Below are 56828 nucleotides of genomic sequence, written 5' to 3' on the forward strand. Positions count from 1 at the left end.
CCCAAGCCAGCAATTGCTCCAGGCTGAGGCGATCGCGGGCCCCTACCTTGCGGGCGTCATGCGGTGTCTGCCCCACAAAGACCGCCGCCGTGTAGGTATCCGGGTGGCAGTCCAGGCCGATGATCCGCCCCTGCTTGGGCGGCTTCGGTGCCGTATAAAGTTCGACCTCCGGAGGTGGCGTCGGCTCCGGCGGCTTTGGTTTCTTCGTTGTCGAGGGTGTGTTCTTTTTCAGTGGTCGCTCTCCAGTTTCTTGGTTAAGAGTCAGGGCAACCGGCGCTGGCAGCCAATCTGGATTGGTCCACGGACGGAAGTTGGCATTCAGGCATTCGGGGTCTTGTCGCCCCACGAGGGTGCCTTCCGCCTCGGTTCAATCACGGATAGGAGCAGTTAGCTCAGCGCAATCATCGAACCTTGGGACCTTCGGCCACCAGTGCGTGTTGCAAGCACTCACGGGTTCCGCCAGGGACGTTGCACCAAACCTTTCGGTCTGCACAGCGCCGGTTGCTGAATGACTTCATGCCATCACGGATTGAAGGCAGTGACGGTTCGATTTCTTTAATCCGTGCAATCCGCGAAATCCGTGGTCCCCCCTCTGCGGCCCTCTGCGTTCTCGGCGTCCTCTGCGCTTAAATGGATGGGCATTTGGTTGCGGCTCGGCCGCGCTATGCCTCTGCGTTTTAAAATCCCCTTCTGCTACGCGAGATCGGTGAGCGCTTTATCCGCATCGCCGAAGTGATCCGTCTTGCACCCCATGCGATCCATGAGCGCCATGTGCAGACGGCATAGCTTGCGATTCTCCTCTTTCGAGTAATCCAGCATGCGCCCGCCCTTGATCGTTCCGCCGCCGCCACCGGCGAGCAGCACCGGGAGCTGACGCGAATCGTGTGCATTGCCGTCGAAGAGGCTCGAGGTGAACATCGCCATGCTGTTGTCGAGCAGCGAGCGCTCGCCTTCGTTCGTCGCTGCCATCTTCTGCAGCGCCTCGGCCCACAGTTCCATGTGGTGCTGGTTCACCAACTGATATTGTTCCAGCCGCTTCGGATCATTCGCGTGGTGCGACAGCTCGTGCACGCCGCCCTTCACGCCTTCGATGCCGAAGTTCATGTTCGTCAGGTCATTGTTCAGCATGAACGTCGCCACCCGCGTGCGATCCATCTGGAAAGCCAGCACCATGATGTCGAACATGGTCCGCAGATGCTCATTCGCCTTCGCCGGAATGCCCGCCGCCGGACGCGGGAACGTCGGCGCCTTCACCGTCGGCTGCCAACCGGCGCCCGCCGTGTTCGCCTTGCTGAATTCATCCGCCCGCTCGATGCGCTGCTCGAGCTCGCGCACCGAGGTGAGATACTCGTCGAGCTTGTGCACGTCGTGCTTGCTCAAGCGCGTGCGGAGCGCCTTCGCGTCGTCGTTCACGAGATCGAGCACGCTCTTGTCGCGCTTCCGCTGCGAGCCGTCGTCGAAAAGCTGGTCAAAGGCCTGCTGCGGATAAATCTCCTTCGGCGCCGGCGAAGTCGGACTGCTCCACGAGATGTAGGCTGAATAAATCGAGGTATACCCCGCGTCCGTGCTGTAGCTCGGCCCTTCCGTCCCGAGCACGATGCTCGGCATGGGCGTGTGCTTGCCGGTCTCGGCGGCCACAAGCTGGTCCATCGTCGTGCCCACCTGCACATCCGTCGTCGTCTGCTTCACGGTGAGACCCGAGAGCAGGTTCATCTTCGGATAATGTCCGCCCGGGCCCGCGACGGTCGTGGGATTCCACAAGCCCTTGAAAACGAGCAGCTTGTCCTTCAGTGATTCGAGCGGGCTGAGCGACTTCAGGAGCTGCATCCCCTGCGGCGTATTCTCCGCGCCCCAGTGGAAGGGGTTCACGCCATTGCCCATGAAGCACACGGCCAGACGGCGCGGCGCCCCGCTGGCGCCACTGACCCCGGCGGCGGCAGCGCCCCAGGAGTTCAGCGATTCGAGCCACGGCAGGCTCATGGCAATGCCGAGCCCTCGCAAAAAGCGGCGGCGGGAGATCGTGTCGTTCGGATGGCGGGTGATCATGAGATACGCTTATTCTACAAGTAAATCGCCGCCGCGCCTGCGAAATTAGCGGGTTTTTCCATGGAGGGACGCGCTCCTACGGTCCCTGAAATTCAGTGGGACGTTGCCTGCCGCATCGCCGAGCGAAACCTTGCGGGTCGCGATGTTCCGCCCACGGTGGGATTCAGTGGGATCTGGTGAGATCCCTCTGTCCCCGCAACGTTCTGCCGCCACGCAGGAAAGCGCTGATTGAGTTGATAGACTGCGGCCTTTTGGGCAGAGCAGTTCGACCGTCAAGCTTTCCCGATGAGCACTACGGTACTCCGTGAATTCGCGAAGTAGAAATCCGCCGGGTTGAGCAGGATCTCCTTTCCTTCGTCCGCGATATCCAGGCCCGCAGCGAGGCTCGTATCAATCGCCCGATGCCATCGGGCGCCGTTGTCGAGCGCCGGCAACTGGACGTGCTTCGGCTCGAAGTGCGCATTGTAGATAAAGAAAAGCCGCTGTCCGGTGAGCTCGCCGGGGTTGGTGCTGGCGTCGAGCTGCATGCAGATGGTGCGTGATTGCGAATCGTTCCAGTGCGGACTGTCGCTGCCGTCGGTGCCGAACCAGGAAAAATCCGGAATCTGGTCGTCGTCCAGATCCTCGCAGAGCGAGAACTGGCGGCGTTCCAGGACTGGATAGCGGCCGACGAAGGCAATCACCTTGCGGAAGAACTCGACGAGATCGTTGTTCTTTTCCGCGAGATCCCAGTCGAACCAACTGAGCGCGTTGTCCTGACAGTAAGCGTTGTTATTGCCGCGCTGCGTGCGGGCAAACTCGTCGCCGCCGAGGAGCATCGGCGTGCCCGACGCGAAGAACAACGCACAGGCGTGGTTTTTCATGAGTTGTCGCCGCAGGCTGAGGACACCGGCGTCTGTCGTGTCGCCCTCGACGCCGCAATTCCATGAGTGGTTGTCGTCGCATCCGTCGTTGTTGTTCTCGCCGTTTGCCTCGTTGTGTTTGCCGTTGTAGGCCACGAGATCGTGCAGCGTGAAGCCGTCGTGGCAGGTGATGAAATTGATGCTGTTGTAGGCCGAGCGACCGTCGTCGCCGTAAAGATCGGCAGAGCCGGTGAGCCGCCAGCCGAGGTCCGCGAGCTGGCCGCTGTCGCCTTTGTTGAATCGCCGCACAGTGTCGCGGAAACGACCGTTCCATTCGGACCAGTCCACCGGAAAATTGCCGACCTGATACGTGCCGATGTCCCACGGCTCGGCGATCAGAATCGCGCGATTGAGCGCCGGCGCCTGGGCGACGGAGTGAAAGAACGGTCCCGAGGCTCGATAGGCGCCGCCTTCCTCGCGGCCGAGCACGGAGGCGAGGTCGAAGCGGAAACCGTCCACGTGCATCACGTCCACCCAGTAGCGCAGAGAGTCCATGACGAGGCGGATCACGGCCTGGCTATCGAAGTTGAGGCTGTTGCCGCAACCGGTGAAATTCGTGTAGTAGCGTCGCGACTGGTCGGGGGGGCCCGTGAGGCTGTAGTAACTGGGATTGTCGATGCCGCGAAACGCGAGGCTCGGACCGAGCTCGCTGCCCTCGCCGGTGTGGTTGTAAACGACGTCGAGGATCACCATGATGCCCGCCTTGTGCAACGCGCGCACGAGCGTCTTGAACTCCTCCACCTGTGAGCCCAGCGTGCCGCTGCTCGCGTACGACGACTCGGGCGCAAAGAAACCGATCGAGTTGTAGCCCCAGTAGTTCGTGAGGCCACGCCCCACCAGGAAGTCGTCCACGTAGTACTCATGCACCGGCAGGAGCTCGACGGCGTTGATGCCGAGCCGTTTCAGGTGGGGAATCTTCTCGATGAAGCCGAGATACGTCCCAGGCGAAGCCACCTTCGAGGAGGGATGGGCGGTGAAGCCCTTGACGTGAACCTCATAAATGAAGAGTTCTTCGAGCTTGAGGTCGGGTGCCTCATCCCCCTGCCAATCGAACGCGTTGTCATCGATGACAACGGCCTTTGGCGCGAAGGCGGTGGTGTCACGCGGGTCCTTGACGAACTCGCCACCGCCCGGGTGTGGCTCGTAGGCGAGCAAAACATTGTCGTCGTTGCGGAACTTTCCCGTCACTGCCTTGGCATACGGATCGAGCATGAGCTTCACATCGTTGAACCGAAGTCCCCACTCCGGCCGGTACTCGCCCTGTACCTTGTAGCCGTAAAGCTGGCCGTGGCCGATGCCGCGCACTTCCGCGTGCCAGATGAACTTGTCGCGTTCACGGAGCTGAATCACATCGGTTGGCTCACCGTTTGGCGCGTCGAACAACAAGAGAAACACTGCCGACGCGTTGCGCGAGTAGAGCGCGAAGTTCACGCCGCCGGCGGTGACCGTGGCACCGAGTGGATACTCACGACCTTTGACGACTGTTTTAGTGGTCCGATGAGCAAGAGACATGGGAAGGCTCCGGTTGAGTTTTTGTCCGCTAAAGAATTGCTTTTGCGCCGGCCGCATGTGTCTGGGGGGCTCCGCACGCGGAGATGCATGCAGCCTTCGATTCCACCGTTTCCGCCCGGGGCCCTCTATCGGACCTTGGTCCTACGCGTCGTCCGGCGCCCAGCCCATGGGATGGTGGATGGCTCCTACTCCACCTTCCCCTGCCGGATCTCCGCGATCGCCCTCCGCAGTATCTCCAGCACGCGCTGCTTCTCCTCCATCGGTGCCGAACGCTTCTCAAACAGCGCCGCCTTCAACTCGCGCTTCATGTCGTGGAATTCCTCGCGCATCGCGCGCCACTCCTTGCGCTGCTGATCGCGCGGCGAACCGCCCCAACGCTCGTCGGCTTCCTCTTCCTGTGCCATCTGGTCGCGGAAATGCGCGATCCGCTCGCCCCACTGAGCCAGCCGTTCCAGCATCTCGTCCGTCTGCTGCCGGTTCTTCGCCAGGTGCTCGGCGCCCGCTTCCGTGATCCGATACAGCTTCTTCGCTCCTTCGGCCTCCGACACCGCCAGCGACGCTTCCTCCAGATACGTCAGCGCCGGGTAAATCACCCCCGGGCTCGGCGCATACACCCCGCTCGAGCGGCGTTCGATTTCCTTGATGATCTCGTAGCCATGGGCCGGCTTCGCCGAGATCAGGGCTAGGATGATGAACTGCAAATCCTCGGACGTGAACAGCCGGCCTGGCCGAAAACCGGGGCCGCCCGGTCCTCCGCCAAAGCGATCGAAGAACTCGCCGCCATGGCGACCGAAAAAGCCCTTGTGAGCGCAATGAGGGTGCTCGCCCCGGAGTAAGGAAAAGAAGTGGTGTTTGAACATGGAAACAGTGTTTCGATATATCGTAAGATATATCAAGAAGAATATTTTGCCCTCTGCGGCCGGCCAATGCAGGCCTCGAAAACAAACCAGCTGCAGCGGCGCCGTCCGGCGTCGCTCGATCAGGAACGGCCTCCAAGATCAAACCGCGAATGGTTGTGGTCACGAGTTCCCAACGCCCCGCTTTGCGAACGAGAGGAACGAGTCAAAAAATCATGTTGCTCGAGGCTACATCGTGAGATTCTCCCCCTATCCATGAGCTTGCGTAACGTGATCTGCGGCATCGGCGGCGTTTTGCTCGGTCTCGGGCTAATGTGCCTGCCGCTCGGCTTCGGTGCTAATCCAGAACGAGACACCAGCGCCTTTTTTCGCGCCGCGGACACCGGTGTCTGGCTGAAGCTCGGGCTCACGCTCGCCCTGTCCGGAGCCACCGTTCTTCTCGCGTCGCCCTTGTTCCGCACTCGACGGTGACCGGTTTGTCGGGAGGTAGTGTCCAATGACAAATGACGATTTCGAATGACGAAGGTGAGCCGTAGAGGTGCGGCATTTCGTCATTCGTCATTTCCCTTCCCCCACCACTCCCTCCGCGTCCTCGATCGCCCGCAGCACCCGACACGGATTCCCCACCGCCACCACATCCGCCGGCATATCCCGCGTCACCACACTTCCCGCCCCGATCACCGTGCGATCCCCGATCTTCACCCCCGGACAAATGATCGCCCCGCCTCCGACCCACACATCCGAGCCGATCTCCACCGGCCGCGCCATCTCCAGCCACGACCGCCGTTCGTGCGCGCGGATGGGATGCGTCGCCGTGTAAATCTGCACCGAGGGGCCAAAGAGTACATTGCTCCCGATCCGCACCGGCATCACATCCAGCACCACACAATTGAAATTGAAGAACACCTTCGTCCCCACGGAAATGTTCGTCCCGTAATCGCAGAAAAACGGCGGCTGAATCCACGCATCCGTCTCCTGCCCGAGGAGCTCCTTCAGCAGCCGCGCCCGCTCTTCTTTCTGCTCTTCGCGGGTGGCATTCAGCGCCTGGCAAAGATCGCGCGCCCGCTGCCGTTCCGCGCACAACTCCGCATCCAGCGGATCGTAAAGCTCCCCCGCGAGCATCTTCTGCTTCTCGGTTTTCATCGTTCACTCACTTCGCAGGTGATCAGCGATGTGGCTGCGGAAAGTACACCGTGCAGGCGCGCTTGAATGTGAGCCTGCCGGGCGTGGAGCACGCCGTGGCGCAGGAACTGGTCGAAGCTGCGCACCAGATCTGCCCGTATTGGAAAGCGAGCCGGGGCAATATTCCCGTCGCGATCAATCTCCTCTGACCATGGGCACGGATATTCACGCTGCGCCGGTGCCCATCGTCACCGGCGCGTCGAGCGGGATCGGTCTGGGCATTACCCAAGCCCTGCCCGAGCACGGCTCTCGGGTGGTCGCCGATCTCGACCGGCTGAAGAAGCTGGCCAAGCTGAACGTGCTCCTGGCCACGACGGAGCAGTTTATCGAGTACGCTATCGTCGCGGAAGGTGCTTCGCGTTTGTTCGTGCAGATCTTCGGCGAATCCGCCGGGCATGTGCGGCTGGTCTACGGCGTGCAGAGTTTACCCATCGGTGCTCCGGTGGTCGCGGAGACAATTTTCGAGATCGTCTGATCCCATTTTCGGGACGAGACGTTGCCCACGCTTGCGACCACCACGGAGGGATGCGCTCCCGCGTGTTCCCTAATCTTCATCTCCATCCCAGCCTGAGTGGGGACTTCGTTCCATTCCGTCTCCCGAGCCTTATTTGCAAACGAGGGAAGGCGCGAAGTTTCTCGAATTTAACACGCGCACCCGTACTCCGCGAAACGTAATCACCCCGCGTAAAGCTCGCGTTCCCGAAGCTTTGCTTTAGGAAACGTGCCTTCATAGCGGATCGCTATTCCCTAACAGGGGATAACGATCGCGTTCCCCCAACCCCCTATGTTTCCCCAGAACAACCATACCCTCGTATCGAAGTCGGCCCTCCGGTCCTGGCGCTCTCTCCTATGGATAGCATGCGCCCTCGTGACTGCCAGCGTCCACGCTCAGCTCACGGTGAACAACGCCGTCCCCGTGACGGCGATTGATCCCGCGGGAGGGGCGACGATTAGTTATCAGAACCCGAATTGGTCGACGTCCTTTACTAACTATACTGGAGAAGTGTTCAGTGCGGTCACGGCAGCGACCATGGGGACCACGCCCGGGGCGAATGTCCTGAATTTCGAGACCGCCAACGGCTTCCCAGCGGCCACGCAGTCGCTCACGTCGTCGGGCACGGCTTTCTCCGCGAGCAACACGATCGCGCCCTTCGCTATCGCCAATGCGCTGGCCACGATCAATACCAGCACGGGGTATTCGATCGGCGTGCAATACGCGACGTTCAATTCGCATAACAACATCCTCGGTGTTCCCAACGCCACCCCGGGCGTCTTCCTGGTGCACGACCGCACGGCCAATGACACGATGACCTCCGGCACCCAGGGGCTGGTGGCCGGCGAAGCCTTTGGCACCGATCCCGGCGGTACCCTGCTCACCTTCGGCCGGAATCTGAGTCAATTCGGCGTGGTGCTGAATGCCAACTCGCTCGGCACCACGGATGTCATCGCGCTCTTCGATAGCAACGGCGTGCTCATGGCGAAGTACACCATCGGCATCGCCGTGGGGCACCCGCTCTACTTCGGCGTGAAATCGCCCACCTCGCTCATTCGCAGCGTGTGGGTCGGGCAATCGACCGCCACGAATGGACTCATCCTCGATGATGTCGCCTTCGTTCCCGCGCCGGCGCCGGGCCAGGCACCGATCGATTTTACGTTCAACGGCAGCGCCGGGCTGACCGGCTGGTCCCACACCAGTAGCGCTACCCTGACGACCAATCCCACTTACCTCGCCATCACAGCGAACAATAGTTGGGATTCCAAGATTTACCGTGGCATTTCGCTGCAGGCGGGTACTTACACCCTCACCGGCACTGGCTCGGGCTCGAACATCGTGCAGATCAGCACGTCGCTGAGCAATTCGCCTTACGTGCAGCTCAATCTCGGTCAGGCCTCGGGTTGGCGCACCGACTCCACGACCTTCACCGCCCCGGGAGGGACGCTCTATTTGATGGTCAAGGTCAACGGCGCCACGGGCACGGCGAATATCGAATTCCTCGATATCTCCGCCACCCCGACCACGCCTTACACCATCAATACCACCGCGCTGCAGACGCAGAAAAATACCCTGAGTCTGGTGCGCGGGATGGATAGCACCTGGAATAGCTCGGTCGTGCTCGGCAGCGCCTATTTCACCGAGCTGAAAAGCTGGGGTTGCAATGTCGTGCGGCTGCAATTGCATCCGGTGACCTACGCGGGCAGCCAGGCCTTCTGGACGGCGTGGCCGAATTACTTGAGCGGCACGATTCAAAACATCCAGCAGGCTCAGGCCGCGGGGCTCAAGGTGGTGATCGATCTCCACGAAATGCCGCTCATTGAAAGCGGCGGCGCGAATCCGTGGACCGATCCGGCGCTGGGTAATCAATTCGCGCTGGTCTGGCAGAGCATCGCGCAAGCGGTCGTCTCGAATAACCTCACCTCCGCTGTGTGGGGTTACGAACTGCTGAATGAACCGATCGATACCGCGCAGTTGCCGAATGTCCCGCGCCAGTGGCTGCCGATGGCCAAGAATCTCGTCAACACCATCCGCACGATCGATCCCAATACGTGGATCATTTACGACGTCGGTCCCGGCGGCGATTTCGGCGGATTTACCAATCTCACGCCGCTGCCCGATGCCAGCAGCCGGATCATTTACTCCGCGCATTTCTACAACCCCGAATCCTTCTGCCTGCAGGGCATCCCCAATACCGGTTATCCCCAGGGTGCTCATTACAGTTCCACGACGACCAACCTCGCCACCTATCTCGCGCCTGCCGACACCTTCCAGGCGGCGTGGCCGGTGCCGATCTACATCGGCGAATTTTCCGTGGCTCGCTGGAGTCCGATTCCTGATAGCAAGAATTGGCTGACCGACATCGTGGCGCTCCTCGAAGCGCGCGGCTGGTCGTGGTGTTACTTCGCCTGGGAGGAGTACAACGCCTGGGACTTGAACCGGGATAGCTCCTTCACGCCCACCAATCCGCCCGCGTATCTGCCTGACACCAACCGCACCGACCGCGGCACGGTCATCTACAACGCCCTGCAGAAGAACAATAGTCCGTAGCGGAGGGATAGAAGGGCGCCCGCGCGGTGTGATCCAATTGGGGGGCGACGTGCCGTCGGTGCCTAATTATTCCAGAAGAAATTGGGGCGCTGACGGAGTCTAAGCATTGCCCACATCTTGGCTGGTGCATCGAGTGGGATGGGGCGAAGCGGCAATCTGTCCCGGAGGGACAATGGAATTTAGCCGGTGTGCAAGCCTGCGAGCTTCAAGCGAACAGGCGCAGCCACCGGAACTATGTCCCTCCATCGGTCGCCCCGAAGGGGCGGAGGAAACACTCGCCTAGCGAAGGATTCCCGCGCCACCTCCGGGGCGCAAGCGTGTTGGGGACGTGTTCCGGGGGTGTCGCTCGCAAGCTCGCTTTACCCCCGGCTAATGTTCTTTGTCCCCCCGGGACAATCTTCCGCCTCACCGCATCGACTTCATCGCCGTCGTGGAAGATGTGGATAATACTTAGGACTGAGCAGCGTCCTCCAGAAATGCCCCGAAAACGTGCTGGACCATCCGGGTTTCCGCGGCCGCTCGCGATCAACCCCTCGCAGCAGCCTGCTTCACCGCGTCCACGATCGCGCGGTCGTCGTCGCCCTTGTCCCAGACGAGTTGGAGGAATTGCGGCAGCGTCATGTGATGCCGGCGTAGAAACGGGGCGGGTCACCCGCCGCCAGCCGTACATGAGATTCGGGTCCATCTCGCCGCGGAGCCTTGATGCGCGCCTTGACGATGAGACGCGGGAGCCCACGCGATGCCCATCCCACCCGCCGCGGACTTGGCCGGGAGCGTGCTCATCGGAATCACCCGCTCGGTCGGCTGACCGTGCATCACCTCGAGGAAATACGCGCGCCGGATCGCCGTGACAGCGAGCACCGTGTCGAAATCGAGATCATCCCACCCAAGCGAGTCGTCGACGAAATCGAACAACTCCTGCGGCGTGCAGCCGATGCCCGCGAGAAACGCCACATCCTCCGGCGCGAACATCGTGCGCGCCGATCGGCGCCCGGCTTTCCACGCCGCGACCCCGCGGTCCCACACCTTGCGAAATTCCAGTTTCCAGTCGTCGTCTTTCATCATGCGTCCGCGAGCGTAGCGGAGCCGGTCGCTCGCGCAATCCCTTCGCAGCGCGTCCGACCATTCGAAAACGCACCTGACAATCGCGCTCTCTGCCAGCGGCCCTGGCTGGCAGTTTCGAAATCCGCAAATCCCAACCCTAAAAGGGGGACGGGGAATGGCCACAAAAAGGCCCAAGAGGCACAAAACAAAATGTTCCTTGGGCAAGCGGGTGGCGCTCATCGACACCCTGCGGGCGAAACTGCCGTATTCTGCAAGAACCTGCTTTTGCGCCTTTTGTGCCTCTTTGTGGCCATTCGTTCCCTCAATTTAGATTAACGCGCAAGAGCGCCTAAAACTTCGCCGTTGACACATCACACGTGTCACATGCTACATGTGACACGTGCCAAGCGACCGCCACGAGATGCTCCCTTTCCCGCTGCAGATCCAGCCGGGCCTGCCCATTTCCGAGCAGGTCGTCTATGCGGTGAAAAAGGCGGTCATCTCCGGGCTGCTCAAACCGGGCAGCCGATTCCCTTCCGTGCGGGCGGTGAGCCAGGAACTGCGCATTCATCCGAATACCGCGCACAAGGCCATCGGGGTGCTGATTGACGAGGGATTGCTCGAGGTGCATCCCGGCATTGGGACCGTCGTGGGGCAACTGCCTTCCGCTCCCTCGGCGAAGGAATTGAAGCTCTTCGCCGGACAGGTCGAGCGCCTGGTCGTCGAAGCCAAAAACCGGCGCCTCCGCCTCGATGAACTGCAGGCCATGATCGAGCGGCAGTGGAATCGCCTGACAACTCGCTAACTATGAATCCAGTCATTGAGATCCAAAAAATGTCCTGCCGCTTCGGCAATGTGGAGGCGGTGCGCAATCTCACCTTGGAAGTCCCCGTCGGCAGCGTCTACGCCTTCCTCGGCACGAACGGCGCGGGCAAGACCACCACGATCAAAACGTTGCTCAATCTGCTCCAGCCCAGCGCCGGCACCGCGCGAATCTTCGGCGTCGACTCGACCCACCTTGGCCCCCCGGAGTTGGCCCGGATCGGCTATGTCTCGGAAAATCAGCAGCTGCCCGAGAAGCTCAACGTCCAGCAAATGATCGACTACTGCCGCGCGCTCTATGCGAACTGGGACGACGCCCTGTGCCGCCGGCTCGTCGAGCGTTTCGCGCTCCCGATGAACCGCCCCATCCGCGGCTTCTCCCGTGGCATGAAGACCAAGGCCGCGCTGCTCGTCTCGCTCGCCTATCGCCCCGAGCTCCTGCTCATGGATGAACCCTTCGCCGGCCTCGATCCGCTGGTCCGCGATGATCTCGTGCAAGGGATGTTAGAGTTATCCGAGCAGGAGAATTGGACCGTCTTCATTTCATCGCATGATATCGACGAGGTCGAGCGGCTGGCCGATCACGTCGGGATGATCGACAACGGCGTCCTCACGCTTTCCGAATCCTCCGATAGTCTGCGGACGCGATTCCGCCGGGTGGACGCGATCTTTGCCGAGGGGCCACCGCCCACCCCCGATTTGTTCAAGGACGCGCTCTCGTCGGAAATATCCGGTCTGTCGGCGCGCTGGATCGAAAATCACTATACCGACGACGAAGAACTTGGCGCGCGGATCCGATCGCGATTTCCCAATTGCCAGGCCTGGAGCTCCAGTCCCCTGGCCCTGCGTGACGCCTTCGTCGCCCTCACCCGCGCGCAACGCGCCACCCCGCCCGCTCTATGAAGATCGTCTTCGCTCAACTGAAAAAGGATATGCGCTGCCAACGCGGGGCTTTGATCCTTTGGGTCATTTGCCTGGTCTTGGGAGCTCTGCCCTACCTGGCCGCGACTGCGCTTGGTCATTCGATGGAAAAGAGCCTCGATATGCTCAATCTGTCGGAAGGGCAGAGACTGGCGGGCGCTGTTTCCATGGTCGCCATCTTCATTACCTGCGCCATGGCGGCAATGTTTGGCATGTTCCTGTTATTGCCCATCCTGGTGACCCAGGTCGTCCACGAAGATCCACTCATGGGAACCACGGCGTTCTGGCAAACCCGCCCTATTCCGCGGTCCAAGATGCTGCTGGCGAAAACACTGTTCATTGGTGTCCTGCTCCTCCCGCTGATGCTGGCCATGGCCAAAGGTGGCAAGATCGGCGACGACCAATTCTGGCCGGCGATGGCGGCCTGGATTGCCGCCGTCGCTGCCCTCGCATCGATCACCCCGGGCACTGGGGCATGGTTTGGTTACGGCCTGGCGTTCTTGTTTGGGAAGCAGATCTTCTCCGGAACGATCAACCAGATCTGGAACCACTATCATGGTCCCAGCGCGCTCTTCTCCGATGAGACGCTCCGTCCGCTGATCGCTGTTGGGAGCCTCCTGCATTTCAACGCGTCCGACTTCTACCATCTTTGCTATCTGCTCGGGTTTGCCGTCGTCTTTATCCACCAATACCTCACGCTCCGCACGAAGAGATCGCTAGCCCTGTTTATCGCCGTCCTCGCCGCCGTGGGTGTGTTGCAGATGTCAGCCGGCCCGTCGCCCGATAATTCCAACTCCGTCATCCGAATCAATTCCAGCAGCAGCCAAACGCCGTAAGCGGTGCTTTCCGATGGCACATAAACGGGGGTAAAAGGTTTGCCGTTACACCGGTTTTCGGCTATCTCGCCCGGCAGCGTGTCGAATGTTGTGGTGCAAGATGTAAGCGAACCTCTCCCTCTTTTTATGAATCGAACCATGCTGGCCTTGGCGATCGTCGTTCCATTTTTGAATCTCAATGCTGCGGATACGCCGCCGGGCTCGAAGGAAGCGCGAGTAGGTTCCGGGGCGATGCTGGTGGCGTTCCGACCGGAAGGCAGCGCGGAACTGAAGGCGCAGCTTTTGAATACCAAATGGACGTGGATTCACCCCGGAGCGGAAATTACCTTCCGGGAGAACGGTCAGGCATGGGTGAATACTGACAAGGAAGTCAAAAACTGGTTCGTGGCCGACGCCGCCGGGCGCGTCGTCGCGGGGACGTTCGCGGGGAGTCGCACGTTCATGTTTACATTTTCTGCCGACCTCAAAACCGCCCGGGCCATTCTCGATGGAGACCGCGTGTGGGAAGCCAGGCGGATGAAGTAAGCTGCGTCTGCCGCTTTTATTCGCGGTTCTCTTTGCTTTCTTCTCTGCGGTTAACCCTTTTGTCGCGGCTCCGCCGCGCGGCGCCTTCTGCGAGAAGTTCAGCCGCCCATGTTACGTGACACACCCGTGTCCACCGATATGCTCGGCCGATGAACACTTTCTATTCGATCTATTCGCGTATGTCCGAACGCACCAAGCTGATCATCGTGGCGATGCTGGCGTTTTGGCTGGGTGGGTTGCTGAAAGGCAACGGCTCGAGCAGCGGGCGGTATCAGCCGTGCGGTAACTCGCCGACTTACGTCCTCGATACGCAAAAGGGAACCGCCTGGGAGTTGAAGGGCACCAAGTATGAGGAACTCGGCTCGATGCCCTCGTGGTAATTGAGATGAAGATGACCTTGCCTCTGTCGCGTCGCACCTGGCTCAAGGGATCGCTGCTCTCGTTGGCGGCGGCCGGTGCGCAGCGCCGCGGCCTGTTCGCCGCGGAGCCGGCCAATTCCATCCGCAACCCGCCCGTGCCGCGCGTCGCGGATCGTTTCGTCCACATCTACAAACCCGCCGCGGACGTCTACACCTTGCCGACCGTCACCACCAAGCCGGCCGATGGCGGCTTCACCTACACACAAGGTGCGCGCTATCCCGACTGGCGGACCAACGATCACACGTTCATCCAGGGGCCCGACCGCCGCTGGCATTGCTTCGGCATCACCAAGCCGTGGATGAGCGGCGACAATGGCCATGCCGGCGAAGGCTTGTGCTTCCATGCGATCGCCCCAGAGGGCACGTTCGCGCAAGCGTTGCAGTTTCAGTCGTGGAGAGACCTCTCGAAGATCGACGTCGCCGGCTGTGGCTGGGCGCCGACCTCCATCCGGATCGGCGATGAATACTCGCTCATCGGCTCGCGCCTCGGCCGGGCCACGTCCACGGATTTGCTGAAGTGGACTGACCAGGGCCAGCTCGACATCCGGGGCGGCAATCGCGACCCGCAAGTCCAGTTCCTGAACGGCACCTATTATTTGGTGCGCTGCGACGGCAACGGCGTCGACCTCGTCACCTCGAAAGATTTCATCCACTGGTCCGAGCCGAAAGTCATCTACCGTCCGCGGCAGGCGACCTGGCAAACCGAATCGCCGTCGCTCATTGCCTATGGTGGATTGTTCTATCTCTTCTGGACGCTGTGGGACACCGCCGACCCCACGACCGGCGGCTACTGCCCGCGTTCCTTCGTTATCTGCTCGGAATCGCCCGACGATTTTCACGACCGCCCCGTGCTGGCCGAATTCACCGTCCACGCCCCGGAGATCATCCAAGCTGACGGCCAATGGTTCATGTCCACCGCCGAACATCCGAATCGCGGGATCTCCGTCGCCCCGTTGGTTTGGGAGTAATCCAGCTGCCTTGTTTTCTCGCCTCGATGTGCGAAGGATCCGCTCGAAAGAGAAGCTGGCTTCTTCCTGAAGTGATCAATACGGCGGCCCGTTGGTGCGGACCGAAAGATCCAGCACTTCATCCCAGCTCAAGGCGCGGGAGTAGATTTGGACGTCGTCGATCGTTCCGTTGAAGAAGCGCCCCGTGTAGTCGTCCTTGCCGATGAAGATCTGGCCGCTGTCGGGGTCGATATTTCCCGTGGCGGAGATGGATCCCTTGAAGACGCCGTCCACGTAAATCGACACCAGCCCGGCCGAGGCGGAATACTCACCGAGATAGTGGTGCCACTGCGTAATGTCGAATCCGGCCGGCGCGGTGAAAACGACCGTCTTGGCCACGCCCCCGATGGTCACAAAGAAGCGCACATCTTTTGTGCCCATGTTGGGATGCAGGACGAAGGAAGGCCGTTTCGAGACGAGAAAACCATAGTCGTTCCAGGTAGTGGTATTGCTCTTCGCCCAACAGCCGACGGTGATCTCCGAGGTAGGGCTGGCCATGGCCGGCGAGGTCACGTAGGCATTCGTCCCATTCAGTCCGAGGGCGCCATCGACTTTGCCGGTGGTCCACGTGGCGCTTCCATTTACGGTGCCGTTCAGTCCATTGGACGAGGCGTCCCAAGCCTGGGTGGCGCCCGAAGTTTCATCCAGCTTGAATCGCAGAATCAGGGAAGGATCGATGTTGAAAGCGACGGCCACTTCGTCATCAGTCAGTGCACGGTCGTAGATGCGCACGTCGTCGATGCTGCCGTTGAAGAACCGCCCCGGGTAATCGTCCTTGCCGATGAAGATCTGGCCGCTGTCGGCATCGATCGCGCCGGAAACCGCCGCGGACGACGCATGCACGCCGTCCACGTAGATCGCGAGTTTGCCGAGCGATGGCGAATAGACGCCCGCGTAATGGTGCCACTGCGTAATGTCGAATCCGGCCGGCGCGGTGAAATAGACCGTCTTGGCCACGCCGCCGATCGTGACAAAGAAGCGCACGTCTTTTGTGCCCATGTTGGGATGCAGGACAAAGGAAGGCCGCTTCGAGACGAGAAAACCATTGTCGTTCCAAGTGGTGGTGTTGCTCTTCGCCCAGCAGCCGACGGTGATCTCGGCGGGCGTCGCCATGGCCGGCGTCGTCAGATAGGCATCGGTGCCGTTCAAGTAGAGTGCATTGCCGGAGACACCCAGCCCCCAGGTGGCGCCGCCGTTGAGCGTCCCGTTCAAACCGTGGGTGGTGCCGTCGTATGCAGTCACGCCGCTGGTTTCGTTCAGCGGATATTCGAGCAGCGGCATGTTGCCGGGTTGCGGGTCCTGCTCTTCCATCAGTTCCACACCAAAGTCGTCGGCATAGACCGGCGCGTTTCCCGTCGGGATGGTGACATTGAGATAAATCTGCGCGGAGGTGCTGCTGGGCCCCGTGACAAAGGAGCGGTTATATTCCGTCCACCACGTCGCATCGCCATTGCGGCTCTCCCCGGGTGCCAGCGGCGTGGTCCGGTCGACGATGTCGGCGACGGTTTCCACGGCGTTGAATCCGTAATTCCTCACCCCGAGTTTGACTACGGTGGAGGCGTCGGTCCGGCGCACGCCGCCGTAAACTTTGTAGCGGCGATTGGGGAGCAGGCCACTCACCGTCTGGCTGACCTCGGAGGTCGTGCCGACGCCGAATTGCAAGTCATAGGAGCCGGTGCGCAGCCGGGGATCCGTCCAGGCCGTGCCGGAAAGGATGCTGATCGTTCCCGTGGTGCTCCAATTCGGCGCAAGAGCGCCGCTCTCGAAGCTCCCGTCCTTCACTTGATTGGCAAAGGACATCGACGGCATTGAGTAGACCGGATCCGGGGAAGGCGGGACCGTCTTGTAGCCGACGAGACCGGTCCAGTCCGTACCGCCATATTCCAGCGCGCCCATATCCGGCGCCGCGCCGAGATAACCGTCGGTCACGCCGGGGATCGGCGTTCCCTGGTTGATCGCGGGCGAGGTACTTTGGAGCCGGAAATCGTGGCTCGTCGGGGCGACGAATTGCGGATCGGTGTAGAGATTGTAGCGGATGTCGGACAGATCCCAGGTGCCGCCCACGGGTGGGCCATTGAAAAGATTGTTGAAGATGTGCGTGCCGGATTCCTCATTCATGGGGAATGAGGTCAGCAGCGCTCCCTCGGCGGCGTTCCAGCAGGTATTATTGAAAAACTGGATGAAGTTCTGGGTGCAATTGATCTGCATGGCGTAGCCGGGCAGATTCCAGATGATGTTATGGTGAACGACCCAATCGGAGCTCTGGTTATCGAGATAAAATCCCATGACCGACGCACCCAGGTGACCGGCCGGTCCCGGCGAATCGTGTAATAAGTTATAGCAGAAAATGCTGTTGCCCGCCTCGGCGCTGCCGCAGTGGAGAACGCCGCCATCGGTGCCCAGTCTCATCGCGTTCGAGAGGTCGTTGTAGTCGATGATCGCCGCCGAGCCTTCTGCGCCCATGATCTCCCGGCCGGCGCCGGCCATGGTATTATAAGTGATCAAATTTCGCGCGCCGGTGCCGGCCGCCATGGGCGTCCACCCGGGAATGTAACCCGAGTCGTGCAGATAGTTATTAATGATTCTCGCATCGCCGCGGGCGGTGATCAGCCCCTGCGAATCCCAGGCCAGCTCGCTATTGCGCAACACGCTGTTCGCCTGCACCTGCAAGCCATGGACCGATGAATTCTTTACGCTGTGACCCAGGAATTTCATCGAGAGGCCGTCATAGGTGCCAAACGTGGAACCGCTGTCGGTTTCGATCGTGCAGGCGAAGAAATCCAGGTTCTGCAGTGTCACATAGGCGCGACCGCGGAGATCGAATCCGTAATTCCGTTTCTTGGCCTCCACGTTCGTGGGCGCGCCGGTATTGGAGTAGAGATACAGCCGGCTATGCGCGGAGTCGTAGAACCACTCGCCGGGACTATCCATCTCGCCTTTGATTCCGGTGATGTAGTACTCGTTCCCGGCGGTAAACTTGTAAGCCGCGTTGGCTCCATTGGCGTCATTGGTCGTGAGCGTTGTGCCGGTCGAGCCCGTCACCGTGGGAAACTGCATGATCCATCCGTACCCTCCCATGACGTGCACCGTGGCGCCGATCCAGTAACCAGCCGCTCGCGCGGGCAACGAAGAATCGGTCAACGTGCCATTCTGGTTGTTGGCATCGTAGGTCGCGGAGTCGATATAGGCCCAGTCCGGGGAGGGCTTGATCGAGCTGTTTTGCCAGGGGAAGCTGGATCCGGCATTGGGCCAGCGCGCCTCGGGCTTCATCAGCAGGCTGGCCTGCGTGCCGGTTCCCTGGAAGACTTGATCGCCGTCCCCCAGCGAACCGGTCATGGCCGCATAATAAACGTTGGTGCTCTCCAGCGTCCACCCTCCCGAGATCGCATCCGTGCCGGACAGGGTCACGACCTCGTTGCTGTAAGGTTGAAAAGTGATCGGCGACCCGGCCGTGCCTGACCGCGGCACCGTCACCGTTTCACGATACACGCCGGCGCGGATCTGGCAGGTATCGCCTGCCACCATGATATTCGCGGCGTACTGAATGGTTTGCCACGGCGCCGTCAGGCTGCCATTGCCGGTGGTATTGCTGCCGGTCGTCGCCACATAGTAGGTGGCGGCGTCCGCCCCGCTACTGAGCCCGAGGAGAGCCACGCCGGCCAGGAGAAGCGATCGGTAGCTTCTCTCGAACGTTTTGATTTTGCCTGGGCGAAGGCACGGGTCGACGGGAAGCGCGGAAACGAGGGGTGTCATAGCGATTGGCGATGGGGGAGATGCGCCACGAGACTGAACCGGGCGCAAACGGGATATTGAGCCTACCCGGATCGATCCGACTTTCTATTATACGGAAGTATATGCTTCAGCGGGCGTTTTTTAAAAGTGGTGAAACGTCGAAGAGTTTACCGTCGGGGAGAGCGGCAGCCGCATCCTGCCGCTCGCTCTTCAACGATCGACGGCAGGATGCCGCTGCCGCACCATCTTCCCTATCCGTTTTCATGGTGAACGATATTTATAAAACAGCGCCAACTCAGAGTTAGAGGTATAATTGCGTATCCTTTCCTTCGCATAACTACGGTTGATGGTGAAAACGGATAACGGAGCAATGGCATTTTCGGAGGTAAAAATAAGTTGGAAAAGCGCCTGCTTGTGCTTCAAAAAAATCGGCACTAACCAAAATAACTAGAGCGACAAATGTAATCATGGTGTAGATAGGCGAAACCTTCACAGTTGATTCGCGATGAGCAGTTCTGAAAACCCGTCCGGCGACTCCGCCTTCCCAAAAAACGAAGAACACCGTTCCCTGCGGCAGGGGCGAATCCTGTTTGACCGCTATCGGCTCGAGCGGAAGCTCGGCGGTGGCGGCATGGCGGTGGTCTGGCTCGCGCACGATGCGCGACTGAATCGCCCGGTGGCCTTGAAGTTTCTGTCCGAGAAACTTTTTCGCGACGTCGTCGCTCGCGAGGACATGAAGAAGGAAACGCGGCACAGCCTGGAGCTCACGCATCCAAATATCGTCCGCATTTACGATTTCCTCGAGGACGACGAAGCCGCGGCCATCGCCATGGAATACGTCGAAGGCTCCACGCTGGCCCAATTGCGCGCCAATCAACCCCAGCGGTGTTTCGACGTGGACGCGCTGCGCGGGTGGGTCGCCGAACTTTGCGCCGCGCTGGATTATGCGCACCACGAGGCGGGCGTCGTGCACCGCGACTTGAAACCGGCGAATATCCTCATCACCGCGCGAGGTTCGGTGAAAATTGCCGACTTTGGACTTTCCCGGCAGCTGCACGACGCGGCCAGGCACGCGGCCACGTCGGGTGAGACCCGCGGCACTTTGAGCTACATGAGCCCGCAGCAATTGGCCGGCGAAGTCGCCTCGGAGTCCGATGACATCTACGCCCTCGGCGCCACCCTCTACGAACTGCTCACCGGCAAGCCGCCGTTCATCCTGGGAGACATCGCTGCGCAAATCCGCACAGCCACGCCCGAAAAAATGACCGGCCGGCGGGTGCAATTGAGCACGACCGGAGAAGCGATTCCAGACGCGTGGGAAGACACCGTCGCCGCCTGCCTGGCCAAGGATCCTTCAGGTCGGCCGTCGTCCGCGATCGAGATCGCGCGGTTTCTCGATATCGAAGTCGAGCGAACGAATCATCACCTCACGCCGTTCCCCAGTCACACCGCCGATGTGTCGTCGTCGGCCAGACTCGATTCGCGCCTCCTCCAGGAGGAAGTCGAGCGGCCCACCACTGCGGTCTGGCCAGAGGCGCGGTCACTCGCGTTGCACGCGACGAGTTCGCTTTCCACCTCCGCGGAGAATCAATCGGGGCGTGTGACTCGCGCGCAGAAACGGTTTTTGCTTTCGATGGGCACGATGGCGGCCGCGCTCGTCGTCGCCATGAGCATCGCGCTGCCGGACCAGCACGAGCCCGCGTCCGCGAAGCCCGTTCCTCAGGCCGGCGCGCTGGCCGTGACGCCTCCGAACATTTCGACTGCGGAAAACGCGGGCCCGCTGGTCATGCTCAAGCCGCTGCCGGCGTCCCTCGAGGTCGTAACCACCCCGCCCGGAATTCCCTTCCACATCCTTCCCGTGGATGCCGGCAATCCATCCTCGGAGGCGGTGGAAACCGGCGAGAGCCCGGCGAATGTTGGCGGGTTGCAACCCGGCGCCTATCAACTGGTGGTCGGCGGCGGCCGGTGGCCTTCGCGCTCCCTGCCTTTCCAGTTGAGGGAAGCGGGCAAGACCACCCTCGTGCAGGATCTGCCGCATGGCACGGTGCGCCTGGAGAGTCAGCCGCCGGGGGCGGAGATTTACGAAGGGGACGTCCTGCTCGGCATCACCCCTGTTTCCCTTCCGATGCCGCCCGGCCGTCACGCCTTCGTCGCGATCACGGATGACAACAAAATCGCCTCCCGCACCGTGGACATGGCCGCGGACCAAACGAAAGACATCCAGTTCGAGATGAAAGAAGCTCCCGATGCGCGAACCGGCCACGAAATCGCGCATCACCACCATCGGTTGCGGAAACACGCGGAGCCTACCATGCTGGCCCGGATCGGCCGATCGATTAAGGAAACGCTGATCAAGACCGAGGCCCTGATCTTACCGCGCCCCGGGAAGGATCGGCGGCTTTGGGATTAGGGCGGTTCAGAGAATCTTTCGAAACTGACTTCCGAAGACAGAGCGCGCTGGAGGGCGCTGCTCCGTCAGTGCCGGGCGAAACGCGGCGGCACGGAAGCGACGGCGCGCTTCCCTCCAGCCCTCCTTCGGAAATGGATTCCGAGAATGACGCTATGCCCCGGCAGCGAAACGCTGCGCGGAGGCGATCGTATTCGCCATGAGCATCGCAATGGTCATCGGGCCCACGCCGCCAGGGACGGGGGTGATGGCGCGGCATTTCGGGGCGACTTCGGTGAAGGCGACATCGCCGACGATTTTGTAACCCTTTGGCGTGTTGAGGTCGTCGACCCGATTGATGCCCACATCGATGACCACGGCGCCGTCTTTCACGAAATCGGCTTTCACAAATTCCGGGCGGCCGATGGCGGCGATGAGGATATCCGCGCGGCGGCAGACCTCGGCGAGATTCCTGGTCCGTGAATGGGCGATGGTCACCGTGGCGTCACCGCCCTTGCCCTTGTTCATGAGGAGCAGCGCCAGCGGTTTGCCGACGATCATCGAACGGCCGAGAACGACGACATTCGCCCCGGCGGCTTCGATGCCGCTCTCGATGAGCAAACGCTGACAGCCGAGCGGAGTGCAGGGCACGAAGCCATCCGCATCGCCGAGGGCGAGCTTGGCTACGCTGATGGGATGGAAACCGTCCACGTCCTTGCGCGGGTCGATGGTCTCGATGATGGCGCGCTCGTCGATGTGCGGTGGCGGGGGCGATTGCACGAGGATGCCGTGAATAGCGGGATCGGCATTGAGCTGCTTCACCAGCGCGATGAGATCGGCCTGCGCGGTGTCGGCGGCCAGCTCGTGCTTCACCGAGTGCATGCCGAGCTCGTGACACATCTTATCCTTCGAACGCACATAAGCGCGCGAGGCGGGATCGTCGCCCACGAGGACGACGGCGAGGCCGGGCGTGACGCCGCGCGCTTTGAGATTCGCGATGGCAGCCTTGCTTTCGGCGTAGGTTTTTTGGGCGATGGCTTTTCCGTCAATGAGCGTCATGAGTCGATATGATGAGCGTCGCGCATGATCTTCTCAAGGCGCGCGCGTTGGGCTTCGAAAGCTTCTTCGGTGTCGGTGTCGGGGATTGTTTCCAGCGGGAGCAGCGTCACGTCCACCCGGGAAAAGGGCTTGGGAATTTGAAAGGCATCCCAGCTCTTCAACTGCCAGTAACGCGAGTAGGAGACCACGATGGGAAGGGGGGGGGATTTCGCTTTCTGGGCCAACGTGATGACGCCGGCGTTGAGCTTGTATTTTGGGCCGCGCGGGCCGTCAGGCGTGATGGCGATGTCGTAGCCGGCCTCGGAAGTGCGCACCATTTCGAGCATGGCCACCGCCCCCCGCCGCGAACTCGAACCGCGGATGGCGCCGATGTCGAAGCGCGCGAGGAAGGCCGCTAGGATTTCCCCGTCCTTGCTGGCGCTGGTCAGCGCCTTCGAGTGGCGCGGGCAATCCCGACGCGACATGTAGTGTGAGTAGAGCCACGGGAGGATGAAGAGGCGGTTGTGCCAGAAAAGCCCCGTCATTTTCACGGTATGGGGCATCTGCAGAAAGCCGTCGGGGTCCTGAATGCGAAAGCGGAGTGTGGCGCAGAGGAGCTTCACGATCCAGCCGCCGACGAGCGCGATGAGTTTGGCCTTGGTCGCCGGCTTCATTTATTCGGCATTCTCCGCCCACCGGAATGCCCCCTGCGCGGGCAACCCAAGTTGATCCAGAATGCGCGCGACGACGGTATCGACGAGCTCCTCGATTTTCTTCGGCCGGGAATAAAACCCCGGCGAGGCCGGCAACACGATCGCGCCCGCTTCCATTACGGTCACGACATTGCGGGCGTGGATGAGATTCCACGGGGTCTCGCGTGGGACGAGGATGAGCTTGCGACGTTCTTTGAGAAAGACATCGGCGGCGCGCAGGATGGTCGTTTCGCTCGTACCGGCGGCAATGCGTCCAAGCGTGCCCATGGAGCACGGAACCACGACCATGGCGTCGAAACGCGCCGAGCCGCTGACGAAGGGCACATTCATCGTCTTGTCGCTGTGCTGGCGCACGCTGGCCGCCACGAGGAGCTCGCCACCGAGCTCTTCGTTGATGACCTGCCGGGCATAGCCGCTGAGGACGAGATGGATCTCATGCTCTTTGGGATCGAGCAGATCGAGCAGGCGCTGCAAGTAAATCGCGCCACTCGCACCGGTCGCGGCGAGGACGAGTTTCATTTACAGATAATCCGCCGCATGGAGCCGGCGCGTCAAATCGCCCTGGCGGGTGAGGAGTTCGGTGTAGAGCTCCTTGTGATCAGAGTTCGGCTTGGCGCGGGTGGATTCGTCGAGTTTGACGAACTTGTCCGTAAGGTGGCGGAAGGTCGTGGTCTGGCCCGTGGCCATGTGGCTGGCGTAGGTCGCCTGCAGGGCCGCGCCGAGCGCGGCGCCTTCCGCCGAAGCGAGGCAAATGGTGGGCACGCCGAAGATATCCGCGGCGATCTGCCGCCAGATGGGGCTCTTGCTGCCCCCACCGGTGAGACGGATTTCCGTGGGCTGGATGCCCAGCTCGCGGAAGCGATTGAGACCGTAGCCGAGGCCGAGAGTCACGCCTTCCATGGTGGCGCGGGCGAGATGCGCGGCGGTCATCGTCTCCGTCTTCATGCCATGGAGCACGCCGGTGCCGTTGGGCAGGTTCGGGGTGCGCTCGCCATTGAGGTAAGGGAGGAAGAGCAAGCCGCCGCAACCGGCGGGCGCGGTATGCACATTCTTTTCCAGCTCTTCGTGCGACCAGCCGAACATGCGGCAGACCTGCTCGGTGGCCACGGTCACGTTCATGGTGCAGGCCAGCGGCAGCCAGCGGTCCGTGCTATCGCAGAAGGCGGCGATCTCGCCCCGCGGGTCGATGACCGGTTTCTCGGCAAAGGCGTAGACCGTGCCGGAGGTGCCGAGACTCACGGTGACCACGCCCGGCTGGACGTTGCCCGTACCGATCGCGCCCATCATATTGTCGCCACCGCCGGCGCTCACCGTCACTTCGCCCTTCGAAAGGCCCCACGCTTCACGCAGGTTCTCGCGGAGGAGGCCAAAGTGCCCGGCGCGAACTGGCCAGCGGCGGCAGGGCCTGGAGCAGGTCGGGGTCGATAAATTCGACGAGCGGCTCGCACCATTTCTTTTCGCGGACGTCGAGCAGGCCGGTGCCCGAGGCGTCACCGTACTCCATGCCGCGTTCGCCGGTGAGATGGAAATTGATGTAATCGTGCGGGAGCAGCACGGTGGCCAGCGCCTTGTAATTGCGGGGCTCGTTTTGCTTCAGCCAGAGGATCTTCGGCGCGGTGTAGCCGGGCAGGATGGCGTTGCCGGCCAGTTTGATGATCTCGTCCTGCCCGCCGAATTCCTCGTTGAACTGGGCGCACTGCTCCGTGGTGGAGGTGTCGCACCAGAGCTTGGCCGGGCGGATGACCTTGTTCTTCTTGTCCAGGGGCACGAACCCGTGCTGCTGGCCGCTGACGCCGATGGCTTTCACGGCGTCCTTCTTTTTGCCGAGTTTTTCCAACACCGCCCGGACCGTGATGTCCACGGCATCGAGCCAGTGCTGGGGCTCCTGCTCGAGATGCCCGGGCGGAAGTCCCTCGATGAGGCTGTAGCTGTGGGAGGCCGTGGCGAGGATTTTGCCGGACTCGAGATCGAGGGCGATGGTTTTGGTGCTTTGCGTACCGCTATCGATACCGAGAGAGATCATGGAAAGTGAATCGTTGGGAAAAGCGCTGGTAGCCAGCGAGGACGGAGGCTAAATGTGAAACCCTGAAATCTGAAACCCCAAATTTTCCGATGGTTAAAAAGCTCCTCCATACCCGTTATCGCGTCAGCGATCTGGAAAAGACGGTCGCCTTTTACCGGGACGTGCTCGGGCTGGAATTGCTCCGCCGGCACACATCACCGCGGGGTTCCCAGCTGGTCTTTTTCAAGGCGCCCGGGAGCGAGGAAGAGATCGAGATCTGCCAATACGACGGCAGCGGCGAGGTGAAGGTCGGCTACGACATCACCCACCTGGCCTTTGAGGTGGACGACCTGGACGCCTTTGCCAAACACGCCGCGGAGAAAGGGTATCCCCTTTCCGATGGACCCACCCCGACTGGCTCCGGCAGCGTCATCGCCTTTGTCGATGCGCCCGAGGGTTACGAGATCGAGCTCATTCAACGGGGAAAATAAGGCATGGAATTCGACTGGCTCGACGCTCCCTTTGATCTGCGCAAGATTTCGCCCAAGGAAATCGAAGAATCCTTCGAGGACCCCTTTAGCCTGCGCCTCCTGCCGGATGCCGGGGGCGAGGCGGACAAAGCGCGCTATTTCAACCTCGGCAAATCGGTCAGCGACCGGGGTGTCTTCACGATTTTCTGGACCGACGGGAAACGCTACCGGGCGATCATGGCCCGGGAAATGACCCCGGAGGAGCTGGCCTTCTACGACCGCAAGAACGCCGAGAGCACCTACTAACCCCCTTTTCGCTTCCCACCGATGAAAGTCGTTACCAACTGGACCGAGGTCCCGAGCTTTGAGACCGAAGAAGAAGAGGCCGTCTTCTGGGCCGAGTCCCGTCTCGATGTGCGGTTGATGAACGCCTCGCTGCTCAAGGCCGACACGCGGGAATCGACGACGATCACCCTGCGCTTCGACCCGCGCCTGCTGGCCCGCATCAAGCGCATCGCCCGCTCGCGGTATTTGAATTACCAGAGCATGATCAAGCAGTGGCTGAGCGAGCGGCTGGAGAAGGAGCTGTAGGGAGCAGTAAAAAGTAATCAGTGATCAGTAATCAGTGATTAGTAGGTCAGTAGGTCAGTAGGTCAGTTGCCCCATGCGAGTACGTACGCCCGCGGCGACTGAATACTGATTACTGAATACTGATTACTGATCACTTTTTACTGTCCCCACCCCCAGGGAAATCGCAGCTCGACTGGCCCAGCCTCAGCGGTTCCCCCCGGTCCGCTCAGGCAAACGCCCTCCAGTCGAGCTGCTCCCCTATTTGGATTTTTTCCTCGTCCGTATTTCGGACGAACGCACCTTTAGCACCGGTCATGCCAAGCGGGTTTTTCGACGCGGAAAAGTGCTAGTTACAGAGGGAAGTTAGGTCGCCAGACGATGGATTGCGCATGGATCGCTCCCGGATAGAGTGGGCGAAATTAGCCACCGTGTTTATTTGTCGCCGCCCAAAAAGCGGCATCTCCGGAGAGCATGGACGGAATACGGACCCAGCCATTGGAGCGCGGTCGCGGAGCGGAACTCCGGGGAGCGCACCCGTCTCGGGTGCTGGTTTCGGCGTCCCGCCGAAACGAACTTCCCTCCCGTGATCGTAGTCTCGGGAGAATTGAAATCTTACAAAAGTTCGCGACGGCGAGACGCCGTCGCCAGCACCCGGGACGGGCGAGCTCCCCGGAGCTTTGCTCATCGCGCTTTCTGCTGCTGCCTCTCAGCGCAAGGCGGCCCGGACGTTCCAACCCGCGTGCTCCAGGCGGGCCATCGCCTCCTCGTAGCTGATCTTCAGCTCACGACTGACCAATCGGACGCCACGATCGCGCAACTTTGCGTTCGAAATATGCAGGTCGACCATGGCATTGCCGCGCACGCGGCCCAGCCGGACCATGGCGCAGGTGGAAAGGATATTGAGCACGACCTTGGTTGCCGTGCCGGCCTTGAGCCGCGTGGAGCCAGTGACGATCTCCGGGCCGGTCGGCAGGTCGATCTCCACGTCCCAATGCGTCTTCGTGCGCTGGGGGTTGCACGTGAGCAGGATCGTTCGCGCACCGAGAAAGCGGGCCCGCTCCAGGGCGCCCACGACAAACGGCGCCCGTCCGCTGGCCGAAATGCCACAGACCACATCGCGCTGGCAGACCCCGCGCTCCAACATCGCGAGCGCGCCCGCCTCGGGCTGGTCCTCCGCACCTTCCACTGCGCGATGCAACGCCGTCACACCGCCCGCGATGATGCCCTGGACCAGTTCCGGCGGTGCCCCAAAGGTCGGCGGAATTTCGCTCGCATCGAGCACCCCGAGCCGTCCGCTCGTCCCGGCGCCGACATAGAAAAGCCGGCCCTTCGCGGTCAGCGCCGTGCTGACCAGATCGACCGCGTCGACCAATTCCTCCCGCTGCGCGCTCAGCGCTTCGGTGATCTTCGGCTCCTCGGAAATGAACAGCTCGACCAACTGCGCCGTGGTCTGCTTCTCGAGATCGGTCGAACGCGGATTGCTCTGCTCCGTCGCAGCGGTCGCCAGTGCGTCCGCATCGGAAGCCACCGTCGTCTCGCGGGGCGGCGGAGCGCTGGGGATATGCTCCGCCAGCCACGCCGCGCCCAGTGCGCCGGATTCCGCGCACACCTCGACCGTGGCCTTCGGCACCAACTGGCTCAGCCGATAACGGTACAACGCCGCGTATTCCTCGTGATTCGTAAACATGCCGCCAATCAGCCGCACCGGCGCGTCGGGAAACTCCAGCCGTTGCGCCACCGCCTGGGTGAATTCCGCCAGCACCTGCGCTCCCGATTCGATGATCTCGACCATCTGCCGGTCGCCAAATTTCGCCGCATTGAAAACCGCCGGCGCCAGGCGAGCGACGCTCATCTTGTCGGCCTGCATCGCCCAACCCACGAGATCCTGCAGCCGATTGAGGCTCAGCGTGCGCAGGATTTCCTCCGCCACCGGCGTGATCTGGTGGTTGAGATCGAAATGGGTAAGCACCTCGCGCAAGCCGCGCCGCGCCACGTCGTAGCCGCTGCCGCGATCGCCGAGCAATTGCCCCCATCCGCCCGCCTTTTCGATCCGCTCTCCCTTGCGCCCATGCACCGCCGCGCCCGTCCCGGCGATGACCGCAATGCCATCGCCATCGCGAAACGCCGTGGCCAGACCCGAGTCGCGATCGCTGCCGATGGCCAGTTGCGCATCCGGCCAGATCTTCTCCACCAGCCGGTGCAGCCGCGCGCGATCGTCCGCCGTGCCGCAGCCGGCCAGAAACGCGCCCACATGGGTGGCGTCGCGGGGCAGGACCGAAAGCAGACTGGTCAGAGCTTCGTCGGAAATGAGTTGGAGATTCGAGGCGGACAGCACGCCTTCCCGCAACACGGCGCCGCCGCCGTTCAGGAGCACCCAATTGGTTTTGGTGCCACCACCTTCGATACCAAGAATGCGCTTTGGACTTTCCATACCCATACTATCGTAAAACGTCGTCCGTCTGCACTCAACTCTGCCGAATGTTTTCATCCCGGTCCGTATGAGACCGGGGGCTGAAATCGGGCACGCTGGCGTCTATGCTGCGCATAGACGCCGGGATATCCGTCTAGCCGATGAGAAGATTTTTCCGGATAAAAGGCGTCCGCCGCAAGCCGGAGGCTTGCCATAAATTAGCCGGTGGCGTGAGCCACCGGAGCCCGGTAAAGACGGCTGCGCCCCGAAGGGTCGCCCGAACGTTGAACGCGATTACCATTACGCCATTCAGGGACATCTCGTTGCGGCAAACGCACTTTCTGGTCACCATTTTTTTTCGGCCCTCCGGGACGGATGATGGTGTAGGGGCGAGTCCGGTGGCTTACGCCACCGGCTAATTTATGGCATCCCTCCGGGATGCAGAGATCTGCAGCGGAAGGTTGGTGGGATAGCAGCGTAAGCACAGCGGATTGTTGTCAAAGCAGGAATTCGTCTTTCGACCAGAACGGGCTGGCATCCCGCGCGATTCGCCAATCTACTTTCCAGACGCGCTATGCCCAACGTCCAGACCCGCATCGAAGAACTCCGCCAGCAACTCGAGGAGCACAACCGGCGTTATTACGACGAGGCCACCCCCACGATTTCGGATGCGGATTACGATGCGCTCTTCCGCGAGCTGCGCGATCTGGAAGACGCGCATCCGGAATTCATCACGCCGGATTCTCCCACCCGGCGGGTCGGCGAAAAAGCGACCGCGGGCTTCAGGCAAGTGCGGCACGCGGTGCCGATGCTTTCGCTCGACAATCTTTTCGCCAAGGAAGGCTTGAGACGCTGCAGAAGTGGATCGTCAGCGTGGAAAAGATGCTGCCGGGCGAGCAGCTCGAGTGGCTCGTGGAGCCGAAGGTCGATGGCCTGGCGGTGAGCCTGCTTTATGAAAATGGCGTCTTCACCCGCGGCGCTACGCGGGGCGACGGCGAGCGCGGCGATGAAATCACGGACAATCTCAAGACCCTGCGTAGCATCCCACTACGGCTCCACGGGAAAGGCGCGCCCGAGGTGCTGGAAGTGCGCGGCGAAGTGTATCTGCCAGTCGCCGGATTCCAGCGCATCCGCGAGGAAATGATCGCCGCGGGCGAGGAACCTTTCGCCAACGCCCGCAACACCGCCGCCGGCACGCTCAAGCAGCTCGACCCGGCACTGGTGGCGAAGCGTCCGTTGGAGATCGTCCTCTACGGCCTCGGCGAGATCAGCGTCGACCCGCCGCCCACGCAGGCCGCGCTGCTGGAGTGGATGAAGGCCTTCGGCCTGCGCACACCGAAGTTCACCCGCGTGTGCCACACCGCGGAGGAAGTCATGAAGGCGATCGACGAGCTCGATTCCATTCGCGACGGCTTCGGCTTCGAGACGGATGGCGCGGTCATCAAGCTCAACTCCATCGAGCAACGCGAGCGCGTCGGCTACCATTCCCGCGCACCTAAGTGGGCCAAGGCCTGGAAATATGTCTCGGAGCAAGCGGAGACTGTGCTGGAGAGCATCACCATCCAGGTGGGAAGAACCGGCGTGCTCACTCCTGTCGCGGAACTCAGGCCGGTGTTTCTGCGCGGCAGCACGATCAGCCGCGCGACGCTGCACAACGAAGATGAAATCAAGCGCAAGGACATCCGCATCGGCGACACCGTGCTCATCGAGAAAGCCGGCGAGGTCATTCCCGCGGTGGTGAAGGTGGTGCTGGAAAAGCGTCCGTCCTCGGCGCAACCCTTTCCTTTTCCGCACGAGTGCCCGGTGTGCCACAGCCAGGCAAAGCGCGACCCGAATTTTGCCGTGTGGGTCTGCGAGAATGTGAATTGCCCGGCGCAATTGACGCGCCGCCTCGAGTATTTCGCCAAACGCGGCGCGCTCGATATCGACGGCCTCGGCGGCATCGTCGCGGACAAGCTGGTGGAACGCAGCCTGGTGCGCGACCCGCTCGATCTCTTCGAACTCAAGCTCGAACAACTGGCCACACTGAACCTCGGCACGGATGATGAACCGCGCGTCTTCGGCGAGAAGAACGCCACCAAAGTGACGGAAGCGATCAAGCGCGCGAAGACCCAGCCCCTGGCGCGCTGGCTGCACGCGCTGGCCATCCCTGAGGTGGGCGAAGAAACCGCGCATGACCTGGCCAAACATCATCCCTCGCTGGAAGCGGTGCGTGACTCCGCCATGCTGCGTGACGTGGTCGCGCTCGACCGCCTGCACGGCGAGGCCGAGGAATCGAATCCGCGCGGCAAGCGCAACAAGGACAAGACCGAGCTGGAAAAGCAAAAGCTCGCTTCGCGCCATGCGGAGGTGATCGCCGAGGCCAACGCCGCGGGCCGCCGCCTGCTCGAGGCCGGCTTCGCCGCGCCGGCGAAGAAAAAAAGCGCGACCGATGCGGATGTCGTCACCGTCGTCGGCCCCGTCGTGGCCCAGGCCGCGCTCCATTGGTTTGCCGGCGAAAGTGGCCACGAGACCCTCAAGCGCCTGCACCATCTCCACATCGCGCCGAAAGGCGCCACGCCCGGCGCGGGCGACCAGGCCTTTGCGGGCAAGACTTTCGTCCTCACCGGCACCTTGGAAAAAATGGGCCGTAACGCCGCCGCGGAAAAAATCCGCGCTCTCGGCGGCAACGTCTCCAGCTCGGTCAGCCGCAAGACCAGCTACGTCGTCGCCGGACCCGGCGCCGGCTCGAAGCTCGAGGATGCGCAGAGCCTGGGCGTGACCGTGTTAAGCGAAGACCAGTTCCTCAAGATGCTGGCCGACTCGGGCGCCGGCACTGGTTCTTCAAACACTCTTTCGGACGATTTGTTCGGCGAGTAAGGACTGTTAAATAATGCCATCTCTCCTCGCGGTCATTCTGAGCGGAGTGCCCCGGTGAGTGAAGGCGGGCACTCCGCTCAGAATGACCGCGAGGAGGGACGGCATTTTCAAAGCTTCTCGGCCTCACGCGTTCCCCAAGTGCTTATTCAAGGCGAGTCCAGCTTTTCGAAGCGGTAATGCCCGCGAATCTGCCCGGTGAAAAACTGGCCTTTGGATTCGGCTCGCATCAGGGCGCGATAAGCGCGGCGAGGGACACCAAAGTAGCGGTAGATACCGCCGTGCCGGAAAGCAAGAGTGAGCTCCTTTTCGCGTGCGTCGTAGCCAGCGGCGGCGAGGCTCAAGGAGTCGAGGCCATGCATTTTCGAGGGCACAATGGTTGCATCGGCTGGCGGGTGGAAGATGGTCGGATGGGAAGAAAAGGATGAAGGCGGAAGGATGAAGGATGAAGAACCGCGCAGCAGAGAGTTCCATCATGCAACATCGCGTAGCGCACTTCACTTCATCCCTCATCCTTCCGCCTTCATCCTTTTCCTCACCCCGTTTCCGGGTACCGTCCATTGACGAGTGGTATATGTTCGTGTGAACATATATGCGTGCCCTCGTCTGCCAATATCATTTCTCTCGCTGCCGTTCGGGAAGCGCTCGCTACGCGCTTTCCCGAAGCGGCGCCTTTGCCGCAGCGGCATTGGGCGACGGGCTGGAGTGAAATTGACGCGCAGGAGGGTGGGCTGCCGCACAATGCGGTCACCGAGCTTTGCAGTTCGCCCGGATGTGGCGGGTTCTTTTTGCATCGGATGCTCGGCGCTTTGCAGGTGCAGCGCGGGCTGGCCGCGCTGGTGGATGGCGGGCGTTCGTTTGATCCCGGGAGCTACGACGCCGCGGTCTTGCCGCGGCTGCTCACGGTCTTTTGCGAAACGCCGGAGCAAAGCGTGAAGGTCACCGATCTTCTTTTGCGCGATGGCAATCTGCCGCTCGTGTTGCTCGATCTGCAGACGATGCCTCTGCGCCGCATCGGCCGCATCCCGGCCAGCACGTGGCATCGGTTTCAGCGACTGGTGGAACGCAGCGGCACCGCGCTGGTGGTGATGACCCCGCAACCCATCGTCGAGGCCGCCCGGGTGCGGATCACCCTGCGATCGAATTGGAACCTTTCCGCGCTCACCCAACCGCGTGATGAGTTGTGTGAAAGCCTGCACGCGCAGGTCTACCGGCGCGGCCGGCAAATTCAACCCCTGGAGGAGGTGCACGTCCGCACCGCTTAAAAAACCGTGTCCTGGTTCACCGCCATTTTGCTTCCGCAGTTTTCGCTGCAGGCCGCCTTGCGTTTCCACGAGGAAGCGTGGCGGCAGCCGGTGGCGATCACCGATGGCGACACGGAAAAAGGCCGCGTGTTGGAAACAACGATCCCCGCCGCTCACAGCGGAGTGTGGCCCGGCATGGTGGTGACGCAGGCGCTCGCGCGTTGCCCGTCACTGCGGCTGCTGCAACGCTCACGTACGCAGGAGGAAGTCGTCAGCGCTCTTTTGCTGGAAACGACCGGCACGCTCTCACCGCTCATCGAGGCGACGGCGGAAGGACTTTGCGTAGCCGATCTGCGGCAGATGAAAGCGTGCGATTGGGAGCCGTGGGCGCGCGGCGTGGTGGAGCGATTCGCCACGCGGCAATTGCGCGTGCAGGTCGGCCTGGCGGCGAATCCCGATCTCGCGATCCTGGCCGCCCGGCATGCGGAACCCGCGCTCGTCGTGCAACATGCCGGCGCGTTTCTCGCCGGAGTCGCCGTCACCGCCGTGGACGCCGCGCCCGGCCTGCTGGAGATTTTGCGTGATTGGGGCATCGGTTCTCTCGGCGAATTGGCACGGCTGCCGCGGAGCGAATTGATCGAGCGCCTCGGCCCCGAAGCCGGCGCGTTGTGGGAACAGGCCGCCGGCCGCGCACACCGGGAATTGCGCCTCGTGCGACCGCCGGAAGTCTTTTGGGAAGCCTTCGAATTCGAGCATCCCATCGAGACCACCGAGCCGTTGCTGTTCATCCTGCGCCGCCAACTCGAGCAACTGATGTTGCGCCTCGAGGAAGCGTATCGCGTGGCCGCGCAGATGACGCTCACTATCCCCCTCGAGCCCGGCCCATCGAATGTCACCGCGGGGACGGATCGTTACGAACGCACCTTCACTATTCCCTCGCCGACCACCGACACCGAGGTGCTCTTCCGTATCCTGCACACGCATCTCGAAAACTTGCGGCTGGAGCAGCAGCCCATCGGCGTGCGCTTGCGCGTCGAGCCGGTAGTCGCCAATCGCTCGCAATTTCAGCTTTTCGAAAGTCCGCTGCGCGATCCGAACCGTTTTGGCGAAACGCTGGGCCGCATCGCCGCGCTCGTCGGCGCGGAAAACGTCGGTGTCGTGCAACTCGAAGACACGCACCAGCCGGATCGCTTTCAACTGGTGGCGCCGGATTTTCAAACGCTCTCGGAGCGCGAAAAAGCCGGGCCCACGGCAAGCCACACGCTGGGCCTGCCGCTGCGACGTTTCCGTCCACCGCTGCCGGCGCAGGTGCGTTTCGAGCGGCATGTGCCGAAATGGCTTTCCTCGCCAATAGCACAGGGCGAAGTGATCGATATGGCGGGGCCGTATCGCGTCTCCGGCCAGTGGTGGGATTCGCACGAGTGGAGCGCCGAGGAATGGGACATCGAGCTCAGTGACGGCGCGCTCTATCGCATCTCGAAATCCCAAGGTACTTGTTTTCTGGAGGGCTGTTATGAAGCGAGCGTACGTTGAGCTGCACACCCGCAGCGCTTTCAGCTTTTTGCGCGGGGCGAGCCTGCCGGAGCAGCTTGCCGAAAGGGCGGCGGAGTTGAATTTACCGGCCGTTGCGCTCTGCGATCGCGATGGAGTCTACGGCGCACCCCGCTTTTATAATAAGAGCAAAGAGATCGAAGCGGGCAAAGAAGGAGAGGAGAAAAAAAGCAAACCTCGGCTGATTCTCGGCGCGGAACTGACGCTCGAAGATGGCGCCGTGCTGCCCGTGCTCGTCGAATCGCGAACCGGTTACCAAAATCTCTGCCGGCTCATCACACAGGCCAAGCTGCGCGGCACCAAGACCGATGCGCCCGTGTATTGGAGCGAACTCGCGGAATTTACCGAAGGCCTCGTCGCGCTCACCGGCGATGAGGAAGGACCGATCGCACGTTGTCTCGAGCGCGATGATTTGGCCGGCGCCCGCGAGCGGGTCACGCGGTTGCGGCGGGCCTTCGGGGATAAGAATGTCTTCGTCGAAGTGCAGCGCCATTTGCAGCGCGGGGAGGAACTGCGCATCCGCCAGCTTGCCGACCTCGCCGGCGCCGAGCGTCTGCCCTTGCTGGCCACGAATGGCGTGCAATACAGCATCCCCGAGCAGCGCGGCGTACTCGATGTCTTTACCTGTGCGCGGCATCACACCCATCTCGATGCCGCCGGCCGGCTGCTCAGCGCCAACGGCGAGCGTTACCTTAAATCCGCGGCGCAGATGGCAAAGCTGTTCACCGATTTGCCCGAGGCCATCGACAACACCGTCGCGCTGGCCGAGCGGCTGCACTTCACGCTCGCAGATCTTGGCTACAAGTTTCCCACCTTCCCCGTTCCTGAGGGGGAAAGCATGGCCACTTACTTGCGCAAGCAAGTCCTGGCCGGTGCCCGCGCCAGGTGCCGTAACTTCAATGAACGGACACTCCGGCAAATCGACCATGAGCTGGGCCTCATCGAGCAGCTAGGGTTCTGCGGTTACTTTCTCTGCATCTGGGACTTGGTGGAGTTTGCCAAAAAAAGCGACATCATGATCCAGGGGCGAGGCAGCGCGGCGAATTCGGTAGTCTGTTTTTCGCTCGGTATCACGGCCTGTGATCCCATCGAATACAACCTCCTCTTCGAGCGTTTCCTCGCCGAAGGCCGCAACACCTGGCCGGACATCGATCTCGATCTCCCCAGCGGCGACCGGCGCGAATCGGTGATCCAGGAAGTCTATCGCCGTTTCGGCAAGCACGGCGCGGCGATGACGGCCAATGTCATCACCTTCCGCGGACGCAGCGCCATGCGCGAGATCGGCAAGGCGTTGAACTTTTCCCTCGAATCCATCGGCCGTTTCTCCGCGCTCTTCGCCAATGGCGACTTTCCACATACGCTCGACCTGCTGGCGCAACTCACCCAGGCGGGCATTCCGAAGGATCACCCGCGCGCCGAGGCCGCGGCTTATCTTTACCAGATGATTCGCGGGTTGCCGCGGCATCTCGGCCAGCACTCCGGCGGCATGATCATCTGCCAGAATCAACTCAGCTCGTTTATCCCGCTGGAAAATGCCTCGATGCCCGGCCGCGTCGTCGCGCAGTGGGACAAGGACGATTGCGAGGACCTCGGCATCATCAAGGTCGACCTGCTCGGACTCGGCATGATGTCCGTACTGCAAGAGACCATCCAGCTCAGCGAACAACGCGGGCACAAGGTGGAGCTGTATGAAGTGCCGGCGGATGATCCGGAGACGTATGAAATGATCCGCGCCGCGGATACCATCGGTCTCTTCCAAATCGAGAGCCGCGCGCAGATGGCCACGTTGCCGCGACTCAAGCCGAAGTGCTTTTACGATCTCGTCGTGGAAGTCGCCATCGTGCGCCCGGGACCTATTCAAGGCGGGCTCATGCATCCGTATCTCAAACGGCGGTGCAATCAGGAAGAGCACGTTTACGTGCACAAAGACGTGGAGGAGATCCTGAGGCCAACCTTGGAACGCACGCTCGGCGTGCCGCTGTTTCAGGAGCAGATGCTCAAGATGTCAATGGATTTGGCCGACTTCAACGGCTCCGAAGCGGAGGAACTACGCCGCGCACTGTCCTTCCACCGCTCGCACGATCGCGATGAACGCGGCCTGCGCCAAGTTGCGCAAACGTATGAAAGAGAAAGGGCATAGCGACGAAGTCACCGAACTGGTCGTGAAATCCGTGCAGTCTTTTGCGGTCTACGGCTTTCCCGAGTCGCACGCCATTAGCTTCGCCCTGCTCGCTTATGCCTCGGCCTGGTACAAGGTGCATCGCGCGCCGGAGTTTTATGCTTCGCTGCTCAATAACCAGCCGATGGGATTTTATTCCTCGGCGACCTTGATCAAGGATGCCCAGCGGCGCGGCTTGCACTTCCTGCCGGTGTCGGTGTGCGAGTCGGAATGGAACTGCACGGTCATCGATGACTCGACCGTGCGACTCGGCCTCTGCGTGGTGAATGGCCTGCGCCAGGAGCACGCCGCGCATTTGCTATTGGAGCGGATGCGCCAGCCGTTCACTTCGGTCGCCGATTTCAATCTGCGCACAAAACTCACCAAACCCGAGCAACGCACACTGGCCAGGATCGGCGCGCTCAGCGGCCTCAGTGCTCATCGCCGCGATGCCTTGTGGCAGGTGGAATTGCCGTTCGATAGCGAAAGCCTCTTCGCCAAACCAGCAACGCCTCCACCGACCACCCCGCTCGCGCCGATGACCAGCTGGGAACGCATGCACGCGGATCACAGCGGCATGAACCTGAGCATCGGCAAACATCCCATGCGCCTGTTGCGCGACCGGGTGCCGCAAGCCTGGCGCGCGGCCGATCTCGCCCAGGGGGCCAACGGCACGTATGTGCAAATCGCCGGGCAAGTCATCTGCCGCCAGCGCCCGGGCACGGCGAAAGGATTCGTCTTCATCAGCCTCGAGGACGAGACCGGCGTGGCCAATGCCATCGTTGTACCGAAGCTCTTCGAGCGTTGCCGCCTGCTCATCACCTCGGAATCCTTTCTCGTCATCGAAGGCCCGCTGCAAAACTACGAGAACGTCATCCACATCAAAGCCCAGCGCATCTTCCCCCTCCCCGCGCCGGAGATGCAGCTCGCGGAGTCGCATGACTTCCGGTGATTATACGGTACGGCCACGACGAACGTACACCATGCGATGGCCACATTTTTGAACGACATGCCGCCCCCTCATATGGTATAAGCGCCCGATGCGTATGAAGTGCGGCCAGAAGAGTCATCAGGTGGAAGAGCACGGAGGGCTGTACGCATCCGAGGACCTCCTCGCCCTCACACGGCCACAAACTCGTCCTCGGTAGTTTACTCCGCGACCTTTCACGAATTTCCCTCGGCACACGTCATCGTGTGTCTCCGAAAATCCCTTCCCTTCACCTTTAGCGACGACCACGCGCTTCCATTCCCATGCCCTCCTCGCCCTTCCGCGCCACGCCGGCTCATCCCCGTCCTTTCCGCCGCGCCCTATCCCCCCTATGGCTAACGGCCCTCGTCTGGCTCTGCTTCTGCGTCACCGGTTGGTCCGCGGAATTGCAAAAGCTGCATGGTCACCAACCCGCGGCGCTGGCAAGGCTCGTACCCTCCGGGCCCCTCGACGACACCCAGGAGCTGAACCTCACCGTCGCCCTGCCGCTGCGCAATCAAGCCACGCTCACCAAGCTCCTGCAGGACATCTCCGATCCCGCGAGCCCGAACTACCGGCACTACCTCACCCCGGCGCAATTTGCCGCCCAGTTCGGCCCCACTGATGCCGACTACCAGACCGTCTCGAAGTTCGCCACCGCTCACGGCCTAACCGTTACCGCCACCCATTCGAACCGCGTCCTCCTCGATGTGAAAGGCAAGGTTGGCGATATCCAAAAAGCTCTGCACGTCACCTTGCACACCTATCGGCATCCCACGGAAGGGCGGCAATTTTTCGCGCCGGACGCCGAACCCTCGGTCGATCTTTCCGTGCCGATCCTGCACATTGGCGGCCTCGACAACTATGCCCTGCCGCATCCGCGCTACAAGCTGCATCCCGCTCTGCCGAAGGGGAATGCCGCCCCCAACGCGGGCACCGGCACCGGCGGCGGCTACATGGGCAATGATTTCCGCACCGCTTACGTCCCTGGCACGTCGCTCACCGGTGCCGGCCAAACCCTCGGCCTGCTCCAGTTCGACGGTTATTCGGCGAGCGACATCACTTACTACGAAAACGCGGCCGGCCTCCCCAATGTACCTTTGCAAAATGTGCTGCTCGATGGCTTCAGCGGCACACCCACCGGCAATGGCGGCGAAGTGGAAGTATCGCTGGACATCGAAATGGCCATCTCCATGGCGCCGGGCCTTTCCAAGATCATCGTCTACGAAGCCGGTCCCGGCGGCTCCTGGCACGACATCCTCAATCGCATGGCCACCGACAACCTGGCCAAGCAGATCAGTTGCTCGTGGTACATCCCCGGCGGCGCTTCCGACCCCGTCGCCGATACCATTTTCCAGCAGATGGCCACCCAAGGTCAGTCCTTCTTCAGCGCCTCGGGCGACTACGATGCCTTCAGCGGCTTGATTCCTTTCCCGGGTGATTCGCCATACATCACCCAAGTCGGCGGCACCACCCTCACCACGGCCGGTGCCGGCGGCGCCTGGAGCGCGGAGCAAGTCTGGAACTGGGGAAACGGCCAGGGCAGCGGCGGCGGCGTCAGCACCCAATACAGCATCCCTACCTGGCAGCAGGGCATCAGCATGACCGCCAGCCAGGGTTCCACATTCTGGCGCAACGTCCCCGACGTCGCCCTCACCGCGGATAACATCTACGTGCGCGCCGATGGCGTGGATCACAATGTCGGCGGCACCAGTTGTGCAGCACCGTTGTGGGCCGCCTTCACCGCATTGGTCAATCAACGCGCCGTTACCAATGGCCGGGCCACGGTCGGCTTCCTCAATCCCACGCTTTATACTCTCGGCAAGGGCGCCAACTCGGCCACCGACTTCCATGACATTGCCACCGGCAACAACTTCAACGCCGGCAGCCCCACCAAATTTTCCGGCGTCGCCGGCTACGATCTTTGCACCGGTTGGGGCTCGCCGAACGGCGCGGCCTTGATCGACGCCTTGGCCGGCCCGCCGGATGCGCTGCAGGTTTCCTATCTTCCCTTTGCCGCTGCGGGGCAAGTTGGAGGCCCGTTCAACCCTGCATCCCAGACTTACACGGTAACTAACAACGGCAGCACCACGATCAACTGGTCCGCCGCCAAGACGCAACCCTGGACCACGCTGTCGAGCAGCAACGACACCCTCGGCCCCGGGGCGCACACCACCGTCACTTGGTCGCTCGCTTCGGCGGCCAATTCCCTGGCCGCCGGCACCTATGGCGACAAGCTCACCTTCACTAACACCAGTACGGCAGTCAGCCAGTCCGTCGCCATGAGTCTGGCGGTCGGCCCCTATGTGGACCACTACGCCTTCTCCGTCATCCCCTCCCCTCAAGTGCTCGGCTCTCCCTTTGCTGTGAGCATCACCGCGATGGATGCCAACAATCTCCCCGTCACCGCCTTTACCGGCATGGTCAATTTCACCGCCAGCGGGGGAAATACTGTCACCCCGGCGGCGTCCGGCAATTTCGTGGACGGCCAATGGACCGGCTATGTCACTATCTCCGGTTCGGCCGGCAGCACCTCACTCACCGCGGCCAATGCCTTCGGAGCGACCGGCCAGAGCAACAGCTTCACCCTCACCACGCCCGTCATCAGCACCCTCACACTGGCGAGTAACGATCTCATTTACGATCCCGGCACGCAGAAAATCTACGTCAGTGTCGCGAGCAGCGACAACACCGGCCGCGCCAATACGGTTACTCCGCTGGACCCTGCCACGCAGACTCTCGGCACGCCGATCTCCATCGGCACCAATCCCTCGAAACTCGCCGTCTCCGACGACAACCAATTTCTTTATGTGAGCCAGCTCGGGGCCAAGGCGATCAGCCGCATCTCGCTGGCCAGCCAGAGCGTTGGCCTCCAATTCAGTGTCGGCTCCTACGACGCTGAGGACATCCAGGTGATGCCGGGCAGCCCGCATACAATCGCGGTATCTCTCCTTTCCGGCGGCTCATCCAATTTTGGCGCGGCCATCTTCGACGACGCCGTCGAGCGCGCGAACATCGTCGACGGCCTCGAAATCGCTACTTCGATCGCGTTCGGCTCTTCGCCGGGGACACTCTACGGTTCGGATGGCAGCGGTCGCGTGACCTTCAATCGCTTCACGGTTTCCAGTTCTGGTCTCACTTTGCTGGATCAGGGGGTATGGTCCGGAGGCAACGGGCTCTCACCGCATACCACACCAGGGATCAAGACGGCAGGCTCTCTTATCATTAGCACCGATGGCGAAGTGGTGGACCCGGTCAGTCGCAATCGCGTGGCGACGCTCCCCGTCCCGGGTCTCATCGATCCAGATGTCGCCCACGGTCGCATTTACTGTCTGGAAATCGGGAGCGATTACAGCCACGACGTCCTTCACGTCTTCAATTCCACGACCTATGCGGAGATCGGGTCGTTGCCTGTCACGGTCAATGGCTATCCCGGAAGCTTGATCCATTGGCCAGGCGGCGTCGCTTTCCGCACCAATAACAACCAGATTTATATCATCAACGCGGCCCTCCTGGCGCCGGTCGCCAATACGGCGGACCTCATGGTGACCCAAGTGACCACACCCTCCGCGACGATCGGCCAGAATTTCACCTTCACTTTTTACGTGACCAACAATGGCCCCTCCGCAGCGGCCAACGTAAGCCTCCGTGACAACCTGCCATCGGGGATGACTTATGTCGCGGCGACGACGACCCAGGGATCGATGTCCGCGAGCGGCGGCACAGTCACGGCCAATCTCGGCACCCTGGCCAACGGCGCGTCCGCGACGATAGCCATCACCGTCCTGCCATCGAATGCCGGCGCCTTCTCCAATCTGGGCACAATCAGTTCGACGACCACCGATCCGGCTGGCGGCAACAATACCGCGTTGCAGACCGGCAACGTTGTCTCCGCTTCCACGAGCTCCACCCAGGTATCCGTTCTACCGTTGACCGCCAACGATCTCGCCTATGATCCCATCCGGGGCGTCCTGTACGCGAGCATCCCGTCCAATGCTGGTGCCCTGGCCAATACCCTGGCCGCGATCGATCCCACTACCGCCGGTGTCACCGCTTTCCAATTCGTCGGGTCCAATCCGAGCCGGCTCGTGTGCTCCAGTGACAACCAGTCCCTCTATGTATCGCTCCGGGGAGCTAACAATGTCAGCCGCTTCAATCTCTCGAACCGGACCATCGAACTGCAGGCCAGCCTCGCGGTAGATCAAACTTCCGGATTTCTGACGGCGGCAGATATCGCCGCCGTGCCGCAATTCCCGCATTCCTTCGCCGTCCACCAGAACACCTCGAACGCAGTGAAATTCGGAGTCGCCGTTTATGACGACAGTATCCAGCGCCCGACCACCGCGGCCGCGCTCCGTCTCGCGGGCTCCATCACCTTCGGATCCTCGCCAGGCGTGCTCTACGACTACAACGGGGCATTCACGCGATTCAATGTCACCCCCTATGGCGCTTCCCAGGTGGATTCGAATTACAATCTGATCTCCGACGGCGGCAGCACCATCCAGTCCGACGGCGGTTTCATTTACTCCTCGCACGGTGAGGTGGTAAATCCTCAGACCGACTCCCTCGTCACCACCATCCCAGGGATTCCTTTGGGATCTCGCGGTTGCGTCGATACGGTCCGCAATCGTCTCTACTATCTTCTCCCGTCGTCGGGCAATACCGCCACCCTGGAGGCCTTCGATAAGACGACTTACGCGCTCACGGACTCCGCAACGATCAATGGCATTTCCTCCAGCGTGACGCTGAGCAGTCTCGTGCGTTGCGGTGGACATCGCCTCGCGTTTCTCACTACGGATGGAAATATCTTCATCGTCGATGACGAGAAGCTGGTGCCCTCCGTGCTGGCCATCACCGTTCCCCAGACCACGATCGAAGGCGCGGGAACCCTGGTCGCCGCAGGCACCGTTTCCGTTTCCGAGCCGCAGACGTTCGATACCTTCGTGACCCTGGTGTCGTCCAACCCCTCCAAGATTGGCGTCCCTGCGACCGTGACCATTCGCGCTGGGCAACTCTCCGCCTCTTTCAATGCCACGGTGGTCGACAATGCGATCCTCGACGGCCCCAAAAGCGTGAACATCTCCGCCTCGGCCACCGGGTTCCCCACAGTCGCCGGCACGATCGAAGTGAAGGACAACGAACTCGCTTCCTTCAGCATTAGCTTGCCGGCCAATTTCACGCAGGGGACTACCGCGCAGGGAACGGTGACGATCAGTGCGCCGGCGGCGAATGACATTGTCGTAGCGCTCTCCTCCAACTCGTCCTTGGTCAGTGTCCCCGCTACTGTTACCATTCTTGCGGGACAAACCTCGGCGACCTTTACGGCGACGATCCTGGAAGCAGGTCAGATCGTCGGCCCGCAAAGCGCCGTCGTCACCGCCCATGTCGATGGCTGGACGGACGGTGGCTCGAGCAGCACCGTCGTAGACAATCAAAACACCGCCAGCTGGCCAGGCTTCGGGAATGGGGCCGGCCATACCGGTTATCAACCGACGACTCTCGGCGCCGCGCCGTTTACGGCGGGCTGGCAAGCCCTGGGTATCTCCGGCACGTACAGCTTGAATCCCGTCGCTGTCGCCGGCGGGAACGTCTTTGTGACCTACAGTTACCCGGCCTGTTACGTGAGTTCTCTCGATGCGGCCACGGGCGTGGAATTGTGGCGCTACACTTATACCAACGGCCCCTTCGTCGATCCCCCAACTTATGAAGCAGGAAATCTCTTTGTGCGTCGCGGAACTAGCTCCAGTCCAGGAAACGATGCCGCGCTTTGGTGCTTCAATCCCTCCACCGGCAGTGTGGTATGGACCGCCCCGTTCGACACCCAGTCCGTTCCCTCCTTCGGGGCGACCGCCATCAACGGCGGAGTCTGGATGGAGGCAGGTTATAACGGCGGCCTCTACGGCTTCAATACGGCGGATGGCTCGCGGCGTTTTACCAATACGACCATCGGGCTGTACGACTACTGGACGCCGACTTATTACAACGGTCTCCTCTACACCTGGCTGGGCGGACAGTTCCAGGCTTACGATCTGCAGACAGGCGCGGTCCTTTGGGCGGATGGCATTGCACCCTCGCCGGGCAGTGGGGGATATAGCATACCGGTTATTTATCAGGGACGCGCCTTCCTGGTGAATAGTGCGAACTTCTACGCGGTCGACATTTCGACGCATGCGCAAGCCTGGAGCGTCACTGGAAGCTTTCTCGGCAGCCCTGCCGTGGCTAATGGCGTGGTGTATGTGGTGAGTTCCACCCAGGTAAATGCCTATGACACCGGTTCCGGCGCTCTATTGGGATCCTATCTCACCGGTGACAGCAATCTTTCCGGGCAGCCGATCGTCACCAACGATTCCCTCATCGTCTACTCGAGTACGGCCACGTATATCTTCGACCTCACCACGCGCACCCTGCGGCAGACCTTGCCTCACGGGGGCACAGCCTCGCTGGCGAATAACGTCCTCTATCTGATGGGTTCGGATGGCATCGTCCGGAGTTATATCCAACCGGGCAGCCCGGCGACCGATACGGCGATCACGCAAACCATCAGTCCCAGCACCGCGACGAGTGGCACTAATGTCACGATCCTCCTCACCGCGACCAATAATGGCCCCAACGTGGCTTCAGCAGTCGTGGTCCGCGACACGATCCCATCTGGTCTCACGTTCGTGTCGGCCATTTCGTCGCAAGGCACCTGTACCCAGAGCAACGGCAAAGTCACCTGCAACCTGGGCGATCTTAACGATGGCGTGAGCGCCACGGTCACGATCGTGGCGCGCAGTTTTGGCGGTACGAATGTGCTTAATACGGCGACGATTACCTCGAGCACCTACGACACGATTAGCACCAACAACTCTTGTGCGGCCAGCGTCAATGGCACTCCTCCTACGGTCGTTACTTCGCCGACCACTCGATTTGCTTCCACCGTGGTGCTCAATGGTACGATCAATGCCAATGGCTTGAGCACGAGTGCCTCCTTCGACTATGGTCCGACGGCCGCCTATGGATCCAGCGTGACGGCAAACCCGTCCAGCGTCACGGGCGCCACGACCACTTCGATCAGCGCCAATGTGACCGGGCTCCTTCCCAACACGCTCTACTACGCCCGTGCGAAGGGACTCAGCAACGGCGGCCCGGCCTATGGTGCGCAAACGACTTTCACCACGCCCAATAATGTCTCCACGCTCTCGAATCTGGCTCTGAGCGCCGGCACGCTCAGCCCGTCCTTCGCCACTGGCACCACGAGCTACAGTGTGAATGTGCTTCCGACCGTAACGACCATGGTCCTCACCCCGACGACCACGGATAGCAACGCTTTCGCCTACGTGAACGGCACCTGGGTGGTCAACGGTGCCAGCAGCAATCCGGTGACTCTTTCGATGGGCCGCAACACGATCAACATCACCGTCATCTCCCAGGACAGCAGTACGCAATCGCACTATACCGTGGCCGTGACCCGCGATGATACCGTGATCGCGACGCAATCCGGTTCGCAGACCGTCAGCACCGGTGGTGACGCTACCTTCGCAGTGAGCGCCACCGGCACGGGGCCGTTCACCTATCAATGGTACTACAATGGCAACCCCATCACGAACGCCACGGCTGCCACCTACACGATCAGCGACGCATCCCAAGGCGACGTCGGAAATTACTGGGTGGTGGTGACAAATACCTACGGTGCTACCACCTCCAGCATCTACACCCTGTCACTCTCGCAGGCGGTCCCGGCGATGCCTGCGTGGGGCTATGGCATTCTCTCCGCGCTGCTCTTGCTGGTCACCACGCGCGCCCTCGGGCGAAAGGGAGTGGTCGCGAATTAGGCGGCGTTTACGGATTCCAAAGCCGGGGGAGGGAGGCGCAAACGAAGTAGACAAGGGATCGCCGTCCTACAAATAACTCTCTGCGCCGGACGTGCAGCTCGCCGAGTCCCACGACTTCCGATGAAAAAGAAAAGGGACGGCTGAGGTCAGCCGTCCCTTGGATTGGATTATCTGTTTTTCCGGCGCCGTTTAAGCAGCCGTGGCGTCCGAGGTCACGCCGTCGAGGCCGAAGCCGCGTTCGCGGATTTCTTCTTCCTCGTAGTAGTTCTGCCGGGCGGCAAGGATGCCGGCGCGGCCGAGATAGCCGACGACCTTGTTGACGTCATGGCGATCCACCACCGGCAGACGGCCGAGGTTGTGCTTGAGCATCTTGGCGATGGCGTCGTACAACGTTTCATCCGCAAAGGTGACGACGGGATTGCGCGTCCCGGCCTCGAGGACCGTGAGGGTTTCCAACGAACGCTGCTCGAGCGCGCGGACCACGTCGCTGCGGGTGATGATCCCGACGAGGCGTTGCTGCTCGTCGACGAGCAACGTGCCCTGGCGGCGGGACAGCGCGGGATCGCTGGCGGCGATGCGGGCCGAGTATTCGCGCAACGGCGTAGCCGCCGAAATCATGGGGATCTCTTCGCCCATCACTTCGCCGACGCGCATCATCTCGAAGAGGTCGACGCTGTATTCGCGGGCGATGTGCTGGCCGCGGCGGGCGAGCTTTTCCGTGAGGATGGAGCGCTTGAGCAGCAGCACCGTCACGCCCAGGCCGGCAACGGAGCCGCAGAAGAGCGCGGGCAGGGAGTTGAAGTCGTGGGTCAATTCCAGCAGGAAGAACATGCCGGTCAGCGGCGAGCGCATCGTGCCACCCATCATCGCGGCCATGCCGACCGCGGCCCAAAGACCGACGTCACCGCCGGGCGCCCACTGGCCCACCAGCGCGCCCATGGCGCCACCGATGATGAGCAACGGGGCGAGCACACCGCCGGAAGTGCCGGAACCGAGGGATATGGCCCAGACGAGCGCCTTGGCAATCACGAGACCGAGCAAGGCGCCGCCGATGATATCGCCCCGCAACAAGCCGTGAATGAATTCATAACCGACACCGAGCACGCGCGGGTCGAGCCATCCGCCGATACCCACGAAGACGGCGCCGATGGCCGGCCACCACATCCAGTGAATCGGGATCTTGGCGAACAAGTCCTCGAAGAAATAGACCATCAACGTGAGGAGGCCGGAACCAAAACCCACCGCAATGCCGATGAGGATCGCCACGCCCAGGGCATTCGCGCCCAAAGCGGCGTGCGGCACCACTGGGAAAATCGGTCCGCTGCCGAGGAGCGGCACCCGCAGGACGGCCGCGACCAAAGCCGCCGCCGCCACGGGAATGAACGAGCGCGGCCTCCATTCGAAAAGGAGCAGTTCCACCGCGAGAAGCGTCCCGGCGATCGGGGTGGCGAAGACCGCCGACATACCGGCTGCGGCGCCCGCAACGAGCAGCGTTTTGCGCTCGGCAGCAGTAAGATGAAAAAGCTGCGCGATCATGGAACCGAACGCACCGCCAGTCATGATGATCGGGCCTTCCGCACCGAACGGACCACCGGTGCCGATCGACACCGCCGACGAGATCGGTTTCAAAATCGCCACCTTCGGTTGAATGAGGCTGCGTCCGAGCAGGATGGCCTCGAGCGCTTCTGGGATGCCATGTCCGCGAATCTTTTCCGACCCGTAGCGCGCCATCAGCCCGATGATCAAGGCGCCGGCCACCGGCGCGAGGATCACCCACATGCCGAGGTGATGACCCGTGAGCGGATGCAACACCGCGTCGTATTGCTGGAAGAAGACGTAATTGGTAATGACTGCGATGAGCCAAAGCAGTGCTTTGGCCACGACCGCGCTGATGGCGCCGATCGGTAAAGCGAGTCCAATAAGCAGGAGCATCCGGTGATTTGTCCGGAAGTCGCCGAGTGAAGAATGAGGCGTAGACATTGAAGGTCAATCCTACCGCAAACGCGAAATCGTTCCAGTACGTATTAATTTCGCGTTGCCACGCATGTGCAACAATCGGGAATTAGTAGTACCCGGTTTGCCTAACACCGAACCATCGCTCCAGCGGCGCCTAAGACGCTTCGACTTGCCGCCTCTCCACAGAGGTGAAAAATCAATGTCCGCCCGTCGGTTTGACTTTGGCGATCATCTCCCGCTGCGCCTTTTCCTGGTCCGCGGCGGCGGCCTGGATTTTTTTCACGAGGTCGTTGAAAGAGGACAGCGTGGCATCGTCCTGGAAGCGAAGGCGCCCGCTGGCTTCGTTGCGCTCCCATTTGCCCCAGTTCTTGTCCAGCAGGTCGAGCACGGCGAGGGCGGACTCTCCGAGTGTCTGGTCGCACTGGCGCACGCGCATCTGCAATGGCCGCAATTCGGCCTGGCTCTTTTGGTAGCCTTGCAAAGTCTGGTCGCGGTTGAAGGGCGGCACTTTCTCCGCTTCCAGTTCAGCGCGCAAAAGGTCTTCGCCGTGTTGGAGGATGTCGATGAGCTTGGCGTTCGCCGCGAGAAAATCGCGGATGATCTGGCGGTGTTGCTCGATGGTCGCGCGGTCCGAGATGTCGAAGCTCAGCACCTTCGCCTGCATCAGCTTGTCCATCTCCGTGCTGTAGTTCTGGAGATTCGCCTGGATCTTGCCGAGGTAGTTGGCCATGGCGCGAGTCGCGGCGGCGTCGGCCCCGCTCAAGTGCGTGGCGGATTGTCCGAGCTGATCCTTGATGCGCCCAAGGGAGGCATTGCCATCCGCGAGATTCCCGTCCCGAATCGAATCGGCCATCTTCACGCGTTCTTCCGCCGCGCTTTTCTCGATCTTGGCGATCTCTTCGCGTTTGACGACCTGCTGCTTCACGAAAACGGTTACGCCGGTGACGATGCCGACGATCATCACCAATCCGATGAGGCTGCACGCGACGATGAGCCCCGTATAGGACTTCCGCGCCGGCACGGGAGGCGGTCCGGATGGCTCTGGTGGAGGAGGCGGGGGCGGGTAGTTCATGGACGTCAAGGAAAGCCCGGGGTCCATGGCTGCACAAGGGCGAAGCGGGCGGATTTCCCAGTCGCATCGCCGGGCAATAGCGTATCAATGGGGCATGGAACTCGATCTTGTCGGAAAACACGCGGACCGCGCTTATGCCGTGCTGGCGTCACTCATCACGCCACGTCCCATCGCCTGGGTCACTACGATGAGCCCCGAGGGGAAGGTGAACGCCGCTCCTTTCAGCTTCTTCAATGTGCTCGGTGACGAGCCGCCGATCGTCGGCTTCTGCCCGGGCGACCGCGACGAAGGAACGCCCAAGGACACAGCGCGCAATGTGCGGCTGACGCACGAGTTCGTGGTGAACCTCGTGGACGAAGGAGTCGCCGAGGCGATGAACAAGACGTCCGCGACCGTGCCCTACGGGACGGATGAACTCGCGCTGGCTGGGCTGACCACGGCGCCGTCTTCAGTAGTCAAGGCGCCGCGCATTGCCGAGGCGCCGGCCAGCTTCGAATGCGAGGAATGGGGCACGCTGCAGATTGGCGCCAACCGGCTGATCATCGGCCTGGTAAAGCGGGCGCACATCCGCGATTCGCTCTTCGATCCGGAGACCATGCGGGTCCGCACCGAGGACTTCCAGGTCATCGGCCGCATGGCCAGCCCGCACTGGTACTGCCATACCCGCGACCGCTTCGAGATGGTGCGCCCGAAGTAAGGAATTTATTCGATAATCGGACGGGTTTCGGGGTTGATATCAATATCTCCCCATGACCGCCCTCCCCGCTGCTGCCGCGGATCCCCTCGCGCCCCTGCCTGCTGCCCGGGTGTCCGCTCCCACTACCCCTGCACCCGCCTCGGTCCGCCTCGGCTCGATCGACGCCTATCGCGGGCTCGTGATGTTCCTGCTCCTGGCCGAGCAATTCCGCACGGCCAGCGTCGCCAAGGCGCTGCCGGACTCGAGCTTCTGGCGCTTTCTCGCCACTCAACAGGAGCACGTCACCTGGACCGGCGCGGTGTTGCACGACATGATCCAGCCGTCGTTCTCCTTTCTGGTCGGCGTGGCGCTGCCCTTTTCCATCGGCAATCGCCGGGCGCGGGGACAATCACCCGAGGCGACGACCGGCCATGCCTTCCTGCGCGCGCTCATTCTCGTCCTGCTCGGGATCTTCCTGCGCTCCACCGGGCATTCGCAGACCAATTTCACCTTCGAGGACACGCTGACCCAGATCGGCCTCGGCTACGGGTTCCTCTACCTAATCGCCCTGCGCTCGGTGCGGGTGCAGTGGATCGCGCTCGTCGTCATCCTCGTCGGCTACTGGCTGGCCTTCGCGCGCTGGCCTTTGCCGGGAGAGGATTTCGATTGGGTGCACGCGGGGGTGACACCGGATTTCGCCGGCAACGCCAGCGGCTTCGCCGCGCATTGGAACAAGAACACGAATCTCGCGTGGGCTTTCGACCGCTGGTTCCTGAATCTCTTTCCCCGCGAGAAGCCGTTCCTCTTCAACCAGGGCGGCTACGCGACGCTCAGCTTCATCCCCACGCTGGGCACGATGATTCTCGGCCTGCTGGCCGGCGAAGTCATCCGCAGTCCGCGCCGCGATTCGGAAAAAATGGGCTGGCTGCTGATGGCGGCGGTCGTTTGCGTCGGGCTCGGCTGGCTGCTCGGCGCGACGGGCGTCTGCCCGGTGGTGAAGCGTGTCTGGACGCCCTCGTGGGTGCTCTTCAGCGGCGGGTGGTGCTTCTTCGCGACGGCGTTGTTTTACCGGATCATCGACCTGAGCGGTTACCGGCGCTGGGCCTTTCCGCTCATTGTCATCGGGATGAACTCCATCGCCATCTACGTGATGGATCATCTCTTCCCGAGCTTCATCCGCGACGCGTGGCGCACGCATGTCGGCGCGAATACCTTCAAGGTATTCGGCCCGGCCTATGAGCAATTCCTGCTCGGCACCTGCGTGGTCGTCACGCTCTGGCTCATCCTCTACGCGATGTACCGGAAGAAGATCTTCCTGCGGATTTAGAATCCTACACCAGCTGCGCAATCTCGCGGTTGGCTTTGCGCAGTTTGCGGCAGAGTTCGAGGCTGATGTTTTCGAGGATGTGGATCTTGATCTTCGGATACGTGGCGCCGAGCGCGGCAAGTTTGCCGATCGTCAGCAAATCGCACGACACATCGGTGTCGGCCACGATCGTGGCGCTGCGCGGGGCGTGATCGATCATCGCCATTTCGCCGAAGGCCATGCCGGGCGAGAACGTTGCGAGGCGTTTGCGACGACCCTCCTCCAGCGGCAGGAAGACCGTGACCACGCCGCGCGTGAGGAGAAAGAGTTCCCGTGCCGGTTCGCCCGCCTGGATGATGATCTCCCCAGCGGCGTAGTTGCGCCGCTCAAAGAACTTCTGGACGACGGCGACATCCTCGCGATTCAACCCGTTGAGCAATTCATAGCGCGTGACCGCGATGCTCGTATTCGGAATGTCCGGCATGGTGCGCGCGAGCAATCGATCCTCGCTCCACTGCAGCGCGGCATCGAGCTCATCGAAGGTGCGGAAAAGATCGTCCGAGCGATCACCCAGGCGCTCGCGGATGAGCCGGCGCAGCGGCGAGTTATTGGTCAGCCCGGTGAAGAGCACGACGCAGCCGGCCGCGTGCAGCTGGCAGAGGATATCGTGAAACAAATGCCCGGCGCTGTCGTTGATGGAAATGACGTAACGGAAATCGAGAATGAGGCATTCCATCCCCGCGCATTCGGTCAAGGCCCGCACCACGTACTCCGCGGTGGAGAAGACGAGATTGTCCTGGAGCTGGAAGACCTGGATGCGCTGGCCGTGTTCGCGGAGGATTTTAGTTTCCGCCAGCGTCCGCACGCGGCTGGAATTGAACTCGCCGGCATTGAGCCGCAGGCGCACGACCGATTTGCCGATACCCGGCCGATTGAAGAGATGCAGATCCCAGCGGCGCGACAGCTCACTGCAGACGCTCACGCCCCGGACGCTGTTGCCCTTTTGATCCAGCGGCGGCGAAAAGACGCCGATGCCGAGTTGGCCAGGCAGCACCGCGATAACTCCGCCGGCAACGCCGCTCTTCGCCGGCATGCCCACATCGTAGAGCCACTCGCCGGCGTAATCGTACATGCCACAGGTGCCCATCACGCCGAGCACGCTTTCCACGTATTCGGATTGAATGGCCCGCTCGCCGGTGAGCGGATTCACGCCACAATTGGCCAGCGTCGCTGCCATCGTCGCCAGGTCGCGGCAATGGGCGAGGATCGAGCACTGCTGAAAATACGTCTCCACGACCGGCATCGGGTCTTCCTGGATGATGTTGAAATTGCGCAGCATGAAACCGATGGCGCGGTTCCGGTGGCCGGTCGCGCTCTCCGCGGAGTAGACGTCTTGATCCATCTTGAGCTCGCGTCCCGCGTAGCGGCTGATCGTCTCGAGGATGCGATTGAAACGCACTTCCGGGGTGCGTCCGTGGACCAGGCCAGTGCTGGCGATCGCGCCCGCGTTGATCATCGGATTGCGCGGCGAACCCGTTTGCGGATCGAGCGAAATGGAACTGAAAGAGTCGCCGGTGGGCTCCACGCCGACCTTCTTCAAGACTTCGGCGCGGCCCTCGTCCTCGAGCGCGAGGCCGTAGACGAAAGGCTTCGAGATCGCCTGGACCGTAAACTCCTGCCGCGAATCGCCGATTTCGTAGACGCCGCCGTTGGTGGTCACGATGCAGATGCCGAAGGCGTTCGGGTTGGCCCGGGCCAGTTCGACGATGTGACTGGCCACCGCGCCGTCGGTGATGCTCGAGAACTGCCGATGCAGATCTTCGAGTTGATCGCGAATAGGAGATGAAGTAAGGGAGGTTTTTTCTGCGGTCATGGCAGGAGCCGGCGGGCGAGGGGCCCGAACGGAATCCGCAGATGAAAGGTGCATCGCGGATTTAGCACAAGCCCGAACCCACAAATCCGCCTTGTCTACGAATACCGGCTGCCGCCAACTTCGGCGGATATGGCCGTCCATCTTCGTCGAGCGATTCTTTGTTCCCTCCTCTGCCTCATCGCCCATGCCCCCGCCGCGGAACCGGTAGCGACCGAGCCGGTAATCGGGACTTACCACTGGCCGAACGGAACCGCAGGCGTCGACGCCTTCGCCACGTGGCTCGGCCGGCCGAGCGTCTGGGCGCTGGATTTCATCGGCGGCGAATCGTGGGACAACGTGGGCTGGCCGACGTGGTGGCTGGAGACGTGGACCAAATGGGTGAACGCCAAGCCGGGCCGGCGGCTGATTCTCGCCGTGCCGATTCTCGCGGGTCCGCCGGACGGCAGCGGGCCGAAGCAAGGCAGCAAGGGCGTCGGCGAGCCGGTGTCGCTCGAGAAGGGCGCGCACGGGGATTACAATGCTTACTTCCATGACCTCGCGGAGAACCTTGTCCGCAACAAACTCGGCGATACGATTTTGCGTCCCGCCTGGGAATTCAATGGCGGCTGGTACACGTGGCATGCGAAAGGGAAGACGGACGCCTTTGTCGCATATTGGCGACAAATCGTGCAGACGATGCGCGCGGTGCCGGGTGCGGAGAATCTGAAGTTCTGCTGGAACCCGACGCTGGGCGACCAGGATTTCCCGGCCGACCAGGCGTGGCCGGGCGACGAGTATGTCGATTACGTCGGCCTCGATGTCTACGACGAGACGTGGAATGCGAATACCTATCCGTGGCCGGCGAATGCCACGCCAGCGGAGATCGACGCGCGGCATCGCAAGGTGTGGGACGAGTGGATCGTCAACAGCACCCGTGGGCTGGCCTTCTGGACAAAATTCGCGAGCGACCACGGCAAGCCGTTCGCCGTTCCGGAGTGGGGGCTGAATCACGCGGACCACGGCCATGGCGGCCTGGACAACCCGTACTTCATCGAGCAAATGCACGCCTTCTTCCTCAACCCAGCCAACCACGTCGCCTTCCAGTGCTACTTCGATATCAATGCACCGGACGGCCGCCATCAGCTCTCGCCGGGCGTGTCCGGCACAGGGCATCAGGAAGGCACGGAGTTCCCTGTCTCCGCGGCGAAATTCCGCGAGCTGTTTAGTGCCAGGGCGACGAAATAGCGAATGATCAATGCCCGTGCGCCGAGAATAGGACTCCGAGCACGCAGGCTACCGTCATGATCGTCAGCACTAGCGCGGTGATGAAGGCAAAGCGAAAATCCCGTGCCCGGACGAAAGCGATCCACATGCAGACCAACCGCAGCACGGGCAAAAGGATGAATGCTGCGATGCCGGCGTTGATGACGCCCTGGCCACGCGCTCCCAGCCATTGCATCACCAACCCGATGCTGATGGCCACACAGGCCGCGGCGGTACCGTAGTGCAATAGCGCGGCGAGCACACGTTCGAGACCACGGTGCGGCGTTTCGTTCGGGAGTGTGCTCACGAATGATGCCCTCCGATGGAAATACCCAGTGCGCTGAGGAGCATCTGCGCGCCCAGTAAAAGCAGCACGGCGATAAACAGGATGCGGAGCTTTTCGCTCGAAACCCGCAGGAGAATCCGCGCCCCGAGAATCGAGCCGACGACCGAACCCAGGGCTACGACACCCGCCATCAAGGGATCGATATTCCCGCGGAGAAAGTAAGCGCCAGCGCTGGCCGCAGCCGTGACACTGATCATGAAATTGGAAGTGGCCGAAGAGATCTTGATCGGCAGGCGAAGCGCCGTATCCATGGCCGGGATTTTCAGCACGCCGCTGCCGATGCCCAGCAACGCGGACAACAACCCGGCGCCGTACATGAACAGCATGCCCAGCGGGAGACGCTGGACGCGATAGACCACATCGCGGCCGAGGGCCTGATCGGGATACGCTGCATCCAGTTGAAGCGCATCCGCCCACGAAGGCGCACGTTCTTCCCCGACATCGGTCACTGGGTCGCCACGCCGCGACAACATCTGCTGCGCGGAAACGAAAAGCACCGCGGCGAAGAGCAGATAGAGAATCGTCACCGGCACGATGTTGAAGAGCAATACGCCACTCAAGGCACCGAGCGTCGTCGTTGCCTCCAGCACCACGGCCAGTCGCACATTCGTCAATCGACCGCGCAGAAAGGGCGCCGCGCTGCCGCAGGAACAGGCGATGACCGAGATCAGGCTCACGCCAACTGCCGCGCGAATGTCGACGTGTCCGAAAATGGTGAGCACCGGCACGATGAAAATGCCGCTGGCCATGCCGAGCATTCCGCCCAAGGCGCTGGTTCCAAGCGCGACGGCGAACAGCCAGATTTCGAAATGCAGATCCATCAGCGGCCTTCCTCCACCAGGAAAATCCGTCGGGCGGAATGGCGAGTACAGGACGGGCTCAAACGGCTTCCGAGGTGAAAGTGAACGTCATAATGCGGAGGGAAAAAGTGAAGGATATGCGCCCGGCTTCAACGGGCAATGCTGTCATAACGCAAACGTGAGAAGATACTGACAGTCGCCCCGGCTTTCTCTAGACGACGTGCATGCGCATTCGCCCTCTTGCCGTCGTTGTCGCCATTTTATTCGCCGCCCCGCGCGTCGAGGCCGCGGAGACTTGCGATGTGCTCGTGTACGGTGGCACGCCGGGCGGCTTGAGCGCGGCCCTGGCGGCATCGCGCGAAGGCGCTTCGGTCGTGGTCATCGAACCCACGCGTTGGATCGGTGGCATGGTCACCGGCGGTCTCGCCAGCACCGACGTGGGCAACGAAAAAGTGATCGGCGGCATTGCCCGCGAATTCTTTACCCGCGCCGCGGAGGCTAAAGCGGGCACACCGATGTGGTTTGCCGAGCCGAAGGTGAATATGGCGACGTTCAAGGCCATGCTGCAGGAGACCAAAATCAAGGTCGTCACCGACCAGCGGCTGAAATCCATCTCGCGCGATGGTGATCGCATCGAGTCGCTCATGACCAGCGATGGTATCCGCTACGAGGCCAAGGTCTTCATCGACGCTACTTACGAAGGCGACCTCCTGGCGCGCGCCGGCGTGAGTTACGCCATCGGCCGCGAAAGCCGCGACACTTACAACGAACCGCTGGCCGGATTTCTACCCGCGCCCTTGCGTCCGCGCACCGTCGAACAGATGGCGCAGGATTCGCCCTCCATCGGCGGACCGAAGGACGCGATGAACTACGTGCATGGCACGCCGGCCAAAATCGAGGCGCTCGACGTCGCCGGCCTGCCGTTGCCAGGCATCAGCAATCAATGGTTCGAGGTCGGCGCGGGCGATTCGCGGACCCAAGCCTACAACTTCCGCGTGATCGTCACGCGCCAACCGGAAAATCGCCTGCCCTTTCCCAAGCCGGCGCATTACGACCCGATGCGCTATGAGTTGCTCGCGCGCACCATCGCGGCCTTCCCTGGCATCCGTTTCAGCAAGCTCGTCTACCTCGGTCCCATCGCGAATGGAAAATACGATGCGAATGCCATCGGCCTCGTCGTCGGCACCGATCATGTCGGCGCGAATTACAACTACCCCGACGGCGACGAGAAAGTGCGCGCCAAAATCTGGCAGGATCATATCGACTACGTGCAGGGCTTTCTGTGGTTCCTGGCGAACGATTCGCGGTCGCCCAAGGAATTGCAGGCCCAGGCCAAAGAGTGGGGCCTGGCCAAGGATGAATTCACCGACAACGACAACTGGCCCTACGCGCTCTATGTGCGCGAAGCGCGGCGCATGATCGGTGAATACGTGACGCGCCAGGATGATTGCACGCAGCACCTCACCAAGCCCGACTCGATCGGCATGGGTTCGTTCATCATGGATTCGCACGCCGTCGAGCGCCTCGTCGATCACGACGGCAGCGTCATTGATGAAGGTAATTTCGATGTGCCCGTGCGGCCTTATCACATCCCGTATCGCAGCCTCGTGCCGCAAAAGAAGCAGTGCGAAAACCTGCTCGTGCCAGTGTGCATTTCGGCCTCACACGTGGCCTACGGCTCGATCCGCATGGAGCCGCAATTCATGATCCTGGGGCAGGCGTGCGGTGATGCCGCGGTACAGGCCATTCACGAGAAGAAAGCGGTGCAGGATATCGATGTCGCCGCTTTGCAAACGAAGCTGCGCGAGCAAAAGCAGGTGCTCGATCTGCCGCTGCCGCCAGGCAGCGCGGCGGCAAAGGATTTGCCAGGCATCGTCATGGATGACGCGGATGCACAATATGTCGGCGAGTGGCAGGCGAGCAGCTCCTCGGGCGGCGTGGACGGGATGTATCGTCACGACATGAACCAGGGCAAAGGCGAGAAGTCCGCGCGCTTTGAACTGCACGTGCCGAAGGATGGTAAATACGAAGTGCGCTTCGCCTATACCACCGCGCCGAACCGCGCGACGAATGTGCCAGTGAGCGTGAAGCACGCCAATGGCGAGAACTCGATCACGGTGAACGAAAAGCTGACGCCGGCGATCAACCAGGCCTTCGTCTCCCTCGGCACGTTCCGTTTCACCGCCGACAAACCGGCGGTGGTGACCGTAACGACGATGGGCACCGACGGTTACGTGGTCGTGGATGCGGTGCAGCTATTGCCTGCGGAGTAGCCGCCGAATGACATAGGAGGAATAGGAAGAATGGGAGCTATAGGAAAGATAGGCCTCCTATAACTCCCATTCTTCCTATCCCTCCTATCCTTCGGCGGTCACAGACCGCCGCTACGGCGCCCGCCTTACTTTCCGTGCTTCTTCGCGTAGGCGGCGACGTCCTTGGCGGCCTTCGTTTCCGTGCCGGGCGCATCGAGGAAGCCGAGGTCGCGGACCCAATCGATGAATCGATCCTGCCACGTACCGAAGGGAATGCC

At 61.8% G+C, this 56828-nt stretch carries 42 protein-coding genes and 2 pseudogenes; 25 read left to right on the plus strand and 19 right to left on the minus strand.

The genetic code is table 11. From position 1 onward, the window contains the following. The 4 genes and pseudogenes from CFE428DRAFT_RS29775 to CFE428DRAFT_RS29795 form a co-directional block, all read right to left on the minus strand. A pseudogene (locus CFE428DRAFT_RS29775) lies at positions 1–346 on the minus strand (hypothetical protein); the annotation flags it as partial. Between the two features lie 347 nt (positions 347–693). Further along, positions 694–2046 (minus strand): DUF1552 domain-containing protein, encoded by a 1353-nt coding sequence (locus CFE428DRAFT_RS29780; protein WP_006983441.1) that lies wholly within the window; start codon positions 2044–2046, stop codon positions 694–696. Positions 2047–2318: 272 nt separating this feature from the next. Next, complete coding sequence (gene glgX, locus CFE428DRAFT_RS29785; protein ID WP_042726091.1) at positions 2319–4460, minus strand: glycogen debranching protein GlgX; 2142 nt, start codon at positions 4458–4460, stop codon at positions 2319–2321. A gap of 185 nt (positions 4461–4645) precedes the next feature. Beyond that, entirely contained in the window at positions 4646–5161 is a 516-nt protein-coding gene (locus CFE428DRAFT_RS29795; protein ID WP_157447685.1) for a PadR family transcriptional regulator, read from the minus strand. A 411-nt stretch (positions 5162–5572) separates the two neighbouring features. On the opposite strand from CFE428DRAFT_RS29795, the gene CFE428DRAFT_RS29800 reads away from it, so the two are divergent. Beyond that, positions 5573–5788: a hypothetical protein gene (locus tag CFE428DRAFT_RS29800; RefSeq protein ID WP_006983444.1), complete on the plus strand. Its 216-nt coding sequence runs from the start codon at positions 5573–5575 to the stop codon at positions 5786–5788. Positions 5789–5875: 87 nt separating this feature from the next. Here CFE428DRAFT_RS29800 and CFE428DRAFT_RS41460 read toward each other — a convergent pair whose 3' ends face one another. Continuing rightward, entirely contained in the window at positions 5876–6460 is a 585-nt protein-coding gene (locus CFE428DRAFT_RS41460; RefSeq protein WP_006983445.1) for a sugar O-acetyltransferase, read from the minus strand. Between the two features lie 44 nt (positions 6461–6504). On the opposite strand from CFE428DRAFT_RS41460, the pseudogene CFE428DRAFT_RS36410 reads away from it, so the two are divergent. From CFE428DRAFT_RS36410 to CFE428DRAFT_RS29820, 3 genes and pseudogenes are all read left to right on the plus strand, one after another. Further along, positions 6505–6648 (plus strand): annotated as a pseudogene (locus CFE428DRAFT_RS36410) (peroxiredoxin); the annotation flags it as partial. Positions 6649–6650: 2 nt separating this feature from the next. Continuing rightward, positions 6651–6974 (plus strand): RidA family protein, encoded by a 324-nt coding sequence (locus CFE428DRAFT_RS29815; RefSeq protein ID WP_006983447.1) that lies wholly within the window; start codon positions 6651–6653, stop codon positions 6972–6974. A 393-nt stretch (positions 6975–7367) separates the two neighbouring features. Continuing rightward, positions 7368–9542 (plus strand): cellulase family glycosylhydrolase, encoded by a 2175-nt coding sequence (locus CFE428DRAFT_RS29820; protein WP_157447686.1) that lies wholly within the window; start codon positions 7368–7370, stop codon positions 9540–9542. A gap of 648 nt (positions 9543–10190) precedes the next feature. Here CFE428DRAFT_RS29820 and CFE428DRAFT_RS29825 read toward each other — a convergent pair. Further along, on the minus strand, positions 10191–10607 hold the full coding sequence (locus CFE428DRAFT_RS29825) for a hypothetical protein (protein ID WP_006983451.1): 417 nt from the start codon (positions 10605–10607) through the stop codon (positions 10191–10193). A 400-nt stretch (positions 10608–11007) separates the two neighbouring features. Between CFE428DRAFT_RS29825 and CFE428DRAFT_RS29830 the strand changes: the two genes are divergently transcribed. From CFE428DRAFT_RS29830 to CFE428DRAFT_RS29855, 6 genes are all read left to right on the plus strand, one after another. Continuing rightward, entirely contained in the window at positions 11008–11391 is a 384-nt protein-coding gene (locus CFE428DRAFT_RS29830) for a GntR family transcriptional regulator (RefSeq protein WP_006983452.1), read from the plus strand. A 2-nt stretch (positions 11392–11393) separates the two neighbouring features. Then, the gene (locus CFE428DRAFT_RS29835; RefSeq protein ID WP_006983453.1) at positions 11394–12311 is read left to right on the plus strand and encodes an ABC transporter ATP-binding protein; all 918 of its coding nucleotides are present in this window, start codon (positions 11394–11396) and stop codon (positions 12309–12311) included. Continuing rightward, the gene (locus tag CFE428DRAFT_RS29840; RefSeq protein WP_006983454.1) at positions 12308–13165 is read left to right on the plus strand and encodes a hypothetical protein; all 858 of its coding nucleotides are present in this window, start codon (positions 12308–12310) and stop codon (positions 13163–13165) included. Before CFE428DRAFT_RS29835 ends, CFE428DRAFT_RS29840 begins: the two co-directional genes overlap by 4 nt. 126 nt (positions 13166–13291) lie before the next feature. Continuing rightward, complete coding sequence (locus CFE428DRAFT_RS29845; protein WP_042726094.1) at positions 13292–13690, plus strand: hypothetical protein; 399 nt, start codon at positions 13292–13294, stop codon at positions 13688–13690. A gap of 149 nt (positions 13691–13839) precedes the next feature. After that, positions 13840–14070, plus strand: coding sequence for a hypothetical protein (locus CFE428DRAFT_RS29850; protein WP_006983456.1), 231 nt, complete (start codon positions 13840–13842; stop codon positions 14068–14070). Positions 14071–14081: 11 nt separating this feature from the next. Continuing rightward, entirely contained in the window at positions 14082–15077 is a 996-nt protein-coding gene (locus CFE428DRAFT_RS29855) for a family 43 glycosylhydrolase (RefSeq protein ID WP_157447687.1), read from the plus strand. Between the two features lie 75 nt (positions 15078–15152). Here CFE428DRAFT_RS29855 and CFE428DRAFT_RS29860 read toward each other — a convergent pair whose 3' ends face one another. Next, a complete protein-coding gene (locus CFE428DRAFT_RS29860) occupies positions 15153–18770 on the minus strand; it encodes a LamG-like jellyroll fold domain-containing protein (protein WP_162145322.1) in 3618 nt (1205 codons plus the stop codon). 583 nt (positions 18771–19353) lie between these two features. Here CFE428DRAFT_RS29860 and CFE428DRAFT_RS29865 point away from each other — a divergent pair. Beyond that, positions 19354–21258, plus strand: a complete 1905-nt coding sequence (locus tag CFE428DRAFT_RS29865) for a serine/threonine-protein kinase (protein WP_006983459.1) — start codon at positions 19354–19356, stop codon at positions 21256–21258. A gap of 150 nt (positions 21259–21408) precedes the next feature. On the opposite strand, the gene folD is transcribed toward CFE428DRAFT_RS29865, so the two are convergent. From folD to CFE428DRAFT_RS39335, 5 genes are read right to left on the minus strand one after another with little or no spacing between them, the layout of a single operon-like run. Beyond that, a complete protein-coding gene (folD, locus tag CFE428DRAFT_RS29870) occupies positions 21409–22293 on the minus strand; it encodes a bifunctional methylenetetrahydrofolate dehydrogenase/methenyltetrahydrofolate cyclohydrolase FolD (RefSeq protein WP_006983460.1) in 885 nt (294 codons plus the stop codon). Continuing rightward, entirely contained in the window at positions 22290–22946 is a 657-nt protein-coding gene (locus tag CFE428DRAFT_RS29875) for a lysophospholipid acyltransferase family protein (protein WP_006983461.1), read from the minus strand. The genes folD and CFE428DRAFT_RS29875 overlap by 4 nt, the downstream gene beginning before the upstream one ends. Further along, a complete protein-coding gene (locus CFE428DRAFT_RS29880; protein ID WP_006983462.1) occupies positions 22947–23504 on the minus strand; it encodes a UbiX family flavin prenyltransferase in 558 nt (185 codons plus the stop codon). Beyond that, positions 23505–24302, minus strand: coding sequence for an FGGY-family carbohydrate kinase (locus CFE428DRAFT_RS39330; RefSeq protein ID WP_006983463.1), 798 nt, complete (start codon positions 24300–24302; stop codon positions 23505–23507). It lies immediately after the preceding gene. 25 nt (positions 24303–24327) lie between these two features. Further along, complete coding sequence (locus CFE428DRAFT_RS39335) at positions 24328–25008, minus strand: FGGY family carbohydrate kinase (RefSeq protein WP_006983464.1); 681 nt, start codon at positions 25006–25008, stop codon at positions 24328–24330. 89 nt (positions 25009–25097) lie between these two features. Between CFE428DRAFT_RS39335 and CFE428DRAFT_RS29890 the strand changes: the two genes are divergently transcribed. Genes CFE428DRAFT_RS29890 through CFE428DRAFT_RS29900 form a run of 3 tightly spaced genes read left to right on the plus strand, consistent with a single transcriptional unit; the run spans position 25098 to position 26048 of the window. After that, positions 25098–25478 carry a VOC family protein gene (locus CFE428DRAFT_RS29890; RefSeq protein WP_006983465.1) on the plus strand — a complete coding sequence of 127 codons (381 nt, stop codon included), beginning with the start codon at positions 25098–25100 and terminating at the stop codon, positions 25476–25478. Between the two features lie 3 nt (positions 25479–25481). After that, a complete protein-coding gene (locus tag CFE428DRAFT_RS29895) occupies positions 25482–25763 on the plus strand; it encodes a BrnT family toxin (protein ID WP_006983466.1) in 282 nt (93 codons plus the stop codon). Positions 25764–25784: 21 nt separating this feature from the next. Beyond that, a complete protein-coding gene (locus CFE428DRAFT_RS29900) occupies positions 25785–26048 on the plus strand; it encodes a CopG family antitoxin (RefSeq protein WP_006983467.1) in 264 nt (87 codons plus the stop codon). Between the two features lie 685 nt (positions 26049–26733). Here the strand turns inward: CFE428DRAFT_RS29900 and murQ are convergent. Continuing rightward, entirely contained in the window at positions 26734–28458 is a 1725-nt protein-coding gene (murQ, locus tag CFE428DRAFT_RS34745) for an N-acetylmuramic acid 6-phosphate etherase (protein WP_049975796.1), read from the minus strand. A gap of 553 nt (positions 28459–29011) precedes the next feature. On the opposite strand from murQ, the gene CFE428DRAFT_RS40675 reads away from it, so the two are divergent. After that, positions 29012–29380: a DNA ligase LigA-related protein gene (locus tag CFE428DRAFT_RS40675; protein ID WP_006983469.1), complete on the plus strand. Its 369-nt coding sequence runs from the start codon at positions 29012–29014 to the stop codon at positions 29378–29380. After that, a complete protein-coding gene (ligA, locus tag CFE428DRAFT_RS29910; protein ID WP_006983470.1) occupies positions 29320–31296 on the plus strand; it encodes an NAD-dependent DNA ligase LigA in 1977 nt (658 codons plus the stop codon). Before CFE428DRAFT_RS40675 ends, ligA begins: the two co-directional genes overlap by 61 nt. Positions 31297–31442: 146 nt before the next feature. Here the strand turns inward: ligA and CFE428DRAFT_RS29915 are convergent, their stop codons facing one another. Continuing rightward, positions 31443–31655 carry a KTSC domain-containing protein gene (locus CFE428DRAFT_RS29915; RefSeq protein ID WP_006983471.1) on the minus strand — a complete coding sequence of 71 codons (213 nt, stop codon included), beginning with the start codon at positions 31653–31655 and terminating at the stop codon, positions 31443–31445. Between the two features lie 234 nt (positions 31656–31889). On the opposite strand from CFE428DRAFT_RS29915, the gene CFE428DRAFT_RS29920 reads away from it, so the two are divergent. The 5 genes from CFE428DRAFT_RS29920 (at position 31890) to CFE428DRAFT_RS29935 (ending at position 45027) form a co-directional block, all read left to right on the plus strand. Further along, positions 31890–32558 carry a hypothetical protein gene (locus CFE428DRAFT_RS29920; protein WP_042726096.1) on the plus strand — a complete coding sequence of 223 codons (669 nt, stop codon included), beginning with the start codon at positions 31890–31892 and terminating at the stop codon, positions 32556–32558. Between the two features lie 6 nt (positions 32559–32564). Beyond that, positions 32565–34070 carry a DNA polymerase Y family protein gene (locus tag CFE428DRAFT_RS29925; RefSeq protein WP_006983473.1) on the plus strand — a complete coding sequence of 502 codons (1506 nt, stop codon included), beginning with the start codon at positions 32565–32567 and terminating at the stop codon, positions 34068–34070. Continuing rightward, complete coding sequence (dnaE, locus tag CFE428DRAFT_RS29930) at positions 34051–36228, plus strand: DNA polymerase III subunit alpha (RefSeq protein ID WP_006983474.1); 2178 nt, start codon at positions 34051–34053, stop codon at positions 36226–36228. The genes CFE428DRAFT_RS29925 and dnaE overlap by 20 nt, the downstream gene beginning before the upstream one ends. Further along, positions 36209–37198, plus strand: coding sequence for a helix-hairpin-helix domain-containing protein (locus tag CFE428DRAFT_RS39340; RefSeq protein ID WP_202797528.1), 990 nt, complete (start codon positions 36209–36211; stop codon positions 37196–37198). Before dnaE ends, CFE428DRAFT_RS39340 begins: the two co-directional genes overlap by 20 nt. A 299-nt stretch (positions 37199–37497) precedes the next feature. Next, positions 37498–45027 carry a VPAMP-CTERM sorting domain-containing protein gene (locus CFE428DRAFT_RS29935; RefSeq protein ID WP_006983476.1) on the plus strand — a complete coding sequence of 2510 codons (7530 nt, stop codon included), beginning with the start codon at positions 37498–37500 and terminating at the stop codon, positions 45025–45027. Positions 45028–45216: 189 nt separating this feature from the next. Here the strand turns inward: CFE428DRAFT_RS29935 and CFE428DRAFT_RS29940 are convergent, their stop codons facing one another. Together CFE428DRAFT_RS29940 and CFE428DRAFT_RS29945 are read right to left on the minus strand one after the other, a co-directional pair. Continuing rightward, complete coding sequence (locus CFE428DRAFT_RS29940) at positions 45217–46959, minus strand: chloride channel protein (RefSeq protein ID WP_006983477.1); 1743 nt, start codon at positions 46957–46959, stop codon at positions 45217–45219. A 220-nt stretch (positions 46960–47179) separates the two neighbouring features. After that, positions 47180–48055, minus strand: a complete 876-nt coding sequence (locus tag CFE428DRAFT_RS29945; protein ID WP_131989621.1) for a hypothetical protein — start codon at positions 48053–48055, stop codon at positions 47180–47182. Between the two features lie 94 nt (positions 48056–48149). Between CFE428DRAFT_RS29945 and CFE428DRAFT_RS29950 the strand changes: the two genes are divergently transcribed. Together CFE428DRAFT_RS29950 and CFE428DRAFT_RS29955 are read left to right on the plus strand one after the other, a co-directional pair. Next, positions 48150–48752, plus strand: a complete 603-nt coding sequence (locus tag CFE428DRAFT_RS29950; protein ID WP_006983479.1) for a flavin reductase family protein — start codon at positions 48150–48152, stop codon at positions 48750–48752. 52 nt (positions 48753–48804) lie between these two features. Next, positions 48805–50058 carry an acyltransferase family protein gene (locus CFE428DRAFT_RS29955; RefSeq protein WP_006983480.1) on the plus strand — a complete coding sequence of 418 codons (1254 nt, stop codon included), beginning with the start codon at positions 48805–48807 and terminating at the stop codon, positions 50056–50058. Between the two features lie 4 nt (positions 50059–50062). On the opposite strand, the gene glsA is transcribed toward CFE428DRAFT_RS29955, so the two are convergent. Then, positions 50063–51910: a glutaminase A gene (gene glsA / locus CFE428DRAFT_RS29960; protein ID WP_006983481.1), complete on the minus strand. Its 1848-nt coding sequence runs from the start codon at positions 51908–51910 to the stop codon at positions 50063–50065. Between the two features lie 129 nt (positions 51911–52039). Between glsA and CFE428DRAFT_RS29965 the strand changes: the two genes are divergently transcribed. Next, positions 52040–53134 carry a glycoside hydrolase family 26 protein gene (locus tag CFE428DRAFT_RS29965; protein ID WP_006983482.1) on the plus strand — a complete coding sequence of 365 codons (1095 nt, stop codon included), beginning with the start codon at positions 52040–52042 and terminating at the stop codon, positions 53132–53134. A 7-nt stretch (positions 53135–53141) separates the two neighbouring features. On the opposite strand, the gene CFE428DRAFT_RS29970 is transcribed toward CFE428DRAFT_RS29965, so the two are convergent. After that, a complete protein-coding gene (locus CFE428DRAFT_RS29970) occupies positions 53142–53459 on the minus strand; it encodes a DUF1634 domain-containing protein (RefSeq protein WP_006983483.1) in 318 nt (105 codons plus the stop codon). Then, positions 53456–54319: a sulfite exporter TauE/SafE family protein gene (locus tag CFE428DRAFT_RS29975; RefSeq protein ID WP_006983484.1), complete on the minus strand. Its 864-nt coding sequence runs from the start codon at positions 54317–54319 to the stop codon at positions 53456–53458. Before CFE428DRAFT_RS29975 ends, CFE428DRAFT_RS29970 begins: the two co-directional genes overlap by 4 nt. 203 nt (positions 54320–54522) lie before the next feature. Between CFE428DRAFT_RS29975 and CFE428DRAFT_RS29980 the strand changes: the two genes are divergently transcribed. Continuing rightward, complete coding sequence (locus CFE428DRAFT_RS29980) at positions 54523–56571, plus strand: FAD-dependent oxidoreductase (RefSeq protein ID WP_006983485.1); 2049 nt, start codon at positions 54523–54525, stop codon at positions 56569–56571. Positions 56572–56828 lie beyond the last annotated feature (257 nt).

This window comes from Chthoniobacter flavus Ellin428 (assembly GCF_000173075.1).
GTDB classification, from domain to species: Bacteria; Verrucomicrobiota; Verrucomicrobiia; order Chthoniobacterales; family Chthoniobacteraceae; genus Chthoniobacter; species Chthoniobacter flavus.

Bases quoted from the DNA above. Each gene is read 5' to 3' on its own strand.
- CFE428DRAFT_RS29780 (WP_006983441.1), bottom strand. From the start codon at position 2,046: ATGATCACCCGCCATCCGAACGACACGATCTCCCGCCGCCGCTTTTTG.
- glgX (WP_042726091.1), bottom strand. From the start codon at position 4,460: ATGTCTCTTGCTCATCGGACCACTAAAACAGTCGTCAAAGGTCGTGAG.
- CFE428DRAFT_RS29800 (WP_006983444.1), top strand. From the start codon at position 5,573: ATGAGCTTGCGTAACGTGATCTGCGGCATCGGCGGCGTTTTGCTCGGT.
- CFE428DRAFT_RS41460 (WP_006983445.1), bottom strand. From the start codon at position 6,460: ATGAAAACCGAGAAGCAGAAGATGCTCGCGGGGGAGCTTTACGATCCG.
- CFE428DRAFT_RS29815 (WP_006983447.1), top strand. From the start codon at position 6,651: ATGGGCACGGATATTCACGCTGCGCCGGTGCCCATCGTCACCGGCGCG.
- CFE428DRAFT_RS29825 (WP_006983451.1), bottom strand. From the start codon at position 10,607: ATGATGAAAGACGACGACTGGAAACTGGAATTTCGCAAGGTGTGGGAC.
- CFE428DRAFT_RS29830 (WP_006983452.1), top strand. From the start codon at position 11,008: ATGCTCCCTTTCCCGCTGCAGATCCAGCCGGGCCTGCCCATTTCCGAG.
- CFE428DRAFT_RS29835 (WP_006983453.1), top strand. From the start codon at position 11,394: ATGAATCCAGTCATTGAGATCCAAAAAATGTCCTGCCGCTTCGGCAAT.
- CFE428DRAFT_RS29840 (WP_006983454.1), top strand. From the start codon at position 12,308: ATGAAGATCGTCTTCGCTCAACTGAAAAAGGATATGCGCTGCCAACGC.
- CFE428DRAFT_RS29845 (WP_042726094.1), top strand. From the start codon at position 13,292: ATGAATCGAACCATGCTGGCCTTGGCGATCGTCGTTCCATTTTTGAAT.
- CFE428DRAFT_RS29850 (WP_006983456.1), top strand. From the start codon at position 13,840: ATGAACACTTTCTATTCGATCTATTCGCGTATGTCCGAACGCACCAAG.
- CFE428DRAFT_RS29855 (WP_157447687.1), top strand. From the start codon at position 14,082: ATGACCTTGCCTCTGTCGCGTCGCACCTGGCTCAAGGGATCGCTGCTC.
- CFE428DRAFT_RS29865 (WP_006983459.1), top strand. From the start codon at position 19,354: ATGAGCAGTTCTGAAAACCCGTCCGGCGACTCCGCCTTCCCAAAAAAC.
- folD (WP_006983460.1), bottom strand. From the start codon at position 22,293: ATGACGCTCATTGACGGAAAAGCCATCGCCCAAAAAACCTACGCCGAA.
- CFE428DRAFT_RS29875 (WP_006983461.1), bottom strand. From the start codon at position 22,946: ATGAAGCCGGCGACCAAGGCCAAACTCATCGCGCTCGTCGGCGGCTGG.
- CFE428DRAFT_RS29880 (WP_006983462.1), bottom strand. From the start codon at position 23,504: ATGAAACTCGTCCTCGCCGCGACCGGTGCGAGTGGCGCGATTTACTTG.
- CFE428DRAFT_RS39335 (WP_006983464.1), bottom strand. From the start codon at position 25,008: ATGATCTCTCTCGGTATCGATAGCGGTACGCAAAGCACCAAAACCATC.
- CFE428DRAFT_RS29890 (WP_006983465.1), top strand. From the start codon at position 25,098: ATGGTTAAAAAGCTCCTCCATACCCGTTATCGCGTCAGCGATCTGGAA.
- CFE428DRAFT_RS29895 (WP_006983466.1), top strand. From the start codon at position 25,482: ATGGAATTCGACTGGCTCGACGCTCCCTTTGATCTGCGCAAGATTTCG.
- CFE428DRAFT_RS29900 (WP_006983467.1), top strand. From the start codon at position 25,785: ATGAAAGTCGTTACCAACTGGACCGAGGTCCCGAGCTTTGAGACCGAA.
- murQ (WP_049975796.1), bottom strand. From the start codon at position 28,458: ATGGAAAGTCCAAAGCGCATTCTTGGTATCGAAGGTGGTGGCACCAAA.
- CFE428DRAFT_RS40675 (WP_006983469.1), top strand. From the start codon at position 29,012: ATGCCCAACGTCCAGACCCGCATCGAAGAACTCCGCCAGCAACTCGAG.
- ligA (WP_006983470.1), top strand. From the start codon at position 29,320: ATGCTGCCGGGCGAGCAGCTCGAGTGGCTCGTGGAGCCGAAGGTCGAT.
- CFE428DRAFT_RS29915 (WP_006983471.1), bottom strand. From the start codon at position 31,655: ATGCATGGCCTCGACTCCTTGAGCCTCGCCGCCGCTGGCTACGACGCA.
- dnaE (WP_006983474.1), top strand. From the start codon at position 34,051: ATGAAGCGAGCGTACGTTGAGCTGCACACCCGCAGCGCTTTCAGCTTT.
- CFE428DRAFT_RS39340 (WP_202797528.1), top strand. From the start codon at position 36,209: ATGAAAGAGAAAGGGCATAGCGACGAAGTCACCGAACTGGTCGTGAAA.
- CFE428DRAFT_RS29935 (WP_006983476.1), top strand. From the start codon at position 37,498: ATGCCCTCCTCGCCCTTCCGCGCCACGCCGGCTCATCCCCGTCCTTTC.
- CFE428DRAFT_RS29940 (WP_006983477.1), bottom strand. From the start codon at position 46,959: ATGCTCCTGCTTATTGGACTCGCTTTACCGATCGGCGCCATCAGCGCG.
- CFE428DRAFT_RS29945 (WP_131989621.1), bottom strand. From the start codon at position 48,055: ATGAACTACCCGCCCCCGCCTCCTCCACCAGAGCCATCCGGACCGCCT.
- CFE428DRAFT_RS29950 (WP_006983479.1), top strand. From the start codon at position 48,150: ATGGAACTCGATCTTGTCGGAAAACACGCGGACCGCGCTTATGCCGTG.
- CFE428DRAFT_RS29955 (WP_006983480.1), top strand. From the start codon at position 48,805: ATGACCGCCCTCCCCGCTGCTGCCGCGGATCCCCTCGCGCCCCTGCCT.
- glsA (WP_006983481.1), bottom strand. From the start codon at position 51,910: ATGACCGCAGAAAAAACCTCCCTTACTTCATCTCCTATTCGCGATCAA.
- CFE428DRAFT_RS29965 (WP_006983482.1), top strand. From the start codon at position 52,040: ATGGCCGTCCATCTTCGTCGAGCGATTCTTTGTTCCCTCCTCTGCCTC.
- CFE428DRAFT_RS29975 (WP_006983484.1), bottom strand. From the start codon at position 54,319: ATGGATCTGCATTTCGAAATCTGGCTGTTCGCCGTCGCGCTTGGAACC.
- CFE428DRAFT_RS29980 (WP_006983485.1), top strand. From the start codon at position 54,523: ATGCGCATTCGCCCTCTTGCCGTCGTTGTCGCCATTTTATTCGCCGCC.